The sequence below is a fragment of the Comamonas aquatica genome, from assembly GCF_018064205.1.
Classification (GTDB): Bacteria; Pseudomonadota; Gammaproteobacteria; order Burkholderiales; family Burkholderiaceae_C; genus Comamonas; species Comamonas aquatica.
Genome location: NZ_CP072916.1, coordinates 1187013 through 1244214, shown reverse-complemented (window position 1 = coordinate 1244214; position 57202 = coordinate 1187013). Strand labels below are relative to the sequence as shown.

48 protein-coding genes and 2 riboswitches (1 of these 50 running past the window's edge) are annotated in these 57202 nt (G+C 66.7%); of the genes, 15 read left to right on the top strand and 33 right to left on the bottom strand.

The window, feature by feature from the left end:
- Nucleotides 1–98 precede the first annotated feature (98 nt).
- Entirely contained in the window at nt 99–590 is a 492-nt protein-coding gene (locus KAQ61_RS05905) for a DUF6882 domain-containing protein (protein ID WP_045266673.1), read from the bottom strand.
- Nucleotides 591–735: 145 nt separating this feature from the next.
- On the opposite strand from KAQ61_RS05905, the gene KAQ61_RS05900 reads away from it, so the two are divergent.
- Nucleotides 736–1317, top strand: a complete 582-nt coding sequence (locus KAQ61_RS05900) for a peroxidase-related enzyme (protein WP_210930770.1) — start codon at nt 736–738, stop codon at nt 1315–1317.
- 264 nt (nt 1318–1581) lie between these two features.
- Here the strand turns inward: KAQ61_RS05900 and KAQ61_RS05895 are convergent, their stop codons facing one another.
- The 3 genes from KAQ61_RS05895 to KAQ61_RS05885 form a co-directional block, all read right to left on the bottom strand.
- On the bottom strand, nt 1582–2913 hold the full coding sequence (locus KAQ61_RS05895; protein WP_210930769.1) for a sigma-54-dependent transcriptional regulator: 1332 nt from the start codon (nt 2911–2913) through the stop codon (nt 1582–1584).
- Complete coding sequence (locus tag KAQ61_RS05890) at nt 2910–4781, bottom strand: sensor histidine kinase (protein WP_210930768.1); 1872 nt, start codon at nt 4779–4781, stop codon at nt 2910–2912. Before KAQ61_RS05890 ends, KAQ61_RS05895 begins: the two co-directional genes overlap by 4 nt.
- Nucleotides 4782–4852: 71 nt before the next feature.
- Nucleotides 4853–6157: a dicarboxylate/amino acid:cation symporter gene (locus KAQ61_RS05885; protein ID WP_210930767.1), complete on the bottom strand. Its 1305-nt coding sequence runs from the start codon at nt 6155–6157 to the stop codon at nt 4853–4855.
- A gap of 500 nt (nt 6158–6657) precedes the next feature.
- On the opposite strand from KAQ61_RS05885, the gene KAQ61_RS05880 reads away from it, so the two are divergent.
- The 4 genes from KAQ61_RS05880 to KAQ61_RS05865 all read left to right on the top strand — a co-directional run bounded on the left by KAQ61_RS05880 (nt 6658) and on the right by KAQ61_RS05865 (nt 11392).
- On the top strand, nt 6658–8358 hold the full coding sequence (locus KAQ61_RS05880) for an electron transfer flavoprotein-ubiquinone oxidoreductase (protein ID WP_042412670.1): 1701 nt from the start codon (nt 6658–6660) through the stop codon (nt 8356–8358).
- 274 nt (nt 8359–8632) lie between these two features.
- Nucleotides 8633–9598: an ABC transporter substrate-binding protein gene (locus KAQ61_RS05875; protein ID WP_043378012.1), complete on the top strand. Its 966-nt coding sequence runs from the start codon at nt 8633–8635 to the stop codon at nt 9596–9598.
- Between the two features lie 84 nt (nt 9599–9682).
- Entirely contained in the window at nt 9683–10567 is an 885-nt protein-coding gene (locus KAQ61_RS05870) for an ABC transporter permease (protein ID WP_154162715.1), read from the top strand.
- Between the two features lie 30 nt (nt 10568–10597).
- Nucleotides 10598–11392: an ABC transporter ATP-binding protein gene (locus KAQ61_RS05865; RefSeq protein WP_210930766.1), complete on the top strand. Its 795-nt coding sequence runs from the start codon at nt 10598–10600 to the stop codon at nt 11390–11392.
- Nucleotides 11393–11515: 123 nt separating this feature from the next.
- Here KAQ61_RS05865 and KAQ61_RS05860 read toward each other — a convergent pair whose 3' ends face one another.
- The 10 genes from KAQ61_RS05860 to KAQ61_RS05815 form a co-directional block, all read right to left on the bottom strand.
- Nucleotides 11516–14230, bottom strand: coding sequence for a cation-transporting P-type ATPase (locus KAQ61_RS05860; RefSeq protein WP_210930765.1), 2715 nt, complete (start codon nt 14228–14230; stop codon nt 11516–11518).
- A gap of 130 nt (nt 14231–14360) precedes the next feature.
- Nucleotides 14361–14993, bottom strand: a complete 633-nt coding sequence (locus tag KAQ61_RS05855; protein ID WP_210930764.1) for a vWA domain-containing protein — start codon at nt 14991–14993, stop codon at nt 14361–14363.
- 35 nt (nt 14994–15028) lie between these two features.
- Entirely contained in the window at nt 15029–16129 is a 1101-nt protein-coding gene (locus tag KAQ61_RS05850) for a magnesium chelatase ATPase subunit I (protein ID WP_210930763.1), read from the bottom strand.
- Complete coding sequence (gene cobN, locus KAQ61_RS05845; RefSeq protein ID WP_210930762.1) at nt 16129–19956, bottom strand: cobaltochelatase subunit CobN; 3828 nt, start codon at nt 19954–19956, stop codon at nt 16129–16131. Before cobN ends, KAQ61_RS05850 begins: the two co-directional genes overlap by 1 nt.
- On the bottom strand, nt 19956–21035 hold the full coding sequence (gene cobW / locus KAQ61_RS05840) for a cobalamin biosynthesis protein CobW (protein ID WP_210930761.1): 1080 nt from the start codon (nt 21033–21035) through the stop codon (nt 19956–19958). The genes cobN and cobW overlap by 1 nt, the downstream gene beginning before the upstream one ends.
- Nucleotides 21036–21078: 43 nt before the next feature.
- Nucleotides 21079–21888 (bottom strand): ABC transporter ATP-binding protein, encoded by an 810-nt coding sequence (locus KAQ61_RS05835; protein ID WP_210930760.1) that lies wholly within the window; start codon nt 21886–21888, stop codon nt 21079–21081.
- Entirely contained in the window at nt 21888–22922 is a 1035-nt protein-coding gene (locus KAQ61_RS05830; RefSeq protein WP_210930759.1) for a FecCD family ABC transporter permease, read from the bottom strand. Before KAQ61_RS05830 ends, KAQ61_RS05835 begins: the two co-directional genes overlap by 1 nt.
- Nucleotides 22919–23788, bottom strand: coding sequence for an ABC transporter substrate-binding protein (locus KAQ61_RS05825; protein WP_210930758.1), 870 nt, complete (start codon nt 23786–23788; stop codon nt 22919–22921). Before KAQ61_RS05825 ends, KAQ61_RS05830 begins: the two co-directional genes overlap by 4 nt.
- Entirely contained in the window at nt 23788–24414 is a 627-nt protein-coding gene (gene cobO, locus KAQ61_RS05820) for a cob(I)yrinic acid a,c-diamide adenosyltransferase (RefSeq protein ID WP_210930757.1), read from the bottom strand. The genes KAQ61_RS05825 and cobO overlap by 1 nt, the downstream gene beginning before the upstream one ends.
- 126 nt (nt 24415–24540) lie before the next feature.
- Nucleotides 24541–24756: riboswitch (cobalamin riboswitch) on the bottom strand.
- 51 nt (nt 24757–24807) lie between these two features.
- Nucleotides 24808–25311 carry a GNAT family N-acetyltransferase gene (locus tag KAQ61_RS05815; protein ID WP_210930756.1) on the bottom strand — a complete coding sequence of 168 codons (504 nt, stop codon included), beginning with the start codon at nt 25309–25311 and terminating at the stop codon, nt 24808–24810.
- Between the two features lie 59 nt (nt 25312–25370).
- Nucleotides 25371–25596: riboswitch (cobalamin riboswitch) on the top strand.
- A 134-nt stretch (nt 25597–25730) separates the two neighbouring features.
- Here KAQ61_RS05815 and KAQ61_RS05810 point away from each other — a divergent pair.
- The 6 genes from KAQ61_RS05810 (at nt 25731) to KAQ61_RS05785 (ending at nt 32375) form a co-directional block, all read left to right on the top strand.
- Nucleotides 25731–26738: an ABC transporter substrate-binding protein gene (locus tag KAQ61_RS05810; protein WP_210930755.1), complete on the top strand. Its 1008-nt coding sequence runs from the start codon at nt 25731–25733 to the stop codon at nt 26736–26738.
- 25 nt (nt 26739–26763) lie between these two features.
- Nucleotides 26764–27873 carry a FecCD family ABC transporter permease gene (locus KAQ61_RS05805; RefSeq protein WP_244982992.1) on the top strand — a complete coding sequence of 370 codons (1110 nt, stop codon included), beginning with the start codon at nt 26764–26766 and terminating at the stop codon, nt 27871–27873.
- 5 nt (nt 27874–27878) lie between these two features.
- On the top strand, nt 27879–28670 hold the full coding sequence (locus tag KAQ61_RS05800) for an ABC transporter ATP-binding protein (protein ID WP_244982991.1): 792 nt from the start codon (nt 27879–27881) through the stop codon (nt 28668–28670).
- An 11-nt stretch (nt 28671–28681) separates the two neighbouring features.
- Nucleotides 28682–29134, top strand: a complete 453-nt coding sequence (locus tag KAQ61_RS05795) for a pseudoazurin (RefSeq protein ID WP_210930753.1) — start codon at nt 28682–28684, stop codon at nt 29132–29134.
- A 125-nt stretch (nt 29135–29259) separates the two neighbouring features.
- On the top strand, nt 29260–30606 hold the full coding sequence (locus tag KAQ61_RS05790; RefSeq protein ID WP_210930752.1) for an OprD family outer membrane porin: 1347 nt from the start codon (nt 29260–29262) through the stop codon (nt 30604–30606).
- 356 nt (nt 30607–30962) lie between these two features.
- The gene (locus KAQ61_RS05785) at nt 30963–32375 is read left to right on the top strand and encodes an amino acid permease (RefSeq protein ID WP_420839407.1); all 1413 of its coding nucleotides are present in this window, start codon (nt 30963–30965) and stop codon (nt 32373–32375) included.
- 149 nt (nt 32376–32524) lie between these two features.
- Here the strand turns inward: KAQ61_RS05785 and KAQ61_RS05780 are convergent, their stop codons facing one another.
- Nucleotides 32525–34027, bottom strand: a complete 1503-nt coding sequence (locus KAQ61_RS05780; RefSeq protein ID WP_244982990.1) for an MFS transporter — start codon at nt 34025–34027, stop codon at nt 32525–32527.
- A 70-nt stretch (nt 34028–34097) separates the two neighbouring features.
- On the opposite strand from KAQ61_RS05780, the gene KAQ61_RS05775 reads away from it, so the two are divergent.
- A complete protein-coding gene (locus KAQ61_RS05775; RefSeq protein WP_042412641.1) occupies nt 34098–34616 on the top strand; it encodes a TetR/AcrR family transcriptional regulator in 519 nt (172 codons plus the stop codon).
- Nucleotides 34617–34652: 36 nt separating this feature from the next.
- Here KAQ61_RS05775 and KAQ61_RS05770 read toward each other — a convergent pair whose 3' ends face one another.
- The 6 genes from KAQ61_RS05770 to KAQ61_RS05745 form a co-directional block, all read right to left on the bottom strand.
- On the bottom strand, nt 34653–35942 hold the full coding sequence (locus tag KAQ61_RS05770) for an arsenic transporter (protein WP_043378037.1): 1290 nt from the start codon (nt 35940–35942) through the stop codon (nt 34653–34655).
- Between the two features lie 168 nt (nt 35943–36110).
- Nucleotides 36111–36623, bottom strand: a complete 513-nt coding sequence (locus KAQ61_RS05765; RefSeq protein ID WP_210930750.1) for an arsenate reductase ArsC — start codon at nt 36621–36623, stop codon at nt 36111–36113.
- A 6-nt stretch (nt 36624–36629) separates the two neighbouring features.
- Nucleotides 36630–37130 carry an ArsI/CadI family heavy metal resistance metalloenzyme gene (locus KAQ61_RS05760; RefSeq protein WP_210930749.1) on the bottom strand — a complete coding sequence of 167 codons (501 nt, stop codon included), beginning with the start codon at nt 37128–37130 and terminating at the stop codon, nt 36630–36632.
- Between the two features lie 11 nt (nt 37131–37141).
- Complete coding sequence (locus tag KAQ61_RS05755) at nt 37142–37465, bottom strand: ArsR/SmtB family transcription factor (RefSeq protein ID WP_210930748.1); 324 nt, start codon at nt 37463–37465, stop codon at nt 37142–37144.
- 359 nt (nt 37466–37824) lie between these two features.
- Nucleotides 37825–38658, bottom strand: a complete 834-nt coding sequence (locus KAQ61_RS05750; protein ID WP_210930747.1) for a substrate-binding domain-containing protein — start codon at nt 38656–38658, stop codon at nt 37825–37827.
- 47 nt (nt 38659–38705) lie between these two features.
- On the bottom strand, nt 38706–39680 hold the full coding sequence (locus tag KAQ61_RS05745) for a Bug family tripartite tricarboxylate transporter substrate binding protein (protein ID WP_210930746.1): 975 nt from the start codon (nt 39678–39680) through the stop codon (nt 38706–38708).
- 100 nt (nt 39681–39780) lie between these two features.
- Here KAQ61_RS05745 and KAQ61_RS05740 point away from each other — a divergent pair, with 100 nt between their 5' ends.
- Nucleotides 39781–40731 carry a LysR family transcriptional regulator gene (locus tag KAQ61_RS05740; protein WP_210930745.1) on the top strand — a complete coding sequence of 317 codons (951 nt, stop codon included), beginning with the start codon at nt 39781–39783 and terminating at the stop codon, nt 40729–40731.
- Between the two features lie 133 nt (nt 40732–40864).
- On the opposite strand, the gene KAQ61_RS05735 is transcribed toward KAQ61_RS05740, so the two are convergent.
- Both KAQ61_RS05735 and KAQ61_RS05730 read right to left on the bottom strand, forming a co-directional pair.
- Nucleotides 40865–41419: a DUF3455 domain-containing protein gene (locus tag KAQ61_RS05735; protein ID WP_210930744.1), complete on the bottom strand. Its 555-nt coding sequence runs from the start codon at nt 41417–41419 to the stop codon at nt 40865–40867.
- 70 nt (nt 41420–41489) lie between these two features.
- Entirely contained in the window at nt 41490–42083 is a 594-nt protein-coding gene (locus tag KAQ61_RS05730) for a ferritin-like domain-containing protein (protein ID WP_210930743.1), read from the bottom strand.
- Nucleotides 42084–42315: 232 nt separating this feature from the next.
- Here KAQ61_RS05730 and KAQ61_RS05725 point away from each other — a divergent pair, with 232 nt between their 5' ends.
- Together KAQ61_RS05725 and KAQ61_RS05720 are read left to right on the top strand one after the other, a co-directional pair.
- Entirely contained in the window at nt 42316–42891 is a 576-nt protein-coding gene (locus KAQ61_RS05725; RefSeq protein WP_210930742.1) for an RNA polymerase sigma factor, read from the top strand.
- A gap of 18 nt (nt 42892–42909) precedes the next feature.
- Nucleotides 42910–43713, top strand: coding sequence for an anti-sigma factor (locus KAQ61_RS05720; protein ID WP_210930741.1), 804 nt, complete (start codon nt 42910–42912; stop codon nt 43711–43713).
- Nucleotides 43714–43944: 231 nt separating this feature from the next.
- On the opposite strand, the gene KAQ61_RS05715 is transcribed toward KAQ61_RS05720, so the two are convergent.
- From KAQ61_RS05715 to KAQ61_RS05670, 10 genes are all read right to left on the bottom strand, one after another.
- Nucleotides 43945–46080, bottom strand: coding sequence for a TonB-dependent receptor (locus tag KAQ61_RS05715; protein WP_210930740.1), 2136 nt, complete (start codon nt 46078–46080; stop codon nt 43945–43947).
- Nucleotides 46081–46788: 708 nt separating this feature from the next.
- Nucleotides 46789–47007, bottom strand: a complete 219-nt coding sequence (locus KAQ61_RS05710) for a hypothetical protein (RefSeq protein WP_045266649.1) — start codon at nt 47005–47007, stop codon at nt 46789–46791.
- Between the two features lie 122 nt (nt 47008–47129).
- Complete coding sequence (locus tag KAQ61_RS05705) at nt 47130–47585, bottom strand: Lrp/AsnC family transcriptional regulator (RefSeq protein WP_042412621.1); 456 nt, start codon at nt 47583–47585, stop codon at nt 47130–47132.
- 305 nt (nt 47586–47890) lie between these two features.
- Nucleotides 47891–49360: an efflux transporter outer membrane subunit gene (locus KAQ61_RS05700; RefSeq protein WP_210930739.1), complete on the bottom strand. Its 1470-nt coding sequence runs from the start codon at nt 49358–49360 to the stop codon at nt 47891–47893.
- Nucleotides 49357–52512: an efflux RND transporter permease subunit gene (locus tag KAQ61_RS05695; RefSeq protein ID WP_210930738.1), complete on the bottom strand. Its 3156-nt coding sequence runs from the start codon at nt 52510–52512 to the stop codon at nt 49357–49359. Before KAQ61_RS05695 ends, KAQ61_RS05700 begins: the two co-directional genes overlap by 4 nt.
- Before the next feature lie 18 nt (nt 52513–52530).
- Nucleotides 52531–53814, bottom strand: a complete 1284-nt coding sequence (locus tag KAQ61_RS05690) for an efflux RND transporter periplasmic adaptor subunit (RefSeq protein WP_420839386.1) — start codon at nt 53812–53814, stop codon at nt 52531–52533.
- 302 nt (nt 53815–54116) lie between these two features.
- Entirely contained in the window at nt 54117–55034 is a 918-nt protein-coding gene (locus KAQ61_RS05685; protein ID WP_210930736.1) for an SDR family oxidoreductase, read from the bottom strand.
- Nucleotides 55035–55134: 100 nt separating this feature from the next.
- On the bottom strand, nt 55135–56151 hold the full coding sequence (locus KAQ61_RS05680) for an NADP-dependent oxidoreductase (protein WP_210930735.1): 1017 nt from the start codon (nt 56149–56151) through the stop codon (nt 55135–55137).
- Between the two features lie 99 nt (nt 56152–56250).
- Entirely contained in the window at nt 56251–56691 is a 441-nt protein-coding gene (locus KAQ61_RS05675) for a PaaI family thioesterase (RefSeq protein ID WP_210930734.1), read from the bottom strand.
- A gap of 197 nt (nt 56692–56888) precedes the next feature.
- Nucleotides 56889–57202, bottom strand: partial view of an SDR family oxidoreductase gene (locus KAQ61_RS05670; protein ID WP_210930733.1) — the end only. Its footprint extends 472 nt past the window's final position; 314 of the gene's 786 nt are visible here — the last part of the coding sequence; the start codon falls outside the window, past its right edge; it ends in the stop codon at nt 56889–56891.

The following is a 57202-nucleotide window of genomic DNA, read 5'->3' as shown; positions in this document are numbered from 1 at the left end:
GCGCCAGTGGCCTGGCGCTGAGGGGCAAGCCGCCTGGGCGCGGACGGTACGCGCCACGGTGGCAGGCACGGCGCCAGCACCAAGGGCCGGACGCGCCCTCAGTTCAGCGCCAGATCGTCGTCCACAGCCACCTGCAGGTGCAGGATGGTGAAGTACAGGGCCACATCGCCCTGCTGGTCGATGAACGTGCCCACCGCGCGCTGCAGGCGACCGGCAATGCACAGGCATTCGGTCGCCTCCGGGCGGCCGCCCTGGATGCGCGGGGTCGTCAACAGTGCCAGATGGTGGTCACGCCCGAATTCATGCACCACCTCCAACGCCTGGCCGTGCACAGGGGGAATGGCCTCGTTGGCCCAGCTCCAGACAAAGCTGCCTTCGCGCTCGCTGGTCGTCCCCACCAGGCAGACGGTGGCCACCACCTCGTGCAATGGCCCTTCAAACACCAGCAGCGCACGCTCCAGATCCCAGCGGTAGGCCGGGTGGCCCTGCAGGCCAAACTGACGTGGCCATTCCGCATTGCGGGCCACCATGGTCTCGACCGCCTCGCGGCTCCAGGCCGCCCAATCGGTCGCTTCGTGTGCGTCACTCATTCCAGATTCCATCTTTTTGCAATAGGCATGATTGTCAGGCAGGCGGGGCGCCCTTCTCGCTATCCTGGGCTTGGGCGTGCCACCGCCGCCGCAGGGTGGCGGTGCGCAGCCCCACCCTCTTCCCAGAACCACGGAGACCTTGACCATGCCAGCGGTACGCTACCCTTTCCCGGACCTGAACAGCCTGCCCACGGACATCCGCGAGCGCATCCTGCAGGTGCAGGACAAAGCCGGCTTCATTCCGAATGTCTTCCTGGCCCTGGCCCGCCGGCCGGCCGAATGGCGTGCCTTTTTTGCCTACCACGATGCGCTGATGCTCAAGGAGGAAGGCAGCCTGACCAAGGGCGAGCGCGAGATGATCGTCACCACCACCAGCGCCGCCAACCAGTGCCTGTACTGCGTGGTGGCCCACGGTGCCATCCTGCGCATTTACGAAAAGCAGCCACAGCTGGCCGACCAAGTGGCCGTGAACTACCGCAAGGCCGACATCACACCGCGCCAACGCGCCATGCTGGACTTCGCCATGAAGGTCTGCCAGCGCAGCCACGAAGTCGAGGATGCGGACTTTGCCCTGCTGCACGCCCACGGCCTGGACGACGAAGACATCTGGGACATTGCCGCCATCACGGCCTTCTTCGGGATGTCCAACCGCATGGCCAGCTTCAGCAACATGCTGCCCAACCCGGAGTTCTTCACCATGGGCCGCCAGCCCAGGACCGCAGGCTGAGCCAGACCCGCCACCACGGCCCCTGCGGGGGTGTCCACAGCGCCACGCTGGGTTACATAAAATTTATAGCACCTAGCGCTTACTGGAAAAGCGCTAGAGGCATTTTTCAATCCAAACACGCTGTCCCAGAGCGACTGACCACTGTGCGCCCCACCGGCAGGCCCGAATCCCGGGGCAGCGCAGCATCCAGCCCAGCACTCACAGCCCCCCAACTGAGCCGGCCCCGGGCCGATCCATCGCAATCGCGCAAGGCCGTGCGCGCCGTCAGCGTTCCAGCCCGTACTTGCGGATCTTGTCGTGCAGCGTGGTCTTGGCCGTGGCCAGGGCCTCGGCCGTGCGCGCCAGACTGCCCTCGTGGCGGCGCAGGGCTTCGGCGATCAGGGCGCGCTCGAAGGCCTCGACCGTGGCCGCCAGCGGCCGGGGCGTGGCCGTGGCCGCTTCGCCAAAGGGCGGGGAACCGGCCTCGATGCCCAGCACCGTGCGCTCCGCCACGTTGCGCAGCTCGCGCACATTGCCCGGCCAGGGGTAGCTCAGCAGTTGCTGCACGCGCCCTGGCGTCAGCTCGGGCACGGGGCGCTCATGGCGCGCCGCGCCCTGCAGCGCAAAGTGCTCGAACAGGCGCGGAATGTCCTCGCGCCGCTCGCGCAGCGGCGGCAGGGTCACCGTGGCCACGTTCAGGCGGTAGTACAGGTCGGCGCGGAAACGCCCTTCCCGGCTCAGCTCCAGCAGGTCGGTCTTGGTCGCGGCGATCACGCGGCAATCGATGGGGATCAGCGTGTTGGAGCCCAGGCGCTCCAGCACCCGCTCCTGCAGCACGCGCAGCAGCTTGATCTGCATGGCCATGGGCATGCTCTCGATCTCGTCGAGGAACAGCGTGCCGCCGCTGGCGTGCTCGATCTTGCCAATGCGCTTCTTGCTGGAGCCCGTGTAGGCCCCGGCTTCGCTGCCGAACATCTCGCTGTCGAACAAGGTGTCGGGCAGAGCGCCGCAGTTGATGGCGACGAAGTTGCCGCCGCGCCGCGCACTGGCCTCGTGCAGGCAGCGTGCCACCAGCTCCTTGCCCGTGCCGGTCTCGCCCTGGATCAGCACGTCGGCGGCGCTGCTGGCCAGGCCCAGCAGCATCTGGCGCAACTGCTGCATGGCTGCGGAGCGGCCGATGAGGCGGCTCTCCAGGCTGTCGCGTTCGTCCAGGCGCTGGCGCAGCGCCCGCACTTCCAGCACTAGGCGGCGCTGCTCCAGCGCACGCCGCACGGCCCCCACCAGGTGCTCGGGGGCAAACGGTTTCTGTATGAAGTCGTGCGCACCATCCTTCATGGCCTGCACGGCCATGGACACGTCGCCATGGCCGGTGATCAGCACCACGGGCAATTCCCGGTCCATGGCCATCAGCTCGCGCAGGAACGCCATGCCGTCCATGCGGGGCAGGCGGATGTCGCTGACCACGATGCCCGCGAAATCGCGCGACAGGCGCCGGCGCGCCTGCTCGGCACTGCCCACGCTTTCGGTGGCGATGCCTTCGAGCTGCAGCGCCTGCTCGCAGCCCAGCACGATGTCGGGGTCGTCTTCGATGATCAGAACTTTGAGGGCGTCGGTCATGGGGTGTGCGGAGGGGAAGGCGCCAGCGGCAGGCGCAGGGTGAAGGCGGCACCACCATCCGGGTGGTTGGTGCCGGTCAGCGTGCCGCCGCATTCGCGCACGATGCCGGCCGACAGCGCCAGCCCCAGGCCCAAGCCCACCCCTGCTTCCTTGGTGGTGAAAAAGGGCTGGAACAGGTGCTGCTGCGCGGCCTCGCTGAGGCCGGGGCCATGGTCGCGCACGGTCACCAGGGCCGCGCCATCAACCTCGGCGCAGGCCAGCTCCAGCTGCGGTGCGGACTGGCCGCGCATCGCGTCCAGGGAATTGTTGATGAGGTTGACCAGCACCTGTTCGATGCGGTTGCCATCACACCAGGCCACGGGGTCGGCCCCATCGGTCTGGCGCAGGATTTCGGCCCCGGTCTCGGCCACGCGGGTCTCAAGCACCGACAGGGCATTGTCCAGCGCGCGCGACAGCGGCACCGCTTGCGGAGCGCCGCTGGACTTGCGCGCGAAATTGCGCAGCTGGCCCGTGATGCGGCCCATACGGTCGGCCAGTTGCGCCATACGCTGCAGGTTGACACGCGTGGTGTCCAGGTCACCGCGTTCCAGGAAACGCTGGCTGTTGCCCGACAGGGTGCGCAAGGCCGTCAGCGGCTGGTTGAGTTCGTGGGCGATGCCGGTAGACAGCTGGCCAATCACGGCCAGTTTGCCGGCCTGCACCAGCTCGTCCTGGGCGGCCCGCAGCGTGGCTTCGGCGCGGATGCGCTCGGCCACCTCGTCTTGCAGCAGCTGGTTGGCCGAGGACAAATCGGTGGTGCGCTGCGCCACCTTGCGCTCCAGCTCGTCGTGGGCGGTCTGCAGGGCCTCGCGCGCGGCCAGACGGTCGCGCAGATGGCGGCGGCGCTCGTTGTACAGCAGGCCCAACAGGCCGACAAAAGCCGCACCGATGGCGGCGACCAGGGCCCGGCTCTGGGCAATCTGGTCCACCTGTTCCAAGTGGGACAGCACGGTCAGCGTCCAGGGCGTGCCGGACAGCGGCCGCGACTGCGCCAGGAAGCGGCCCGACACCGGGTAGACCGAGGCCGTGGTCGCACCGTCACCACGCAGCCGCACCAGACGGGCACCCTGGTCCAGCTCGCGCACGGACTGCAGGCCCAAGGGCTGCAAGGGACGGCGGTTGTACTGCAGGCTGGCATCAAAGGATTCGCGCATGGCGGCATCCAGCGGCAGCAGCGCGCGGAACTTCCAGTCGCTGACCGAGCTGAGAATGACCACCCCATGCTCGTCGCTGACCAACACCGGTGCCTCCACCGTGGACCAGGACTGCTCCAGCTGGTCCAGGCTGACCTTGACCACGGCCACGCCCACCGTGTGGCGGCTGTTGCCCAGGGCCGTGGCCAGGTAGTAGCCGGGTTCGCCGCGGGTGGTGCCGATGCCGAAGAAGCGCCCGCTGCCGGTGTCCAGGGCATCGCGGAAATACGGGCGGAAGGCGAGGTTCTCGCCGAAATAGCTGTCTGCTCGCCGCCAGTTGCTGGCGGCCACGACGCGCCCCTGGGTCGTGATGACATAGATGCTCAACGTGCCGGCGCGGTCATTGAGCTGCTCCAGGTAGGCGTTGACCTTGCCGGCCAGTCCCGGCGTGTCCGGGGCCTGCAGCAGGTCCAGCACATCGCCCTCCAGTTCCAGCACCCCGGGCAGGAAGGCGTATTTACCGATCTCGCGCTGCAGGCTGGCGCCGTACAGCTCCAGGCGGTGCATGCCGGTGGCGCGCAGCTCGGCGATGCCCACGCGCTGGGCCAACTGGAGCGCCAGCCAGCCGCTCAGCCCCGTCAAGGCAAGCCAAAGCAGGAACAGAAGGAGCTGGCGCAGCGGGCGGCGGACTGGCATGGTGAGTGCGGCAATGGTAGCAGCGCCCGCCGCTGCGCCAGGGGCGCCGCCCGGAGTGGCCACGTGGTCGTTCAGGCGGCCTGGGGCGCGCCGTCCTCACCCGGTGCGGGCAGGACCTCTTCGCGCTCGGCCAGGGCCGGATCCACGGGGTCGATGGCGTTTTCCCACTTGGCGACCACCGCCGTGGCAATCGCGTTGCCCAGCACATTGGTCAGGGTGCGGCCCATGTCCAGGAAGTGGTCGATACCCAGGATCAGCAAGATGCCAGCTTCAGGCAGCCCGAACATGGGCAGCACGGCGGCCACCACCACCAGCGAGGCCCGTGGCACGCCGGCAATTCCCTTGCTGGAGACCATGAGCACCAGCAGCATGGTGATCTGCACCGTCAGCGACATCTCGATGCCGTAGGCCTGGGCGATGAAGATCGCCAGGAAGGTGGTGTAGACCATGGAGCCATCGAGATTGAACGAGTAGCCCAGGGGCAGCACAAAGCCCGTGACGCGCGGCTTGACGCCGAACTTCTCCAGCTGTTCCATCAGCTTGGGATAGGTCGACTCGCTGCTGGCCGTGGAAAAGCCCACCAGCAGCGGGCCGCGGATCAGCTTGAGCAGGCGGAAGATGTCCTTGCCCAGCACCACATATCCGGCAACCACCAGCAGCAGCCACAGCGTGGCCAGGGCCAGGTAGAAGCTCAGCATGAACTTGCCGAACACCGACAGCATGCCCAGACCCTGGACGGTGATGGTGGCGGCCACGGCGCCGAACACGCCCACGGGGGCGAACCGCATCACGTAGTCGGTGACCTTGAGCATCACGTGGACCACCTCCTCCATGGTGCTGACCAGCGAACGCGCGGTCTGGCTGTGCAGATGGCCCAGGGCCACGCCGAAGAACAGCGCAAACACCAGGATCTGCAGCACCTCGTTGGTGGCCATGGCCTCGAAGATGTTCTTCGGGAAGACGTGGGTGATGAAGTCCTTGAGGTTCAGCGCCGAGGTCTTGAGCTGCAGGCCAGCGGCCGAATCGGGCAGCGGCACATTCAGGGCATGGCCAGGCTGCAGCAGGTTGGAGAACACCAGACCGATGAACAGCGAGCAGAACGAGGCCGCAATGAACCAGCCCAGAGCACGGCTGCCGATGCGGCCCACGGCCTTGGCATCGCCCATGCCCGCCAGGCCTGCGACCAGGGTGGCAAACACCAGGGGCGCAATGATCATCTTGATCATGCGCAGGAAGATGTCGGTCAGGATGCTGAAGTAGCTGGCGATCTCCTTGGCCGCTTCGGGGCTGAGGGCGTAGCGGTGGCAGGCATAGCCCACCAGCACACCCAGCACCATGGCCATCAGAACCAGGGTGGTCAAACGATTGAATTTCATGCGGTTTTCCGTTGATTGTTGGTCGGGCGTGCAAGTCAGCCCCAGGGGCGGCAGTGCTTGGCCCTGCCCTTGCCCCACGCCTGCAGCACCAGGACCTCAAGCCACTGGGTGCCAGGCATGGTTTGTCTCCCGTGCATACACAGCCACCGTTGTGGCCTGCGCTTGCATTCGCAGGGACCGTGCCAGCTCTAAAATCAACGCCAAGTGATTGATTTTCTTATGAGAAGCAAACATTTCCGCATAAAATCGCACGGAATTCCGAACAACCCACAGGGCCACACATTCGGAATTCCGAACATCGCCTTCTGCGACGGCCACTGTCACCCAGGCGTCACATCTGCGGTCCGGAAGGCCGGTTTCGGTCGTTTGCCAACGCTGTGCCCCGGCGCAGAACGTTGGATCCACACCAAGCACCGCATAGAATCGGCCGCAGTTTTGGTCCGTGCGCCTTGACACGCAGACGGCAAGAAAAAATTTTCACCATCCAAGAGAGACCCCCGATGACAAACGAAGAAATCTTGGCCCAGTACGGCCCGCGCGAGGCCATGGAATACGATGTCGTGATCGTGGGCGGAGGCCCTGGCGGTCTGGCCACGGCGATCCGCCTCAAGCAACTGGCGGCCGAGAAGGGCCAGGATGTCTCGGTGGTGGTGCTGGAAAAGGGCTCTGAACCCGGTGCCCACACCCTGTCGGGCGCCATCATGGACCCGATCGCCCTGAGCGAACTGATCCCTGATTGGAAGGCCAAGGGCGCGCCCTTGAACCAGCCCGTCACCGAGGACGCCATGGTGTTCCTGAGCGAGAAAAGCTCGCTGCGCACCCCCAACTTCCTGCTGCCCAAGTGCTTCCACAACGAAGGCAACTACATCGTCCGCCTGGGCTTTGTGACCAAGTGGCTGGCCGACCAGGCCGAAGCCCTGGGCGTGGAAATCTTCCCCGGCTTTGCAGCGGCCGAAGTGCTGTTCAACGACGATGGCTCCATCAAGGGGGTGGCCACCGGCAACATGGGCGTGGGCAAGGACGGCGAGCCCACGGGCGACTTCCAGCTGGGCATGGAACTGCACGGCAAGTACACCATCTTTGCCGAAGGCGCTCGCGGCCACCTGGGCAAGCAACTGATCGCCAAGTTCCAGCTGGATGCCGACAAGGACCCGCAAACCTACGGCATCGGCATCAAGGAACTGTGGGAAATCGACCCTGCCCGCCACAAGCCCGGCATGGTGCTGCACACCGGCGGCTGGCCCATGGACAGCAAGACCTATGGCGGCGGCTTCCTGTACCACCTCGAGGACAACCTGGTCACGCTGGGTTATGTGGTCGGCCTGGACTACGCCAACCCCTACCTGTCTCCGTTCGAGGAGATGCAGCGCTGGAAGACCCACCCCAACATCCGCTACTACCTGGAAGGCGACGAGGCCCACGGCATCAAGCCGGCCAAGCGCATCTCCTACGGTGCCCGCGCCATCACGGCCGGCGGCATCCTGAGTCTGCCCAAGTTCGTGTTCCCCGGCGGTGCGCTGGTGGGCTGCGATGCCGGTTTCCTGAACGTGTCGCGCATCAAGGGCAGCCACGCCGCCATCAAGACCGGCATGCTGGCGGCCGAAGCCGCCTACGAAGCCATCGTTGCCGGCCGCCAGGGCGATGTGCTCTCGGCCTACGAAACCGCGTTTGAAAGCAGCTGGCTATACGACGAATTGTGGAAGGCCCGCAACTTCAAGGCCTGGTTCAAGAAGGGCCTGTCCACCGCCACCGTCATGAACGGGGTCGAGCAGTTCCTGCTCAAGGGCAACATCCCCTGGACGCTGCACCGTGACAAGCCGGACCACGCCTACCTCAAGCCGGCGGCAGAGTGCCAGCCCATCGAATACCCCAAGCCCGATGGCAAGCTGACCTTTGACCGCCTGTCCAGCGTGTTCATCAGCAACACCAACCACGGCGAGGACCAGCCCGCCCACCTGACGCTCAAGGACGCTTCGGTGCCCGTGAGCATCAACCTGGCCAAGTACGCAGGACCGGAAAGCCGCTACTGCCCCGCTGGGGTCTACGAGTTCGTGGACAACGAGGCCGATGGCGGCAAGCGCCTGCAGATCAATGCGCAGAACTGCGTGCACTGCAAGACCTGCGACATCAAGGACCCCACGCAGAACATCGTCTGGGTAACGCCCGAAGGCGGTGGTGGCCCGAACTACTCCGGCATGTAAGCCCTGGCCGCATGCATCGTGCAAAAAAGACTCGCTTGGCGAGTCTTTTTTCATTGCAGAACGCACTAGCCTCATGCAAAACGCACCATATCGATACATTGCGCAACAAAATTGCGCAATGTAGGAAAACTGTCACACAGCCTGCGCGACAGCCCAGGAGCCAACATCCGCTGCTATAGACTTGATCGGCTGCAAAGCAGCCACAGCTGGCCCGTTCTTTGCATGTGCATGTCGCAGGCCGCATCGGCTTCATAACAATGGTGGAGAAAAAGCAATGAACTTCAAGTCTTGGGCACCACTGGGTGCCATCGCATTGGCAATCGCTTCGATGACCAGCGCCCATGCGGCGGACAAATCCGTGGCCGTGACGGCCATCGTCGAGCACCCTGCCCTGGACGCCGTGCGTGATGGCGTGCAGGCGGCACTGAAGGACGCCGGTTTCGAAGCCGGCAAGAACCTGAAGTGGCAGTACCAAAGCGCCCAAGGCAACACCGGCACAGCCGCCCAGATCGCCCGCAAGTTCGTGGGTGACAAGCCCGACGCCATCGTGGCCATCGCCACGCCCTCGGCCCAGGCTGTGGTGGCCTCCACCAAGACCGTGCCCGTGGTGTTCTCCGCCGTGACCGACCCCGTGGCCGCCAAGCTGGTGGCTTCGTGGGAACCCTCCAAGACCAATGTGACCGGCGTGTCTGACCTGCTGGCCCTGGACAAGCAGATGGACCTGGTCAAGCAGGTCGTGCCCGGCGCCAAGCGCATCGGCATGGTCTACAACCCCGGTGAAGCCAATTCCGTGGTCGTGGTCAAGGAACTGCAAAAGCTGCTACCCAGCCTGGGCATGACCCTGGTGGAAGCCGCAGCCCCCCGTTCCGTGGACGTGGGCAGCGCCGCCCGTTCGCTGATCGGCAAGGTCGACGTGATCTACACCAACACCGACAACAACGTGGTGTCGGCCTACGAATCCCTGGTCAAGGTCGGCCAGGACGCCAAAATCCCGCTGGTGGCCTCGGACACCGACTCCGTCAAGCGCGGCGCCGTGGCGGCCTATGGCATCAACTACCGTGACCTGGGCGAACAGACCGGCCGCATGGTGGCGCGCATCCTCAAGGGTGAAGCCGCTGGCAGCATCAAACCCGAAGTCAGCACCAAGATGGAGTTATTCGTGAACCCCGGCGCCGCTGAAAAGCAAGGCGTCAAGCTGTCCGACGCCCTGGTCAAGAGCGCCGCGCAAGTCGTGCAGTAAGCTTGCACCCTTCCCAAAGGCAGGTGCCAACGCCTTGGCCCTGCCTTTTTTCGTTGAACCCCAGCTACCGACCGTTTTCCTTCCATGTCCCTGTTTTCGCTGTTCGGTGCCATTGAAATTGGCCTGATCTTCGCCCTCGTCGCGCTGGGTGTGTACATCTCCTTTCGACTGCTGCGTTTCCCGGACCTGACCGTGGACGGCAGCTTTCCCCTGGGTGGCGCGGTCTGCGCCGTGCTGATTGCCGCAGGCACCAATCCCTGGATCGCCACCCTGGCCGCCACGGCGGCCGGCGCCGTGGCCGGCATGGTCACGGGCTGGCTCAACGTCAAGCTCAAGATCATGGACCTGCTGGCCTCGATCCTGATGATGATCGCGCTGTATTCCGTGAACCTGCGCATCATGGGCGGCCCCAACGTGCCGCTGATCAACGACCCCACCATCTTCAATCTGCTGCAACCCACCGGCATGGAAGACTACGTGTTCCGCCCCCTGCTGCTGCTGGTGATCGTGGTCGCGGCCAAGCTGGCCCTGGACTGGTTCTTTGCCACCGAGCGAGGCCTGGCCATCCGTGCCACCGGCTCCAACCCACGCATGGCCCGTGCCCAGGGCGTGAACACCGGCGCCATGATCCTGCTGGGCATGGCCGTCTCCAACGGCCTGGTCGGCCTGGCCGGCGCCATGTTCGTGCAGACCCAGGGCGGCTCCGACATCTCCATGGGCATCGGCACCATCGTCATCGGTCTGGCCGCCGTGATCGTGGGCGAGTCCATCCTGCCCTCGCGCAAGATCATCTGGGCCACGCTGGCCGTGGTGGTCGGCGCCATCGTCTACCGTTTCTTCATCGCCGCCGCACTCAACAGCGACTTCATCGGCCTCAAGGCGCAGGACCTGAACCTGGTCACCGCAGTGCTGGTGACCATCGCCCTGGTGATCCCCCAGCTCAAGCGCAAGCTGAGCCGCAAGTATTGATGCGCCCACTGTGAAGAAAGTCGAACCCCTATGTTGAGCGCCAAAAACCTCGAACTCACCTTCAACCCCGGCACCCCCATCGAAACCCGCGCACTGCGCGGCCTGTCGCTGGAGATCCCCGACGGCCAGTTTGTCACCGTCATCGGCTCCAACGGCGCCGGCAAGTCCACATTCCTGAACACCATCTCCGGCGACCAGAGCGTGGACAAGGGCAGCATCCACATCTCGGGCGAGGACATGACCCGTCGCCCGGTCTGGGACCGTGCCCACCGCGTGGCCCGCGTGTTCCAGGACCCCATGGCCGGCACCTGCGAAGACCTGACCATCGAAGAGAACATGGCCCTCGCGCACCGCCGGGGCGGCTCGCGCGGTCTGTCGCTGGCCGTCAAGGCCGAACACCGCGAGCTGTACCGCGAACGCCTGGCCACCCTGGGCCTGGGCCTGGAAAACCGCCTCAGCGACAGCATCGGCCTGCTGTCCGGCGGTCAGCGCCAGGCCGTCAGCCTGCTGATGGCGGCGCTGCAGCCCTCGCGCATCCTGCTGCTGGACGAGCACACCGCCGCGCTGGACCCGCGCACCGCCGACTTCGTGCTGCAGCTGACCGCACGCATCGTGGCCGAAAGCAAGCTGACCACCATGATGGTCACGCACAGCATGCGCCAGGCCCTGGACGTGGGCGAGCGCACGGTGATGCTGCACCAGGGCCAGGTGGTGCTGGACGTGCGCGGCGAAGAGCGCGCCCAGATGGACGTGCCCGACCTGCTGCAGATGTTCGAGAAGGTGCGTGGCGAAAAGCTGGCCGATGACGCCCTGCTGCTGGGCTGATCCACATCCCCGCAAAAAACATAGCTGCCCGCGCTTGTCCAGCAAGCGCCGGCGGCTTTTTGCATGCAAATAGCACAACCGTGCCCCATCCGGGCGCTGTGACGCGCGGGCACCACCCCCAACTCAGCGGCGCTGCGCCGCCCGGCGGGCACGCCACTTGTCCAGCTCGGCGCCCAGGAACACAACGCCCCCCGCCAGAGCGACCTTGGCCCACTGCGCCGCATCCAGCGCCGCCGAGCCAAAGATGGACTGCAGCACCGGCAGGTGCACGAAGCCCAGCTGCAGCAGCAGGCAGGCCAGCAGCGTCCACACCAGCACCCAGTTGCCATTCAGGGCCTCCCGGCTGAAGGCCGGGGCCAGCACCAAGCGGCTGCTGAGCAGGTAGCCCATCTCCGCCAGCACGATGGTGCTGACGGCCATGGTGCGCGCCACGGCCAATTCGGTGCCCTGCGCCAGCTCCCACAGGAACAGGCCCAGCGCGGCCGCCATCATCAGCACCGAGACCAGCAGCACGCGCCAGATGAACAGGCCCGAAATCAAGGCCTCCTGCGGCGGACGCGGGGGCCGCTGCATGATGCCCGGCTCGGCCGGCTCGAAGGCCAGCGCCAGCCCCAGGGTGCAGGACGTGGCCATGTTGATCCACAGCACCTGGGCCGGCGTCATCGGCAGCGTCAGCTGAAACAGGATGGCGGCGATCACCACCAGCGCCTCGCCGCCGTTCGTGGGCAGCATGAACAGGATGAACTTGCGGATGTTGTCGTACACCGCGCGCCCTTCGTGCACGGCCGCGGCGATGGTGGCGAAGTTGTCGTCGGCCAGCACCACGTCGCCCGCCTCCTTGGCCGCTTCCGTGCCCTTGCCGCCCATGGCCACGCCCACATCGGCGCATTTCAGGGCCGGGGCGTCGTTCACGCCGTCGCCAGTCATGGCCACCACCTGGCCGTGCCGCTGCAGGGCCTGCACCAGGCGCAGCTTGTGCTCCGGGCTGGCGCGCGCGAACACGTCCACCTCCAGCGCCATGCGCTGCAGCTCGGCATCGTCCATCAGCTCCAGCTCGGCCCCGGTGACGGCGGGCTTGCCCGTCCCGATGGCCAGCTGCGCACCGATGGCGCGCGCGGTCTCGCCATGGTCGCCGGTGATCATCTTCACGCGGATGCCGGCCGCATGGCACTGGGCCACGGCCCGCACCGCCTCGTCGCGCGGCGGGTCGGCAATGCCGACCAGGGCCAGCAGGGTGTAGCCCTGGGCCACATCGGCAAAGGTCAGCCCCTGCCCGGCGGGGGCCGCCCGCTTGCAAGCCAGGCCCAGCAGGCGCAGGCCGCGCGCAGCCATGTCGGTGGCCATGCGCCGCCAGGTGTCGACATCCACGGGCCGCTCGCCCTGCGGCCCCCATTCCCGGTCGCAGATGTCCAGCATCTTCTCGGGCGCGCCCTTGGCAAAGATCCAGGGCGTGCCGGCGTCATCACGGTGGCCCGTGGCCATGAAGCGGTGCTGCGACTCGAAGGGGATGGAGTCGCTGCGCGGCCAAGCGGCCGCCGCCACCTCCTGCAGCAGTCCCGCCTTGTGGCCGGCCACCAGCAGCGCCCCTTCGGTCGGGTCGCCCACCACATGCCACTGGCCCTGGTCATCGAGCGCCATGCGCGCGTCGTTGCACAGCACGCCCGCCCGCAAGGCCAGCGCCAGGGCTTCGTGGCGGTCGGGGTCGATCACCTGTGCGCCCACCTGGAAGCGCCCCTCGGGCAGGTAGCCGGCACCGCTGACGGCCACGTCCAGCCCGGCGCAGACCACGCGCTGCACCGTCATCTCGTTGCGGGTCAGCGTGCCGGTCTTGTCCGAGCAGATCACCGTGACCGACCCCAGGGTCTCCACCGCCGGCAGGCGGCGCACGATGGCCTGGCGCCGCGCCATGCGCTGCACGCCCAGGGCCAGGGTGATGGTCATGATGGCCGGCAGCCCCTCGGGGATGGCCGAGGCCACCAACGCCACCACCAGCATGAACATGTCGGCCGCCGGGTGCCCGCGCAGCCAGACCCCCAGGACAAAGGTGAGCGCCGCCAGCCCCAGGATGACCCCAGCCAGCCGGTGGCCGAAATGGTCGATCTGGCGCAGCAAGGGCGTGCTGGTGCTGGCCACATCGGCCAGCAGGCGGTCGATGCGGCCGATCTCGGTGTCGCGTGCCGTGGCCACCACCAGACCGGTGGCCTGGCCATAGGCGACCAGGGTGCCGGCATAGGCCATGCCACGGCGGTCCCCCAGGGGGGCCTCGGCGGCCACGCCCTCTATGTGCTTGTCCACCGGCACGGACTCGCCGGTGAGCGCGGATTCATCGCAGCGCAGCTCCTTGACCTGCAGCAGCCGCAGGTCGGCCGGCACGCGGTCGCCCGAGGCCAGCAGCACCACATCGCCGGGCACCAGGTCTGCCGCGTCGATCTCCTGGCGCTGGCCATCGCGCAGCACCACGGCGTGCGGCGACAGCATGGCGCGGATGGCATCCAGCGCCGATTCGGCCTTGCCCTCCTGCACAAAGCCGATGGCGGCATTGACCAGCACCGCCGCCAGCAGCACACCGGTGTCCACCCAGTGGCCGAGGAAGGCCGTGACCACCGCCGCGGCCAGCATCACGTACAGCAGCACGTTGTGGAACTGCAGCAGCAGGCGCAGCCAAGCACTGCGCCGGGGGGCCGCCTGCAAGCGGTTGGGTCCGTGCTGGGCCAGGCGCTGCGCGGCCTGCGCGGCAGTCAGTCCCTGGGGGCGGCTGTCCAGCGCGGCCAAGGCCTGCTCGGCCGGTTGCGCGTGCCAAGGCGGTGCGGGTGGGGGGCAGTCTGGGCGTGGGGTCATGCGGCATCAGCTCCTTGCCCCAACTATGCGGGCAGTGCCGATGTCGCCACCGGCAGCACCATGACCGCCTGCTCGGATATGGCTTGACGGATCGCGCCAATTCCCGTTGCGCCCCCCCGGCGGTCGCCGCTTAGCCCGCGGTCGGTGCGCCCCACTGCGCGGCAGGCACGCAGGTGCCGCCCCACATCTCGGCCAGGCGGTGGCAGCGGCCCAGGGCCACTGCACCGTCTTCAAAGTCGATGATGTAGCAGTCGTCGACCCCCCCGGGGCGCTGCGGTAGCGGGTCGAACCGGCCGTCGGTCAGCAGCCACACCGCCGCCCGCGTGCCAGCCGGGGCGCGGCGCACGGCGTCCTGCACGGCATCGATGGCCGACTGGATGGGCGTAGCCCCGCCACCGCGCAACGGAGCAATCCAGTGCTCATTGAACAGCCCGGCCTTGCCGGGCTTTTGCAGCCACTGCGCCTGCTCACCCGCAAAACCGAGGACGGCCATCGCGTCGCGGCGGCGGTAGAACAGCGTGGACAAGGCCAGCACGCAGCCCTTGGCCCAGGCCAGCTTCTGCCCGCGCAGCATGGACGCGGACTGGTCCAGCAGCACCAGGTGCAAGGTCTTGCGCCCCTGCGGCTGGCGGCGAAAGTGCAGATGCTGCGGCAGCAGCGCACCGGTGCCCTTGGCCGCCAGCGTGGCGGCCCAGTTCAGCTGACGGCTGGCCGGCCCCAGGCTGCGGCCCTTGCGTGCCGTGTTGCTGTCGCGCCCTGCCACGGCCTGTCCGGCCTGGCCCGTGGGGGCAGAGCGCGTCAGGCTTTTTTTGGCTGAAAAGGCCTCAGTGCTTTCACCGCCTGCAGGGGCACGGCCTGCGAGGCGGGCATGGCGCCCCAATCGCCAGCCGGGTTCTGGTCCGCAGGGCCGGCGTCCGGTGCGGGCGCCGGGGCCGTGGGCGGTGGATTCGCGGCCGCCTGCGCAGACGGGGCTTCCGGCTGCGGCGGCGGTGGCTCGGCGGGTGGGCTGGACGGCGCCGGGGGCTGCCCCTGGGTGCGGCGGTGGGCCAGCGCCAGTTCGGCCACGGCCTGCACATCGGCCGGCGTCACCTGCGCCCGGGCCTCCAGCGCGGCATGGGCGCGCGCGGCACGCAGCATCACCAGATCGGCCCGCACGCCTTCCACGCCGGCGTCCTGGCAGCGCTGGGCCACCTCGTCGTGCACGGCCTCGGGCCACTCCACGGTGGCCAGCCGGTCGCGGGCCTGCGCCACACGCAGCGCCAGGGCCGTCTGTGCGGCGGCATGGCGGCTGGCAAAGGCCTGCGGATCGGCATCGAAAGCCATGCGGGTGCGCACGATCGCCTTGCGCACCTGGGCGTTGGGCACGTTCTCCAGCCGCACGAACAGGCCAAAACGGTCCAGCAGCTGCGGGCGCAGTTGCCCCTCCTCGGGGTTCATGGTGCCGATCAGGGTGATGCGCGCTTCGTGCTGGTGCGACACGCCGTCGCGCTCCACGCGGTTGATGCCGCTGGCGCTCACGTCCAGCAGCAGGTCGACCAGGCCATCGGCCAGCAGATTGACCTCGTCCACATACAGGATCCCGCCATGGGCGCGCGCCAGCAGGCCGGGGCGGAACTGCACGGCGCTGCGCTGCAGGGCCGCCTCCAGGTCCAGTGAACCGACCAGTTGCTCCTCGGTGGCGCCCAGCGGCAGGTTCACAAAGCGGCCCGCCGGCAGCAGCGCGGCCAGCGCCCGGGCGCTGGTGGACTTGGCCGTGCCCCGTGGCCCCTCGACCAGCACGCCGCCCAGCAAGGGGTCCACGGCCGCCAGCAGCAGGGCCTGTTGCAGCAGGGGCTGGCCCTCGATGGCCGTGAAGGGGAAACCCACGGGCGTGGTGGCAGGCGGGGTAGCTGTCGACATCATCGGCTCTCCAAAAGTTGCTCGGTGGCCAGCAAGTGCTGCTCCAGCAGTTGCTGGTGCTCACCGGGTTGTTGCCACAGGCCGCGGCCGATGGCCTCCAGCAGGCGCTCGCACATGCCGTGGAAGGCCGCCGGATTGTGTTGCTGCAGGAAATCGCGCGTGGCGGCATCGGCCACGAAGGCGTCGGTCACGCGGGCGTACTGGTCGTCGCGCACCACGCGCGCCGTGGCGTCGAAGGCGAACAGATAGTCCACCGTGGCCGCGACCTCGAACGCGCCCTTGTAGCCGTGGCGCTTGATGCCCTCGATCCACTTGGGATTGGTCACGCGGGCGCGCACCACGCGGCTGATTTCCTCTTGCAGCGTGCGCATGCGCGGCGATTGCGGGTTGCTGTGATCGCCAAAGTACAGGTCCGGCTGCTGGCCGCTGTAATGGCGCACGGCGGCCGCCATGCCCCCCTGGAACTGGTAGTAATCGTCCGAGTCCAGCAGGTCGTGCTCGCGGTTGTCCTGGTTGTGCACCACCAGCTGGATCTCGCTGAGGCGGCGCACAAAGGTCTCGGGCACCGCCGTGCCGTCGTCCTGCTGACCATAGGCATAGGCCCCCCAGTTGCGGTAGGCCGTGGCCAGGTCCTCGTCGCTGTCCCAGTTGCGGCCATCGATCAGCCCCTGCAGGCCGGCGCCATAGCTGCCGGGCTTGGCGCCGAACACGCGCAGCCCGGCCTGGTGGCGGGCCGCCTCGTGGCTCAGGCCCTGGGCCTGCAGCTCGGCCGCTTCCTGCAGCACGCGCGCGCGGATGGGGTTGGTGAAGGCATCCTCGTCGTCCAGGCTGGCGACCTTCTGCACGGCGGCATCGAACAGGCGGATCACGTTCGTGAACGCGTCGCGGAAGAAGCCGGACACCCGCAAGGTCACATCCACCCTGGGGCGGCCCAGGATGGACATGGGCAGCACCTCGAAGTCGCTCACGCGCCAGCTGCCGTCGTCCCACTTGGGGCGCACGCCCAGCAAGGCGAAGGCCTGGGCGATGTCGTCGCCGCCGGTGCGCATGGTGGACGTGCCCCAGACCGACAGGCCCAGTGAGCGGGGGTAGTCGCCATGCTCCTGGGTGTAGCGCTCGACCAGCAGCTGGGCCGACTTGAGGCCCAGGGTCCAGCTGGTGGGCGTGGGCACGGCCCGGGTGTCGATGGAAAAGAAGTTGCGCCCGGTGGGCAGCACGTCGGGGCGACCGCGCGTTGGCGCACCGCTGGGCCCGGCGGGCACGAAGCGCCCCTGCAGGCCACGGCTGAGCTGCAGGATTTCCTGCGGCCCGCAGTCCTGCAGGCGTGGCCGCAGGTCGTGCTGCACGCGTTGCAGCACCTGGCGTGCATGCACGAAATTGGCCTCCAGCGCAATACTGTCAAGCGCATCATGCTCCAAAATTTGCAGTGCCAACAGCTCCAGCCGCTCGCGCGTATCGCCGGTGTGGCGCCAGGGCTGGGGGTCGACCTGCCGCAGCAGCTCGGGGAACGGGCCGCTCCAGGGCTGCTCCCAGGCGGCGTCCAGCGGGTCGAAGTCGCAGCCCGGCAGCAGGTCCTGCGCCAGCGCCCGGATCAGGCTGTTGTTGGCGCCCTGGCCGTGGCCCACGGGGTGGCGTGCCAGGGCCAGCAAGGTGTCGCGCTCCAGCCGGCCGGTGGGCGACTGGCCAAAGATGTGCAGGCCGTCGCGGATCTGGCTTTCCTTGAGTTCGCACAGGTAGGCATCGGTCTTGTTCAGCAGCTCCTGCTCCTCGGCCTCGGAGCGCGGCGCCGCCATGCCCAGGTCCTGGTGCAGGTCGTGCGCGACGATGTGCGCCAGGATCTGCTGGCGCAGCAGCGTGGCCCGCTGGCGGTCCAGCGTGATGGCTTCGTAGTACTCGTCCACCATGCGCTCCAGGTCGCGCGTCGGGCCGTAGCTTTCGGCGCGCGTCAGCGGCGGCATCAGGTGGTCCACGATCACCGCCTGGGCGCGGCGCTTGGCCTGGGTGCCCTCGCCCGGATCGTTGACGATGAAGGGGTACAGGTGCGGCATGGGGCCAAACGCCAGGTCCGGCCAGCAGGTCTGGGACAGGGCCACGCTTTTGCCGGGCAGCCATTCCAGGTTGCCGTGCTTGCCCACGTGCACCATGGCATCGGCCTGCCAGGCGGTGCGCAGCCAGTGGTAGAAGGCCAGGTAGTAATGCGGTGGCACCAGGTCCGGGTCGTGGTAGCTGGCCATGGGGTCCAGGTGGTAGCCGCGCGCCGGCTGGATGCCCACAAACACCTGGCCCAGGCGCAGCCCGGCCACCATGAAGCGCCCCTGGCGCAGCATGGGATCGGCTTCGGGCGCACCCCAGCGCTGCAGCACGGCCTGCTGGTTGACCTCAGGCAGGCTGGCAAAGAAAGCCTGGTAGCTGGCCAAGTCCAGGCTTTGCTGGGCCGCGCGCAGCGGCCAGGACGCGGGATCGTTGGTGATGCCTTGCTGCAACAGCGCCATCAGGGCATCGCCATCGGCGGGGATGTCCTGCAGTGCATAGCCTTGCTGCTGCAGGGCCTGCAGGATGTGGATGACCGAGGCCGGCGTGTCCAGCCCCACGCCATTGCCCAGGCGGCCTTCCTGCGTGGGGTAGTTGGCCAGGATCAGCGCCAGGCGCTTGTCGGCATTGGGCCGGTGGCGCAGGCGGCACCAGCGCCGGGCCAGCTCTACCACGAAGGCCAGGCGCTCCGGATGGGCCTGGTACTGCACCACGTCGGACTGGGTCAGCGCGCTGCGGTGCGACAGCCCCTTGAAGCTGATGGCACGCGTGATGATGCGACCATCCACCTCGGGCATGGCCACGTGCATGGCGATGTCGCGCGGCTGCAGGCCGTGGGCGTCGTCCAGCCAGCTTTGCTGGTTGCTGCCCGACATGATGACCTGCAGCACCGGGATATCGCCCGCCAGCGCATGGTCGCCCGGGGTTTCCAGCGAGGACTGGGCGAACGAGGTGGTGTTCAGGATCAGCGACACCTGGTGGGCCGCGCACAGCTGGTGCAGCAGGGCCAGGCTGGTGGCGTCCTTGAGCGACAGCACGGCCAGCGGCAAGGGGTTCATGCCCTGGGCCCACAGTTGCTGGCACAGGGTGTGGAACAGCTGGGTGTTGCCCGACTGCAGGTGTGCACGGTAGAACAGCACCACCACCACCGGCTGGCCGGCCTGCCACTGCAGCGGCCCGGGGTGCTGCCAGTCCTCGACCGTGGCCACATCGTGCGCCGGGTGGTAGACGGCAGTGGCCGGCAGCGGCCGGGCGGGCAGCGCCGCCTGGGCGCCGCCCAGGAAGCTGTGCCACAGGTAGCGGAACATCTCGCGCGCGTTGGCCGCCCCACCCTCGCGCAGGTAGCGCCAGATGCTGCGGCACTGCTCGATGGAGGCCGTGCTCTTTTGCAGCAAGTTCATGTCTTCCGTGGTGCAGCCGGAGAACATCACCAGCGTGATGCGGTGCTGGCGGCAGACCTCGCGCACGCGTTCCGTGCCATACGGCCAGTAGCTTTCGCCGCCCAGGTGGTCGATCACGATCACGCGGGCATGCTGCAGCACCTCGTCCACGTACAGGTCCACCGAGGCGGGCTGACGCAGGTGCATCAGGTTGGCCAGGCGCACCGTCGGCAGGGGCTCGCCCTCCAGCCCCGGGGCTGTGGCCTGTGCCTGCAACTGTTCATAGGCATCGGCCAGCAGCGCCAGCGTGGTGTCGGCCGCACTCAGCACCACCACATCGGCCGGCGACTGGCCCAGGCTGGACACAAAGGCTTCGTCGTCGACAAAGCCACCGGGCTGGACAGCGAGCAGGTGCATCAGCAGGCTCCGGCAGTCAGGCCGTCCAGCGCAGCGCGGATCGCGCCTTCCTCCAGGTCGTGGCCGATGAACACCAGGTGGGTCTGGCGGGCCTCGTCCTCGCGCCAGCGGCGGTCGAAGTAGCTGTCAAAGCGCTTGCCCACGCCGTGCACCACCAGGCGCATGGGCTTGTCCGGCAGGGCCACAAAGCCCTTGATGCGGTAGACCGTGTGCTCGGCCACGATGGCGGCCAGCTGGGCCAGCAAGGCCTCGCGCTCCACCTCGGGCAGTTGCACCACCACCGAGTCGAACACGTCATGGTCGTGCTCGTCGTGGTGGTGGTCGTCCTCACCGTGCTCGTGGTGGCCCACGCGTTCATGGATGCTGTCTTCCGAGGCGCTGGACAGGCCCAGCACCACGTCCAGGTCGATCTGGCCATGGCTGGCGGCCACGATCTTCACCTGAGCCGGCACTTCCTCGCGCACGATGGCTTCGACCTGCGCGCGCTCGGCGGCGCTGGCCTGGTCCAGCTTGGTCAGCACCACCAGGTCGGCGGAGATCAGCTGGTCCTCGAACAGCTCGTGCAGCGGCGATTCGTGGTCCAGGTTGGGGTCCTGCTTGCGCTGGGCATCGACGGCCGCGGGGTTGGCAGCAAACTGCCCGGCCGCCGTGGCGGGCACATCGACCACGGTGATGACCGCGTCGACCGTGCAGGCGTTCTTGATTTCGGGCCAGTTGAAGGCCTGCACCAGGGGCTTGGGCAGGGCCAGGCCGCTGGTCTCGATGAGGATGTGGTCGATCTCGTCGCGGCGCTCGATCAGCTTGCGCATCACCGGGTAGAACTCTTCCTGCACGGTGCAGCACATGCAGCCATTGGCCAACTCGTACAGCTGGCCGCTCTGCGCGCCGGCCTCGTCCTCGCAGCCGATGCCACAGCCACGCAGGATGTCGCCATCGATGCCCAGCTCGCCGAACTCGTTGACGATCACCGCAATGCGGCGGCCATTGGCGTTCGCCAGGATGTGGCGCAGCAGTGTGGTCTTGCCGCTGCCCAGAAAGCCGGTGACGATGGTGGCGGGAATTTTTTGGTGGGTGTTCATGGTCGAAAGACTCCTGTGATCCGTGAAAAATGGGTCGTCGGCTTCAGCGCACGCCGGCCCCCGAGGGTTCTGTCCCAGGCCCGCAGCGCCAGGGCAGCACATAGCCCTGGCTTTCATGCTCGCCATGCATGGCCTGGACCTGGTAGACACGCTGCAGGTGTGCCGGGGTCAGCACATGGCGCGGCGCACCGCAGGCCACGGCCCGCCCGCCTTGCAGCAGCAGGACGCGGTCGCAAAAGCGGCTGGCCAGGGTGAGATCGTGCAACACCACGACCACGGCATGGCCGGCATTGCACTGGGCGCGCAACAGCTCCATCACACTGAGCTGGTGGTAGGGGTCCAGCGCCGCCACGGGCTCATCGGCCAGCAGCAGCGGCGCCTGCACGGCCATGGCACGGGCCAGGCGCGCGCGGGCGCGTTCGCCGCCCGACAGCGCGTGCAGGTGGCGTTCGGCCATGTCCGTCAAATGCATAGCACTCAGCGCAGCATCCACGGCATTCTGATCGGTTTTGGATGCCGATGCCAGGCGCCAGCGGCCTTGGTGCGGCAAGCGCCCCAGCGCCACGAAGTCACGCACCTGCAAGGGCCAGGCCACCTGGTCGCCCTGGGCCAGGTAGGCCAGGCGCCTGGCGCGCTGGTGGGGGGCCAGGCGGGCCAGGTCCTCGCCATCCAGCAGCACCCGCCCCTGGTGCGGCAGCAACTGGGCCAGAGCCCGCAGCACCGTGCTCTTGCCCGCACCGTTGGGGCCGATCAGGGCCAACAGCTCACCCGACTGGACCTGGAACGACAGGTCCTGCACGCAGGCCTGACCCCGCCATGCCACCTGCAGCGACTCGACCGACAGCGTACGCATCAGCGATGCCTCCAGCGCTCGCGCACCACCAGGTAAAAGAAGAAGGGCGCGCCGATCAGGGCCGTGACCACGCCCAGCATCAGCTCCACCCGCCCGCTGAGCAGGCGCAACGCAATGTCTGCCCCCAGCAGCAGCACGGCCCCGCCCAGCGCACTGGGCAGCAGCAGGCGCGAAGGCCGGTAGCCCACAAGGCTGCGGAACAGGTGCGGCACCACCAGCCCGATGAAGCCGATGGACCCCGTCACCGCCACGCTGGCACCCACGCACAGCGCCGTGCCGGCAATCACCTGCGCGCGCAGCCGCGGCAGGTTCACGCCCATGCTGGCGGCCTCGTCCTCGCCCAGCGTCAGCGCATCCAGTTGCCGGCCGCTGCCGGCCAGGATCAGCAGCCCCAGCGCAATGAACGGCAGGCACAGCCGCACCTCGTCGAAGCTGCGGTCGGCCAGCGAGCCCATCAGCCACAGCACGATGTCCTGCATGTCGGTGGGCGTGGGGGCCAGGTTGATGGCCAACGACGTCAGCGCCGCCATCAGCGAGGACATGGCCACGCCCGCCAGAATCAGGGTCAGATTGCTAGCGCCCCGGCTGGCGATGCGGTAGAGCACCAGGGTGGCGGCGGCCGCGCTGGCCATGGCCACCGTGGGCAACAGCCAGGCATTCCAGTGCCACAGCCCGAAATAGATGCACAGCACGGCACCCAGGCCGGCGCTGGAGCTGACGCCCAGCAGGCCGGGCTCTGCCAGCGGATTGCGCAGCAGGCCTTGCAGGGCCGCGCCCGCGACACCCAGCGACATGCCCACCAGCACCGCCAGCACCACGCGCGGCAGGCGGATTTCCTGCACGATGGCCTGGTGGCGCACGGCCAGATCGCTGGCGCCTGCAGGCTGCCAGGCAGCCGCCCACCAGTCCGCCACCCCGATGGACACCGAACCGATGCCCAGGGAGATGCCGGCCAGCACCAGCAGCAGGGCCAGCAGCCCGGTGTTCAGCAGCCAGACACGGGGCATGCCGGTGCGCGGGGTCCAGCGCATCATGGCGCCCCCTCGCGCAGCGCCACCCGGGCGGCAGGCCGCGGCAAGGCGTCGATCTGGGCGGCCACCGACTCGGCCGCCTCGATCAGTTGCCAGTTGCTGCAGCCCCAGTCGTTGTGCTGCAGCACCACCACGGGGATGTGCTGCAGCAGCTTTTGCATCTGCGGATGGCGGCTCAGCCCGGAGCGGGCGTAGGCCGCGTCATTGACCAGCCCGGGGGTGATGAAGATGTCGGGCGGGTTCTGCACAATGCGCTCCAGGTCGATGCGCCCCCAGCCCTGCAGGCCCAGCGCGCTGGCATGGTTGCGCAGGCCGGCGGCCGTCAGCACGGCGTCCACATGCGTCTGCGCCCCCGCGCTGCCGCCATTCGGGCGTAGGTACAGGACCTTGAAAGGCCGCGGTGTGGCGCGCAACTGCGCCAGCCTCGCGGACAGGCTGTCCAGCAGCGCCTGCGCTGCGGCCTCGCGCCCCAGGGCCTGGCCCATCTTGCGCGTGCTGCTGAAGATGCCCTCCCAGTCGGTGGGAAACGGCACCGTCACGATCTGCACGCCATGGCGCTGGAGCAAGGCCGTCTGGTGCCGGGCATTCCAGCGCCGCGAGGCCAACACCACCTGGGGCTGCAGGTGCAGCACGTCCTCCGCCGTCGCTTCGTTGGCGGGAAACTGCCGGGCCTGGGCGGCCAGGGAAAAGCGCTGCGCATCCTGGCTCTGGCGCGACAGCGACAGGATCTGCTGCGGCGCCGCCAGGCTCAGCGCCAGGGTGTCGGCGCAGATGTTGGTGGACATCAGTGTGGGCAGCGCCCCCGCCCCCACGGCCATGGGCAGGCCGGCGCACAGCGCCAGCAGCATAGCTCGCAGCGGTGGCCGCATCAGAAGTCCACGCCCGCCTGCGCCTTCACGCCGGCCTGGAAGGCATGCCGGGTGTCGGCGATCTCGCTGACCGTGTCCGCCAGCGCCAGCAGCGGTGCCGGCGCACTGCGGCCGGTGATGACCACCGATTGCCCGGCGGGGCGGCGCTCCAGCGCCTGCAGCAGCTCGGGCAGCGCCAGATAGCCGTACTGCAGCATGAAGGTCAGCTCGTCGAGCACCACCAGGCGCAGGCTGGGGTCGGCCAGCATGCGCTGCGCCGCCTGCCAGGCCTGGTTGGCGGCGGGCAGGTCGGCGTCCCAGTCGCTGCGCTGCCAGGAACAGCCCGTGGCCATGGCGTGGTAGTCCACCTGGGCCCTCGCCCCCTGCCCCAGCAGCCCCTGCTGCTGCAAAAAGGTGACTTCGCCCGAGGCGTGGGTGCCCGTGATGAACTGCACCACGCCGGCGCGCAGGCCATGGCCCAGGGCCCGGTACAGCATGCCGAAAGCCGAGGTGGTCTTGCCCTTGCCATGGCCGGTCAGCAGCACGACGATGCCGCGCTCGACCTGGGCGCGCGCCATGGCAGCCTGCACCTGGGCTTTCTTGTCCTGCATGCGTTCGGCATGCTGTTGTTTGAACGTGAGGTCCATGCTCTCCCCGAGCCATTTCCATGGAAAGGCATGCCCATACGGGAAGGTGGTGTGTGTGTGCGGCGGGCCGGCGCCCCGCCAAGGCGGGATGGAACCTGTCAGCAAACGGCCCACACCCCGTGGCATACAACTGCGTGCCAACAGGTCGGTATTCTGGCTTGCCGTCATACAGCGCACACCGCCTTCCCGGGGGGCACCCAGTGGCATCGAAGTGTGTCTGTCAGGCTTACAGCAGCGGGGGCTGCGCCGGAATGCTCTACACCAGGGGTGCGAGGTCACCGGACTTCCCGTTTCACCCCACGCACGCGGGTGCGGCAGGGCTCCTGTTGGAGTCTGGATTATAGAAGCAGAAGCGACTGCCGGCCCTGCGGCGCAGACCGCGGGCGGCAAGCGCTACAGCGCGCATTGCATGTGGATGGTGTGCCAGGGCGCGGCCGTTTCGCGCTGCACCACCTGAAAGCCCTGCTGCTGCCAGAACTCCAGCGCGCCCGGCAGGAACGGGTGCGTGTGCAGGTACAGCAGTTGCACCCCCTGGGCGATGGCATGCTGGCGCACGTGGTCCATCAAGGCCACAGCCAGCCCCTGCCGGCGCCACACCGGGGCGACGAACAGGCGCACCACCTCCACCACGCGCAGCGCGCCGAAATCCAGTTGCGCGAAGCGTCCATCGTAGGCGCGGTAGGCAATGCTGCCCACCATGCCGTGCTGCGGATGCCGGGCCGCCCACATGCCGCCCGTGCCCGCCGCGTACACCTGCTCAAAATGCTGCAGATCCGCGGGGGTTTGCTGCGGATCCACCAGCGTGCCGAACATCTGCTGGCGGGCCATGTGCAAGAAGTCCTGCACCGCCTCCAGGCGGTGGACGGGCGCAATGGCCATGCATTCGGGAAGGGACATATCAGACTGGAAACAGGTGTCCACGCAGACGGTGCCTGCGCCAGACGCTACAAAATCAGCTACATTACCCGAACTTTGGTTCCGCAAGGACATGCGCCAGCCACCGCCAGCCGCATGAGGGAATCCAATGACCGCCACCCGCTTCAGGGGCTGGCGGCCGAATGGAACTGCCCCCGCAACTGTAGGCAACGAGCCCGCCCCATCCGCCACTGAATCCACATTCGGGAAGGCGGGGCGACGCGATGACGTGCCAGTCAGGAGACCTGCCAAAGCACCAACCATCGATTGCCGGCGGGGTGTCCGGGAAGTGAGCAATGTCCCGTGGACCTGCCTGCCAGGGCCTTTCGGGGTCCCGCGCGCCGCAGGGGTGTTGCCAGTGCTTCCAGGGGTACCCGCTTTTTCTGGAAAGAAGCCCCCTGATGCTGCCTCGACGCCTTGCCTACGCCACCCTGCTGGCCACCGCCCTGTCTGCCCACGCTGCGGACTACCCGCTGCAGTTGCAGAACTGCGGCCATCGCCTCCACCTGGACCGGGCACCGGCCTCGGTGGTCACCATCGGCCAGGGCGGCACGGAAATGCTCTATGCCCTGGGTCTGGGTGACAAGGTGGTGGGCACCGCCCTGTGGTTCAACCCCGTGCTGCCGCAGTTCAAGGCCATCAACGACAAGGTGCCGCGCCTGTCGGACAACATTCCCAGCTTCGAGTCGGTGATCGGCAAGCGCCCGGCCCTCGTGGTCTCGCAGTTCGAGTGGATGGTGGGCAAGGACGGCGTGGTCGCCACGCGCGAGCAGTTCCATGACCTGCGCATCGCCACCTACGCCATGCCTACCGATTGCGAAGGCAAGAACAACCTGGTCGGCGCCGACGGCACGCGCACGGCCAGCTACGACGTCCAGACCCTGTACAAGAGCATCCGCCAGTTGGCCGAGATCTTCGGCGTGCCGGCGCGCGGCGCGCAGCTGGTCCAGAGCCTCAGCGACCGCCAGGCCCAGGCCGTGGCCAAGGTCCAGGGCGCGCAGCGCCAGCAGCTCACGGCGGCGCTGTGGTTCTCCAGCGCCGACCTGGCAGCCGACCCCTACATGGCCGGCAAGAACGGCGTGGCCGGCTACATGATGCAGACCCTGGGCCTGCGCAACATCGTCAGTTCGACCGAAGAGTGGCCCACCGTGGGCTGGGAGACCGTCGCCAAGGCCAACCCGTCGGTGCTGATCATCGCCCGCATGGATCGCCGCCGCTTCCCGGCCGACGACTACCAGAAGAAGCTGGAGTTCCTGCAGCAGGACCCGGTCACCCGGCACATGGACGCCGTCAAGCACCAGCGCATCGTGATCGTGGATGCCGATGCGCTGCAGGGTTCCATCCGCCAGGTGGATGGCATGGAGCAGATCGCCGAGGCGATGCTGCAGCTGCAGGGCCGCGCGAAGTGACACACGGCCGTCCACGCCGGGCCCAATGGCCCGCGCCCGGGTGCGCACGGTGCTGATGCAGACCGTGGCGCGCCCGCCTGCGCCCGCCCTGCTGCACGCGGCCGGCCTGTGGCTGCGCGGGGGTCTGCTGACCCTGGCCGCCCTGGGGCTGCTGCTGGTCGCCGTCGTGCTGGGGATTGCGATCGGCGAGACCGAGATTTCCGTGCGCACCGTCTTCGAGGTGCTGGCCAACCAGTTGGCGGGCGCCAGCTACGCCGTCGACCCCATCAACCAGGGCATTGTCTGGAACTACCGCCTGACACGCGCCCTGGTGGCCGCCTGCTGCGGCGCCGGGCTGGCCATCTCGGGCGTGATCCTGCAGTCGCTGTTGCGCAATGCGTTGGCCGAACCCTATTTGCTGGGCATCTCGGCCGGGGCCTCCACGGGCGCGGTGCTGGTGACCGTGGCCGGCCTGGGCGCCGGCGCCATCTCCATGACCACCGGCGCCTTTGTCGGCGCCGTCTGCGCCTTCGCCCTGGTGGCGCTGCTGGCCCACGCGGCCGGGCGGGGTGGCCTGCACAACAGCGGGCAGATCGTGCTGGCCGGCATCGCCGGCTCGCAGCTGTTCAACGCCCTCACCTCGCTGATCATCACCAAGTCCGGCAGCGCCGAACAGGCGCGCGGCATCATGTTCTGGCTGCTGGGCAGCCTCAGCGGCGTGCGCTGGCCCGACACGCTGGGGGCGGCCACCGTGGCCGTCGCCGGCACGGTGGTGTGCCTGCTGCACGCGCGCTCGCTCGATGCCTTCACCTTTGGCAGCGAATCCGCCGCCGCCCTGGGCGTGCCCGTGCGCCGCGTGCAGCTGACGCTGCTGCTGGCCGCCGCGCTGATGACGGCGGTGATGGTATCCATCGTCGGCGCGATCGGCTTTGTGGGGCTGGTGATTCCGCACGCCGCCCGCCTGCTGGTGGGCGTGCGGCACCGCCGGCTGATCCCGGTCAGCGCGCTGATGGGCGCCCTGTTTCTGATTGCAGCGGACGTGGTCTCGCGCACGCTGATCCCTGGCCAGGTGCTGCCCATCGGCGTCATCACGGCCCTGGTGGGTGCGCCCGTGTTCGCGCTCATCCTGCTCAAAGCCCCCGGGGGCCGGCCATGACGGCCGTGCAGTCCCCCGCCCTACAGGCCTGCGGCATCAGCTGGCAGGCGCACGGCACGCGCATCGTGCACGATGTCTCGCTGCAGGTGCAAGCCGGTGAGCTGCTGGGCCTGATCGGCCCGAACGGCTCGGGCAAGTCCAGCCTGCTGCGCCTGCTGTCCGGCGTGCTGCGCCCCCAGCAGGGCGAGGTGCTGCTGGGCACACAGCCGCTGCGCACCCTGCCACGCCGTTCGCTGGCGCGGCAGCTGGCCTTCGTGCCGCAGATGGCCCATACACAAGATGCCATCAGCGTCTGGGACGCGGTGGAACTGGGGCGCACGCCCTGGCTGTCCGCACTGCGCCCGCTGTCGGCCCACGACCGCGCGGTGGTGGCCCAGTCGCTGGCCGCCGTGGGCCTGCAGGCCAAGGCACACAGCGCCTGGAGCACCCTGTCGGGCGGTGAACGCCAGCGCGCCCACCTGGCGCGGGCCCTGGCGCAGCAGCCCGGCGTGCTGCTGCTGGACGAGCCGACCAACCACCTCGACATCCACCAGCAGCTGTCGCTGATGCAGCTGATCCAGGGCCTGCCCATCACCAAGGTGGTGGCGCTGCACGACCTGAACCAGGCCCTGGCCTGCGACCGGCTGGCGGTGCTGCAGCACGGGCGGCTGGTGCGGCTCGGTCCGCCGGCCGAGGTGCTCAGCCCCGAACTGCTGCGCAGCGTCTTCCAGGTGCAGGCGCGCACCCTGATCGACCCCCAGGACGGCCGCCACGTGCTGCGCTTTCAGCCGCTGGCGCCCCCTGCTCCCTGCGTTTGAAAGGCCCCTCCATGACCCTCTTGCCCCCCAGCCGCCTGGCGGCCCTCCTGCTGTGCGGCGGTGCCGCCACCCTGGCCCATGCCGAGACCTGGGAGGTCCGTATGCTGAACCGCGGCCCGCACGGCCCCATGGCCTACGAGCCGGAATTCGTGCGCGCCGCACCGGGCGACACCATCCGCTTCGTGGCGGCCAGCAGCGGCCACGATGCGGTCTCCATCGACGGCATGGCGCCCGCCGGGGCCACGCCGTTTCGCGGCAAGGTCAACCAGGAGATCGCCGTCACGCTGACCGAGCCCGGGCTGTACGGCGTCAAATGCCTACCGCATTACGCCATGGGCATGGTGATGCTGATCCAGGTCGGCGAGGCCCCGCTGTCCGCCCTGGCCGTGCCCGATGCGGTGCCGCCGCAGGCGCAGCAGCGCTTCCAGGCGATTGTGGCGCGCGCCCAGGCCGGCGCCAAATAAAAGAGCACCCTGCGCAGCCCCCATGCGGGTTTGCGCGGTATTTCATGGAATTTCTGGCACCGCGGCTGCAGCACCCGCCCGCTGCGGCAGCGCTCCCACCGACCACCTTTCCCGGACCCGACCCCATGCCTTGCAAGATCTCCCCCCTTTCCGCCCTTTCCGCCCTGGGCGCCGCCTTGCTGTGCGCCGCCGCCGCCAACGCCCAGGCCAGTGCCCAGGACGAGGCCCAGGGCTTTGTCGCCGGCAGCCGCCTGGGCCTGCTGAACCGCGTGGTGTGGGAGCAGCTGGACTACCAAAAAGGCAGCAGCTTCCGCGCCACCAACGGGCTGCGCGGCCAGACCCAGGCCCAGGAATCGGCCTACGGGCTGATGCTGAACTACCAATCGGGCTACACGCGCGGCCTGGTGGGCGTCGGCCTGGATGCCCACGCCTATGGCGCCCTGAACCTGGACACCCAGGCCGACAGCGCCCGTGCCACGCCGCGCTATGTGGCCAAGGACGGTGCAGACATTGCCGACCGCTTTGGCCGCGCCGGCGCCGCGCTGAAGCTGCGCCTGGCCTCGACCGAGCTGAAGCTGGGCGAGATGCGCACCAAGAACCCCATCTTCAACTCCTCCGACAGCCGCCTGCTGCCCGAGACCAACCGCGGCTGGCAGCTCACCAGCACCGACCTGCCCGGCCTGAGCCTGCAGGCCGGCCGCTTCACGCGCTGGAGCGACCGCAACGCGCGCCAGAACGGGGGCCGGCTGCTGGCCAACTATGCCGGCAGCCCCGGCGATGCCTTCAGCTTCCTGGGCGGCACCTGGACCACCCCCGTCCCCCACCTGTCCGTCAGCAGCTACTACGGCCGCTATGCCGAGCACTGGAACACCTGGTACCTGGGTAGTGCCTACCAGCTGCCACTGGCCGAGCAGCGCAAGCTGGCGTTCAACCTGAACCTGTACCGCAACACCGATACCGGCCAGGCGCGGGCCGGCCACATCGACACCACCACCTGGAGCCTGATGGGCAGCTACGCCTTCGGCCCGCACAAGCTGGGGCTGGGCTACCAAAAGGTGCAGGGCGACAACCCGTTTGACTATGTGAACCGCGGCTCCATCTGGCTGGACAACGCCATGCAGCTGTCCGACTTCAACGGCCCGCGCGAGGCCTCCTGGCAGCTCAAGTACGACGTAGACCTGGGCCCCCTGCTCGCCCCCGGGCTGAGCGCGGGCGTGGCCTACACGCGCGGCTCGGGCATCGACCACCGCCACCTCAACAGCGTCTACGCCAACTACCTGGGCTACAGCGGCAGCGGCGGCAAGCACTGGGAGCGCGACCTGCTGCTGCGCTACACCGTGCAGCAAGGCATGGCCAAGGGCATGGCGCTGCAGTTGCGCTACAGCGTGCACCGCGCCAACCGGACGCAGGGCGAAGCCAACATCGATCAGATCCGCCTGCTGGTGGAAATGCCCATCCAGCTGCTGCCCTGAGGCCGGGCCCGTGCGGCGCTTCCGTGGCAAAAAAGCAGAGCGGCCTGCGCAGACTGGATACGCGCTGCAGGCCATTTTGCACAACAACCTCCGGTCGCGCTGCCTCGGCAAAGGGGCGGCGCGTTAGCTTCTCTTAACTGGCTGTAGGGTCATTAACGCCATCGCCACACAAGAGGTCGACCATCGCCCAAAATCCAGCCCCTTACGCCACCGCCAAGGCCGCAGCAGTGCGGCTTTTTTGTTGGCCTGTCCGGCCGGGCCCAGCGGCCCGCCGGGTGATTGCAACGGATTTCCCCCTTTCTATGTCTGCTGACTCGCAAGTGTCTTCCCTGCGCCGGGGCCTCAAGGCCCGGCACATGTCCATGATCGCCATTGGCGGCTCCATCGGCACCGGGCTGTTCGTGGCCTCGGGCGCCACCATCTCGCAGGCCGGCCCCGGCGGCGCGCTGCTGGCCTACTGTGTGATCGGCCTGATGGTCTACTTCCTGATGACCAGCCTGGGCGAGATGGCCTCGCACCTGCCCGTCTCGGGCTCGTTCGCTACCTACGGCGCCAAGTACGTGGATGAGGGCTTCGGCTTCGCCCTGGGCTGGAACTACTGGTACAACTGGGCGGTGACGATTGCCGTGGACCTGGTGGCCGCGCAGCTGGTGATGGCCTACTGGTTCCCCGGCGTCAACGGCCTGCTGTGGAGCGCCATCTTCCTGGCGCTGATGTTCGGCCTGAACTCGCTGTCGTCCAAGGGCTTCGGCGAATCCGAGTTCTGGTTTGCCGCCATCAAGGTGGTGACCGTGCTGGTCTTCATCGGCGTGGGCCTGCTGATGGTCTTCGGCATCCTGACCGGCGGCGCTCCCGATGGCCTGTGGGGCAACATCGCCAACTTCACGGCCGGCGACGCGCCGTTTGTCGGCGGTTTTGCGGCGCTGATCGGCGTGGCCATGATCGTGGGCTTTTCCTTCCAGGGCACGGAGCTGATCGGCATTGCCGCCGGCGAGTCCGAGAACCCCGCCCAGAACGTGCCCCGCGCGGTGCGCAAGGTGTTCTGGCGCATCCTGCTGTTCTACGTCTTCTCCATCCTGATCATCGGCCTGCTGATCCCCTACACCGACCCGCAGTTGCTGCGCAACGACCTGGGCGACATCAGCGTCAGCCCCTTCACCCTGGTGTTCGAGCACGCCGGCCTGCTGGGCGCAGCGGCGGTGATGAATGCCGTGGTGCTGACCTCGGTGCTGTCGGCCGGCAACTCCGGCATGTACGCCTCCACGCGCATGCTGTACGCCCTGGCGCAGCAGAACATGGCGCCCAAGATCTTCGCCCGCGTGAATGCGCGCGGCGTGCCCATCATGGCGCTGATCGCCACCACCGTGATCGCGGCCCTGTGCTTCTTCACCAATGTGTTCAGCCCCGAGTCGGTCTACATCTGGCTGCTGAACCTGTCGGGCATGTGCGGCTTCATCGCCTGGCTGGGGATTGCCATCAGCCACTACCGCTTCCGCCGCGCCTGCGAGGTGCAGGGCTTTGACACGCACCAGCTGCCCTACCGCGCCGCGGCCTTCCCCATCGGGCCCATCTTCGCGTTCGCGCTGTGCCTGATCATCACCCTGGGCCAGAACTACCAGGCCTTCCTGGCCGAGACCATCGACTGGACCGGCGTGATCGCCACCTACATCGGCATCCCGCTGTTCCTGGCGATCTGGTGGGGCTACAAGCTGGGCAAGGGCACGCGCTTCGTCCAGCTGCAGGACATGGACATCAGCGGCGCCCGCTGAGCCGCTGAGCCACCGGGCCGCGGTCAAGGGCTGGACGACAGCCCAGCCGCTACATCCCCAAGAGCTGCCAGCGCGCGTTCCACAAGGGTTTTCAGCAGTTTTGTCGCTGAAACCCACTGTGGACCTGCGCTGGCAGCTCTTTTTTTGGATCAATGCGCAGCCACGCGGGGCGCTTCACCCGCTGCGCCCAGCCTGCGCCGCTGGCCCAGCACGGCCAGCACCAGGGCCAGCAGGATGGCCGCCACCGCCACGCTGACCCAGGTGAAGGACGTCTCGAACGCCTGCATCGCCGCCTGCAGCATGGCCTGCGCCTCGGGGTGGGCACGGGCGTGGGCATGCGCTTCATCCAGGCTGCCGCCCGCCTGCACGGCAAAGCCCAGGCGGTCCACCGTGGACACATAGACCGCCGTCATCAGCGAGCCGAAGATGGTCACGCCAAAGCCGCCACCAAACTCATAAGCCACGCCCTCCACAGAGCCGGCCATGCCGGCGCGGTCTTCCGAGACATTGCTCATCACCAGGGTGCTGGACGCCGTCAGGCTGGCGCCAATGCCGATGCCGCAGACCGTCAGCACCAGCACCTGTGCCAGCACACTGCCATCGCGCAGCAGCAGATAGCCGACGATGCCCAGGGCCGTCATCGCCAGCCCGGCAGCAATCACGCGTACGCAGCCGATGCGGCCGATCACCGCGCCGGCCAGCGGCCCGGCAAAGAACGAGCCCAGCGAAATCGGCAGCACAAAGGCCCCGGCCTCCAGCGGGCTCTTGCCCACCACCAGCTGCAGCCGCTGGCTGAGCACCAGCTCGAAGCCGATCAGGGTCATGGACGCCACCAGCGCCACCAGCATGCCGGTGGCAATCGGCGCCTGGGCCAGCAGGCGCAGGTCGATCAGCGGGCGCTCCAGTCGCAGCTGCCGGCGCACGAAGACCCCCAGCGTGGCGCCGCCCAGCACCAGCATGCCCAGGGCCAGCGCGGCGCTGCCGCCGGGCTTGGCCAGCTCCTTGATGCCATAAGCCAGCGCGATGATGCCGACCATGCTCAAGCCGCAGCTGGGCAGGTCGATGGTGATGGCGGGATTGCCCGGGCGCACCGGCACATAGCGCAGCGCCAGCAGCGTGGCCACGGCGATGATGGGCACGTTGATCAGGAACACCGCGCCCCACCAGAAATGCTCCAGCAAGGCGCCGCCCAGCAGCGGCCCCACGGCCGCGCCACCGGAGGCGATTGCGGCCCAGATGCCGATGGCCAGCGCCAGCTCGCGCGGGTCCTGGAACGTCACCCGGATGATGGCGATGGTCGCCGGCAGCATGGCGGCGCCGCCGATCGCCAGCAGCACCCGCGCGCCGATCAGCACAGCGGAGGTCGTCGCCAGGGCCGCCAGCATGGAGGCCACGCCAAAGACGACCATGCCGGCGATGAAGATGCGGCGGTGCCCGATGCGGTCGCCCAGTGCGCCCAGCACCGGCATCAGCCCGGCCATCACCAGGGAGTAGGCGTTCAGGATCCACAGCTTCTCGGAGGCCGTGGTGCGCAGGGCCTGCGCCAGGCTGGGCAATGCGGTGTACAGCACCGTCATGTCGATCACGACCAGGAACAAGGCCGCGGAAACAATCGCCAGCGTCAGCCAGCGATTCTGAAAGGGTATCTCCATGTGCTCCACATTCAATTAAAATACGATCGCATTGTAATACGTTCGTATTTTTATTTCCTGCCCCACTGCCATGGCCCGAAAACCTTCCATCGACAAAGCCCGCCTGCTTGAAGCCGCGGAGCAGATCATCGTGGCGCGCGGCGCGGCCGCCCTGTCTTTCGACGCCATCGCCAAGGCGGCCGGGGTCAGCAAGGGCGGTGTGCAAAACACCTTCGGCACCAAGGAAGGCCTGCTGGCGGCGCTCTATGAGTACCTGGACAGCGGCTACCAAGCGCGCTTCGACAGCGCCCGGGCCGAGGGCGCCTCGTCGGTGGATGCCTATGTGGATGCCGTGACCACGGCGGCTTCGGCGGTGAACCAGCGGATTGCGGCCTTCTCGCTGGCCATCACCCAGGAGCCGGAGAGCCGCGCCTGCCTGCGCGCCTGGTACGCCCAGGTGTTCGACCAGCTGTCGGCCGCCACCCCCGAAGGCCGCCAGGAGATCCTGCGCCTGTGCGCGCTGGAAGGTGCGCTGATGCTGCGCTTCATGGACCTGCTGCCGCTGCAGGACAGCGACTGGGCCCAGGTGTTTGCCGACCTGCGCCAGTGAACGCTCGGCGCACGGGGCGGCACCGGGCGGCGGTGCTCAGGCCCGTGCGCCCAGCACCACGGCCAGGGCCGACAGCGTGACCAGCAGCACCGGCAGTGTCAGCACCGCGCCCACCTTGAAGTAGTAGCCCCAGCCAATCGTGCGGCCCTTTTGCGCCAGCACATGCAACCACAGCAAGGTGGCCAGACTGCCAATCGGTGTGATCTTGGGCCCCAGGTCGCAGCCGATCACGTTGGCGTAGACCATGGCCTCCTTGACCAGCCCGGTGGCGCTGGAGGCATCGATGGACAAGGCGCCGATCAGCACCGTGGGCAGGTTGTTCATGACCGACGACAGCAGCGCCGACAGCAGCCCGGTGCCCAGGGCCGCGCCCCAGATGCCGCCCTGCGCAAACCAGTCCAGCCAGCCGGCCAGCTCATCCGTCAGCCCGGCATTGCGCAGGCCATAGACCACCAGGTACATGCCCAGCGAGAACACGACGATCTGCCAGGGCGCGCCGCGCAGCACCTTGCGGGTGCTGATGACCGCGCCGCGCGCAGCCACCGCCAGCAGCAGCGCCGCCGCCACCGCCGCCACGGCGCTGACCGGCACACCCAGCGGCTCCAGACCAAAGAAGCCGACCAGCAGCAGCACCAGCACCACCCAGCCGGCACGGAAGGTGGCCGGGTCGCGGATGGCATCGGCCGGGGCCTTGAGCTGGGCCAGCTCATACCGGGCCGGGATGCTGCGGCCAAAGCACAGCATCAGCACCACCAGGCTGGCCAGCACCGAGGCGATGTTGACCGGCACCATCACGGCCGCATAGGCGTTGAATCCGATCTGGAAGAAGTCGGCCGACACGATGTTGACCAGGTTGGACACAATCAGTGGCAGGCTGGCGGTGTCGGCGATGAAACCCGCCGCCATCACGAAGGCCAGCGTGGCCGCCGGGGAAAAGCCCAGCGCCATCAGCATGGCCATGACGATGGGCGTCAGGATGAGCGCGGCGCCATCGTTGGCGAACAGCGCCGACACCACGGCTCCCAGCAGCACGATGAAGGCAAACAGCCGCAGGCCCCGCCCGCCCCCCCAGCGGGCCACGTGCAAGGCCGCCCATTCGAAGAAACCTGCCTCATCCAGCAGCAGGCTGATGAGGATGATGGCGACAAAGGTGGCCGTCGCGTTCCACACAATGCCCCAGACCACGGCAATGTCGCCCAGGTGCACCACGCCCAGCAGCAGCGCGATGGCGGCGCCGATGGAAGCGCTCCAGCCGATGCCCAGGCCGCGCGGCTGCCAGATGACCAGCACCAGGGTGAAAACAAAGATCAGGATGGCCGTGAGCATGGTGCAGGGCTTCTTCAGAAAAACAAACGAGACACCACCATCGTGGTGCCGGGAATCGGGAACCGCCGGTCAACGGACCGGGCCGGCCGCGCAGTGTTCCGCATGGGCACCCATTCCTCCCATATGGAGGCATGACCGCTCGGAACGCTGCTTCAGCCGTGCGACCGGTTAGGGGCTGGCTGGGGCAGACAGCGCGCGCGCCGTGCCCTGCAGGCACGTGCGCACCAGCTTGTCCGCCGGCAGGTGGACCAACAGTTCCAGGCGCTGGCGCATCAGGTGCAGGGTCTGACGGAAGGCCTCCAGCTTGGCGTCATCGCTGCCGTCGCCGGCGGAAGGGTCGGCATAGCCCCAGTGCGCCGTGGCGGGGTGGCCGGGCCAGATCGGGCAGACCTCGCCCGCCGCGCTGTCGCAGACCGTGATGATCAGGTCCATGTGGGGCGCCCCAGGTGCGGCAAACACCTCCCAGCTCTTGCTGTGCAGCCCTTGCGTGGCGATGCCGGCCCGCTCCAGCACCTGCAGGCCCAAGGGGTTGGGCTGCTGGTTGGCGCGCGGGCTGCTGCCGGCCGAAAAGGCCTGAAAACGCCCCTGCCCCAGATGGTTGAGCAAGGCCTCGGCCAAGATGCTGCGCGCCGAATTGTGGGTGCACAGGAACAGAACATTCAATGGTTGAGCAGAAGTCATGGAATCTCAGCAACAGGTCGATGGGTTGGAGCCAGAGCGGGGAGCACAGCAACTGGTGGTGGTAGCCGGTGCAGGTGCTGCCGCTTTTGGGGCGCAGCAAGCACTGTTCGTGGCCGCTGCGTCGGATGTTTCGTGGAAGACCGGAATGTTTTCCAACGAATGGAAATGCTCCCAGGCGATCCCCTGGGGATCGGTGATCCAGTGCTTGTCACTGCGTGCGTAGCAGCAGGTGGTGCTGCCCTCGTCCAGCACCGCCATGTCCGCTGCCTGCGCACGTGCCTTGAGCTCGGCCAGTTCCTCGCTCGCATCCACCTGGAAACCCAGATGGTCCAGACCCGGCGGGTGGTGGCCGCGCGTGGAAATGGCGAAGTTCACACGCGGATCCTCCAGCATCCATTTGGCGTAGTCGCGCTCCACGCGCGTGGGTTCTGCGCCAAACAACCGGGTGTAGAAGGCGATGTTCTGGGCCAGATCATCGACGTGCAGATGGACATGAAAGCGTTGCATCGTGAGCTCCTTCAGCAGTGGCAGGACGCGGCCCCGGCCGGCGTGCAGACCGCGCCTTGACAGCAGTTTTCGGTCATGTACGCGAGCAAACCGTTCATCGCAGGGAACACGGCCCGGTACAGCACATTGCGACCCAGGCGCTCCTGGCTGACCAGCTCGGCGTGGAACAGCTCCTTGAGGTGGAACGACAGGGCATTGGGAGCGATTGCCAGCTGTTCGGCCAAGGCGCTGGGCGTCAGCCCCTCGGGGCCTGCGACCACCAGCGCCCGGAACACGCGCAAGCGTGCCTCGTGGGCCAGCGCCGCCAGGGATCGAATGACTTGTGCTTCTTGCATCAGCCAATAATACAACATTTGTTGAATCATTGATTTATAAAAAACTGCCTGCTATCCCGGCGCCAGCATCCATGCCGTGCAGCGACCCAACACCACAGGGTTTGGGACAGCACACCGGCGACGAGGACAGGGATGTTCCTCACGACCCTGCAAACTAGCGCAACGCCTTTTTGTTCGAGCCGTGCTTGCTACGAAAATCGATAGCATGCAGTCTCCTCCTCCCCCCCCCCAAAAAAAACTGACCACCTGTGCAAGTCACAGATGGTCAGCGTGCCCGCCATTGACGGGCGCATGGCCGGCTAGGACAGTCGTCACGGGCGGCACAACCCGAGCGGCTCACCTTCCGCCAAGCCCTGGGTTCAACGTACCGCAGCGGCTGCGGGCTCCATGCCAGTGCTGCGCACGATGGGTGCCGCAGCGGGCGCGGCTAGGAAGCGGATCAAATGCGAGGCCACGGCTGTGTCCGCAGCACCTTCAGCGACCCCGGCGGAAAAGAAGACGCGCTGCTGAACTTCCTCAGGCAAAGGACCGACGAACTCCAGCTCCTTGAATGGCAAGAGTTCGCTGACCTGCTGGAAGCCGATTTCAGCATCCCCGCGCAGCACGACGGCCCCCACGCGTTCGCTATAGATCTTGGTGGCCTTGTGCTTGATCTGCTCGGCCACACCCAAGCGTGGAAACAGTTCGTTGGACAGGTAGGTCCCGCTGGCGCTGGCGGAATAGGCGATCGACTTCGCATCCAGCAAGGTCTGCTTGAGCCCCTCGACACTGCTGATGTCAGGCTTGGGCGTGCCTTTGCGCACGCTCATGCCGATCATGGAGCGCGCCAGATCCACACGGCTGCCGGTTTTCACCTTGCCTTGCTGAATGAACTGGTCCAGGGCCGAGTCGGCCAGGATCACGATATCGAACTGCTCGCCCCGCGCCAGGCGGCTGGGGATGGAATCGGGCGCATTGCCGATCGAGGCGCCACGTGAGGTGATCACTTTGTGCCCTGTGGCCTGCTCGTAGAGCGGGATCAGTTGGTCGTATGCGGCCGAAAACCCGCCGGAGGTCACCACCCGGATTTCCGCGGCATGGACGACCGTGGTGCACAAGGCGCTGACGGCCAGGCCCGCGCCCGCCAGCAGGCCCAGGAAGGTGCGGACAGCGCCACGCCGGGATACGGCATGCTTGTGAGCGATGGTGTGCATGGAATGTCTCCTGTGTTGTTGTCAGTTGTCGTTGTCGCTGCAGACCATCAATCGGCTGAGATCTTGCGCTCGCGGATGATGCGGCCCCACTTCGCATGCTCGGCGGCGATGAAGCTGCCCAGTTCTTCGCGCGTCCCTGGTGCTGCGGTCTGCCCGTGCTTGAGCAGGTTGTCGCGCACCTCGGGGGTGTTCAAGACCTTGACCAGCTCGGTGTTCCAGCGGTCCAGCAAGGCCTTGGGCGTTTTGGCGGAAGCCACGAAGGCATACCAGTTGGTGGCATTGAAGCCTGGGTAGCTTTCGGCCACAGTGGGCACATTCGGCACGTAGGCAGGCCGGCTCAGGCCCGTGGTGGCCAGCGGAATCAGCTTGCCCGATTCGATGTGCGGCAGCGCCGTGGGTGGCGCCGCATAGAACGATGTGACGCGCCCACCCAGCACGTCCTGCAGCGCAGGCGCCCCGCCCTTGTACGGCACGTGCACGGTATCGATCTTGGCGACATCATTAAGCAACTCGCCCGCCAGATGCGCAGCTGAGCCTGGGCCTGTGGAGGCGAAGTCCAGCTTGCCCGGTTCACGCTTGGCCTTGGCCACAAACTCGCCCATGCTCTTGATGCCGGTGCTGGCCGGCACCACCAGCACATTCGGGAAGGTCACCCCCATCGTGATCGGTACCAAATCCTTGAGCGGGTCGTAGCTGACCTTCATGAAGTGGGGAGAAATGGTCAAGGGGCCGATGGAGCCAAACAGCAGCATGGAGCCGTCCGCAGGGCCATTCGCCACTTGGCCATGGGCCAGGTTACCGCCGGCACCGGGCTTGTTTTCCACGATCACGGATTGGCCGATGTTTTCGCCGAGTTTCTTGGCGATCACCCGGGCGGCGATGTCGGCCGAGCCGCCTGCAGCGAACCCCACCATCAAGGTCACAGCTTTCTTGGGCGGAAAGTCCTGCGCATGCGCCAGGTTCGTGGCAAGGCAGGCAGTTGCGGCCAGGGCACCGCTCGCAAGCAATGTGCGTCGTTTCATTTTGTCTCCAGAATTGCCGGGCTTTGACGGCTTTGTAAAAGCCCGCATCCTAGGCAGAGGAAAATATTCTGTGAATTGCAATTTATAAAGAGACTATTGCATGCAACGCATCAAATTCGACATGGGCGAGCTGATTGCCTTTGTGGTGACCGCTGAGAAAGCCAGCTTCCGCCACGCTGCCGATGCCCTGTTCCTGTCGCCGCCGGCATTGAGCCGTCGCGTCGAACGCCTGGAGGCCGCCGTGGGAGCACGCTTGCTGGAACGCACCACCCGGCACGTGGAATTGACGGCGATTGGCCAGGAGTTCCTGCAAGAGGCGCGGGCCGCCCTGGCGGGCCTGGAAGAGGCCATCCAGCGCGTGAACGACCAGCAAAAACTGCGCCGCGGGCGCGTGTCCATCGCCTGCATTCCGTCCGTGGCCATCAATTTGCTCCCCAACCTGCTGGCAAAGTTTGCCGTACAGCAGCCCGACGTCCAGGTACATGTCATCGATGAAAGTGCCCCCCAGGTGCTGGACGCCGTACTCAAAGGGGATGCCGACTTCGGCATCAGCTTCACCGGCAGCCAGGAATCGTCGCTGCGGTTTGAAGCCCTGACACGGGAACGCTACATGCTGGCCATGCCGCGCAGCCACCCCTGGGCCGCCCGCCCCCATATCCACTGGGCCGAACTGTCAGGCCAGCGCCTGGTGTCGGTGTCGCACAAAAGCGGGAACCGGTTGCTGCTGGACCAGGTCATGGCCGAACTACCGCACCAACCCGTGGCCTGGTACGAGTGCAACCACGTGGCCGGCGCCCTGGCCTTGGTGGAGGCCGGTTTGGGGCTGAGTGCCATTCCCTATTTGGCCTTGCGGCCAGACCACCCGAATTTGTGCGCCATTCCGCTGACAGAACCCGATCTGTGGCGCACGCTGGGTTTCCTGCTGCGCCGCGACAGGGTGCTGGGCCCCTCGGCCCAGGCCTTTCGCACCCACCTGCAGCAAGAATTGCTGCCTACGCCCGAGGCAGTGAGCATGGCGCCTGAGCGCACAGCACCCGCAAAAGCGAGATGAATGCAGATCGTTCTGCACGCTCTGCCTCGCACCCCAGCCATTCGGGTGCAAGCGCGGTAGGTTCTTCGCGTGCAACAGCCCTGCGGCGCACGCCCGGGCTGGACCCTAGAACATGCGCCGCGGGCGCGGACGATCAGGACGCCTTCCAGAAAATATAGTCCGCCTGATACGGCATGACCTGCTTGCTGCCCACGCTACTTGCCCCGCAAGCCATGCTGGGCGCCACACCGCCCTTGGTCGCCACGCGCTGGATGTACGTCACCCCCTGCAAGGCGCCCATGCCACTGGCTGGATTGGCCTTGACCAGTTGCAGCGGAATGTTGCCCGCCCCGGCCGGCGAGACCGCGACCTGCGTGGCAGTGACTTTGGAGCCATCGTTGTTCTCCCACGTCGCAGGCGGCCCCCAGTATTTGCCGATCACCTCACCGCCGCGGGTTTGCAGCTTGGCATCGGGGCCCACAAAGACCCATTCGTGCTCGCTGGGCATGTCTTTCTTGGCGCGGCATTCATAAGTGATGTGGCCCACGCCCACGGTTTCCATGACCACTTGATGACCAGCCGGCACCTGCACAGGTGCTGGCAATTGCGCCTGCGAAAAAGTGGAATGCCGCTGCATGGGTGCACAGGCGCTGAGGATCAGGGCCGATACGCCCAGGGTGGCCAAAACGAGTACACGTTGCTTTTGCATGATGATTTCCTGGAACGATGAAGTGAATCAAGGCATCCGGCCGGTCGGCCGGGTGCAGGAAAGCAGCCTGTCAGCCGCCGAAGGACAAGGGATTGCTTGGCAAGGAACGGCCCAGCGCCGACACCAGCGCGGTGTAGTGCATGGTTTCATCGGCCGCCAGGCGGCCTGCGACCTTGGCCAGATCACGGTGCTCGAACGCGGGAATAACGCCCAGGTAGGCATTGGTGGCCCCCAGCTCCAGCCTGGCCGCCAGCGCCAGCACGTCGGCCTGGCTTTTCAGCGTGGCGGCCTTCAGCGATTCCGCGTAGGTCTGCAACGGCGCTTCGGCGACCGGGCTGCCCCCCAGCTTCTGGATGGTGGCGACGAGTGCGTCGCGGTGTCCCTTGTGGTGGCTCTGGAACAGCAGGGCCACATCCAGTGCAGGTTTTTGCAGCAGGCCACTGCCCGCGCCCAACTGGTAGGCATTGATGGCTTCATGCTCCAGCCCCAACGCCACGTTCAGGATGGCGACGTCCTTGGCGGGATCGTTGCCCATGCCCTGCGCCAGGGCTTCGTTGCCGGCCAGCATGGCAACCGCCACGGCAGACAAGCTGCCCGTAGCACCCAAAAATCCTCGCCGCGAGGCTGTCGGAGAGAGACTGTCTTCAAACAAATTTCGGCTCATGGTGGCTCCTTGTTGACGGTGGGACTGTGTCGACGAATTGCTGTGTTCGACGTTGGGAATACGCAGCCACGGCATCCTTGGATTCAAGTTTTTAAAAATTATTTAATTTCGGCTGAAATTGCATCCAGTCATCCGGATGCTGCGTATATGCCCAAAGACAAGGCCTGCAAGCTGCGTTGGCGGCAATGCAACAGCGCCCCAACAAGCAGGTGCTTCTCATCACAATGGCGGCATGAACGCCACCACACCGGACCAGCAACTGATGGAACTCCTTGACCGCATAGCCGCCCGGGACGAGGCGGCGCTCAAGCAGCTGTACGACCAGACCGCCTCGCGGCTGTATGGCCTGGCACTGCGCATCGTGGGCAACAAGGAGTGGGCCGAGGATGTGCTGCAAGACAGCTTTCTGGGCATCTGGCGCAATGCCGGGACCTACCGCGACTCACTGAGTCCGCCATTGGCGTGGATGGGCATGCTGGTGCGCAGCCGAGCCCTGGACTTTTTGCGCAGACGCCGTGCAGAGCGCTTGCACCTGAACGTTCCGATCGAAGACATAGAGGAGTTGCCGCAAGACCCGCAGGCGCAAGGGCCGCTGCAACTGGTCGAAGCCAGTGAGCAGGCTGCCGTGCTGCACCAGTGCATGCAGCGCCTGGAAGATGCCCAGCGCCAGGTGGTCAGCCTGGCATACCTGAAGGATCTCAGTCACAGCGAACTGGCCAGCTACCTGAAATTGCCTTTGGGCACGGTCAAGACATGGATGCGCCGCAGCCTGGAGCAGTTGCGCAAGTGCATGGCGCGCCATGTGTGAGCCCCAGGAGCCCCACCCATGAACCTGACACGCAATCCCCAACTGCTTGACCAACTGGCGGCCGCTTACGCGCTGGGCAGCCTGCGCGGGGGCGCACGCCGGCGTTTTGAGCAACTCGCCCGGGAGTATCCCCAAGTGCGCGCTTCGGCACTGCTGTGGCAGGGCCGCTGGTCGGCCTTCTCGGAAGTCCAAGCGCCTGTCATGCCCGATGCAGCGGTCTGGACCCGCATCCACAACCTGGTGCAAGCCGAGACGTCGAATGCCCAGTGGAGCACGCAGCGCCAGCCCACGACGTCCAGGCAGGCGGCGCGCGCATTGACATGGTGGCGAGGCTGGGCGCTGGCCGGCAGTTTTGCCACGGTGGCAGCGGTTGCGCTGGGACTGTGGTCGCACCAGGGCCTGCAGCACAGCACACGGCAGCAGCTGGCTTTGCTGCAAACGCAGCTCCAGAGCACACAGGCGGCCTTGCAGGCGACGCCACAGATCCGGTATGTGGCGGTGTTGGCCGATACCAAGGCGGATGCCTCGGTGCTGGTGACATTTGATGCCCGGCACGAGCAGCTCGTGCTGCAGCGCGTGGGGGGATTCCAGGAAGCCGACAACCAGTCCTTGCAACTGTGGGCTTTGCCACTGCAAGGCGCACCACGGTCCCTGGGCGTCCTGGGCCAGGGCAAGCTGGACGAGCTCAAAGCCCAAGAACAGGATGTGCACACGATCCCGGCGCTGGCCATCAGCCTGGAACCCAAGGGCGGCGTTCCCAGCAGCATGGGGCCGACAGGACCGGTGTTGTTCAAGGGGACGCTGATCCGCCGCGAGCTTTGATGACGCGGTGCCCGCACCGAAAGTTGCCCAGCACAGCACATTCCAGCTGGGCACGGGCAGATCCTGTTGACCAGCCACAAGCCACCGCCACCGACTGGCCGATGCCCTCACCGTACGCACACGGAGGCCTGATGGCGCTTGAAGCTGGCACCAACCAAAAAGCCTGGCCGCTTGGGATTGCACCAGGCTTGTGGGGATGCGCCACGTAGCGCATCCGTGTCTGATGTGCACTCAGAACTGGTAGTTCGCACTCAGCAGGAACGTGCGCGGCGCACCGGGCATGGCGTTGGAGCGCCAGTACTCCGTGTCCAGCAGGTTCGAGACCGCCATCGTCACCGTCCAGGGGGCTGCACGCCAGCCCACCAGGGCATCCCAGCGGGTATAGCCCGGCAGGCGCGCCGTGTTGGCCGCATTGCTCCAGCGGGCACTGGTGTAGGTCACCCCCAGCTCCCCGTACCAGGCGCCGGACGGTGCGTAGCGCACGAACAAATTGCCATTGCGCTTGGCGGTGTTCTGCAGATCCAGGCCAACATTCGCGGGGGCCTGCTGGTCTTCGACCACTTTGGCACTCATCAGGCCCACGCCACCGCGCACATACCAGCTGGGGGCCATGCGCCCCGAAGCGCTGAGTTCCACCCCCCGCGAGCGCTCCTTGCCACGAATCGCCCACACGGTGGGCTGGTTGGTGGCATCGGGGCGATAGCGGATGTTGTAGTGCTCGAGCTGGTAAACGGCCAGCTGCGTCGACAAGGCACCATCCAGCCAGTCACTCTTGAGGCCTGCCTCGACCTGGCGGGAATGCTGCGGCTGGTCGTCGTACACCGCCGTCGCAGCGGTGTCCACCGAAATGGTGCCGCGCCCACCATAGGGCGAATAGCTCTTGCTGTAGGACGTATACAGGCTCTGGCTGGGAACAGGTTGCCAAACCACCCCAACGCGGGGGCTGGTAGATGACCCCTCATAGCCGCGCTGGAACCCCGCGACGTAGTTGGTCGAGTGGAACTTGAAGCGATCGTGGCGCAAACCCGCCAACAGCTTCCACTGGGACGTCAGGCTGATCAGGTCCTGAAAATACACGGCCTGCGTCTCCCCCTCATGGCGGTTGTTCTGCGTCGGGGCGACGCGGACTGGCCTGGCCGGCCAAGCGCCGGTATTGGGGTTGAACGGATCGTAGGTGAACGATCCCGCCACCGTGCCATAGACCTTGGGCCGGCGCAGCTCCTCGCTGACCTCCACGCCCACCAGCAGCTCATGCCCGATGCTGCCGGTCTGGAATTTGCCGGACAGGTCCACCGTATTGGAGGTGGTGCGATTCTGGGTTTGCTGCCAGGCGTAATTCGGGCGGATCAGCCCGGTGACCGCGTTGTACGTACCGGCGAAGTAGTGGTCGAAGTCCTGATCGGCTTCCCGCTGGCTGGCCACCCAGCGCACACTCCAGTCGTCGTTGAAGTCATAGCTCAGGTCCGAGCGAGCCACACGCAGACGGTCCTCCACATAGTCGCCCGGATGCTGGAAACCGTTGCGGATGGACACCCCGGCCGGCAGCGTTTCGTACGACGGTCCACGGTCGGGCACCCGCCAGACGTTGTCGTAGGTGTACTGTGCCGTCCAGCGCAGCCCGGTGCGCGTGTCCACCAGGATGCTGGGTGAGATCATCTCGTTCTTGTTGCGAATGCCGCTGCGGAAGCTGTGCGCCTGCTCGCGATCGGCGGTGAGGCGCACCACCACATTCGGATTGACCACATGGTTGATGTCGATGGTTCCACCGAAGTTCTCCCAGGATCCGCCGCGCAAGGTCAGGCTGCTTTTGGCGTCAAAACGGGCCTGCTTGCTGACCAGGTTGATGATGCCCCCGCCCCCGCCCCGACCGTACAGCACTGAGCCCGGTCCCTTGAGGATTTCGATGCGCTCCACGTTGGCAGTGCTGCGGCGCACCTGGCCCGATTCACGGATGCCATCCCGGTAAATGTCCCCGGCGTCAGCGCTGAAGCCGCGGATCATCACACCCTCCCCACGCATGTCGTAGTTGGTGTTCACGCCGGGAACGCCGTCGAGCATCACAGCCAGGTCGTTGATCCCGTAGCTCTTGTACTTGTTGACTTCCAGCGTGTCGATGGTCTGCGGTATGTCTTTGGGCGCCAGGTAGGTCTTGGTCGCCGTGGTCACCCCTTCTGGGCGCACATCGTCGGCGTCGTACTGCGAGGCTTTCACCTGCACGGCCGGCAAGGCCGCCATGTCTTCGGCCGCGTCCTGCTGGGCCTGGGTCAGACTGGGCAATGCCAGCAGTACCAGTGCTGCCACAGGGTGCAGCCCGCCGCGTTGTCCCTTGCTTGCGCCCTGCTGCAGGCTTGGTTTGTTGTGCGTCATCACGCGCTTCCCTCTGGGCTGTATCAGCCCTTGAAAATGAAAGAGCGTTAATGTAAACAACAATCAATCTCAATAAGATTTAACTTAAATCAAAAGGCAAATTCGTCGCGTGCGCACCACAGTGATGTGCTTGTGTGCGCTGCAGATGGAAGTTCGGCGGCTGAACGCAGCAGGGCCACCTCTAAGGGGGAAAACATCACTATCAACGTGACTGACGCTGCAAAGATCATGTCCACAGCCGCCTAGTCCTGACTGTGCACAGCCATACATAGCCAACAGCGAAAGGCAGGTAATCGCGCCCGCAGGTTGCAGAGCTAATCCACACCACACGAGAACCTGACACCGAGGAATGGTTCAGGACATGTTTAGACAACCACTTGGGGGTCCTATCGAGGTCATCCGCTCCACGAATTACCCGATCTCTATCTGGCCGAGAAAGAAGTCACTGATAGGTGCAACATGGCAGACAGTGTTACTTTCGCAGCAGTGAACCTACTACGTCTGAACCTACACATGCCAATCAGCCATAGCGATGACCGGCGACAGGCTTTGACATCCGCTCTTCAAATTGGACTCTGCATCTGGGATGCTGCAATCGCAATGCTCGAGAACAGAGCTCGCTGTCTGTGTCTGGCCCCAAGCAGACGCCCAATCCTCGACATCTGGGACATACGCCATGCCTGCAGCGGGCAGGTCGGCACTGGCGGCTCACACCTCCATCACACCGCCGGCATCCAGGACGGGGACACGCAGCAGGTCCTCGTTCACGCCCATCACCTCGCTGGCACGCTCCACGGCCTGCCACAGGGGGGCCGGCATCTGCAGGATGTCATCCGGCGACGCAGAGCGTGCAATCCAGGCGCTGATGGCACCGTGCTGCTCTTGTGTCAGCAGATCCAGGTTCAGCATTTCATCGATGGTTTTCATAAGGGACTGGGTCAGTGGTAAGCGGGAGAGGCTGCAGGATGCGCACGCCTGCAGTGTGCCTTAGATGCTGCCGACCATCGCCAGATCAAGGGGCAACACTTACGCAGCAGGCGTGCATCCCCTCACCCGCCCAGCGGCAATTCGGTGCGCTTGAGCGTGCGCAGCACAAACATGGACTGGCTGTGCTGGATGCCCTTGATCTTGTAGAGCTTTTCACGCAGCAGGCGCTCGTAATCGCGCGTGTCCTTGACCACCACGCGCAGCAGGTAGTCGTAGGTGCCCGAGACCAGGTGCGCCTCCACCACCTCGGGGATGGTGGCCAACTGTTCACCAAACTTCTCCAGCGTGTTGTCGCTGTGGCTGTTGAGCGTGACCATCAACAACACCGTGTCGGCAAACCCCAGGGTCTGGGGGTTGATGCGCACGGTATAGCCCTCGATCACACCCTCGTCCTCCATGCGCTTGATGCGTGTCCAGCAGGGCGAGGCGCTGAGCCCCACCGCCTGGCCGATGTCCTGCAGGCTGGCGCGCGCATTGCCTTGCAATACAGCAAGGATTTTCCGATCAATTTTATCCATGCAGCAAATTTTGCTGCAACTTCATCAAATGCAGCTTTTTTTTCCGAAAACATTCGAATTTCATAGCAGGACAGCAGCATTTTTTGCGGAGCCACACGCACACTACAAGGCATGGAAGCAACGCCCACCGGCGATGTGGAACGCCATTTCATCGCCAAGGCAATTTACCGTTTGCCCGTGGCCATGTGACCCACGCTGAACGCACTGTGCAAAAAGGCCGATCTGCAATACCCCTCGCAGATCGGCCTTTTTGTTGGTGCCTGCCGCAGACCGCGCCAAGGCGTCCTGCGCACGCGTGTAATCGGCTAGCCTGCTGTGCCTGCAGGCACCTCCGGCATATTGACCGCCTCCTGCCCGCCCAGTGCCTTCCACAGCGTGACACGGTTGGTTTGCTCGCCCAGGCGCAAGGTGATCAAGGTCTGCTGGGCCGCATACAGGCTGCGTTGCGCGTCCAGCACCGTCAGGTAGTTGTCGACACCGCCCTGAAAGCGCGCGTCCGACAAATCGAATGCTTTCTGCGTGGCATACACCATGCCGGTTTGCGCGCCCAGGCGGTTGGCCCACTGTGCCCGGTCGGCCAGCGCATCGGCCGCCTCCTTGAAGGCCGTTTGCACGGTTTTTTCGTACTGCGAGGTGGCAATGCGCTGGTTGGCCTCGGCCACCTGCACGCCGGCACGCAAGCGCCCCCCGTCAAAAATGGGCAGCTTGATTTGCGGCATGAAGCTCCAGGTGCCATTGCCACCGCCAAACAAGCTGTCCAGCTCCCGGCTGCCCGAACCGATGCTGCCCGTGAGCGTGATGCTGGGGAACAGAGCCGCCCGCGCGGCACCGATGTTGGCGTTCATGGCGCGCAGGTTGTGCTCTGCCGCCTGCACATCCGGGCGCTGCAACAACACGCTGGAGTGCAGGTTCAGCGGCACCGGCACAAAAGCCATGTTGTTGGCATCGTTCGCGGCCATGGTCTGCGCCGTGGGCAGCAAGGCCTCGGGCACCGCGCCGCCGACCAGCAATTGCAGGGCATTGCGACTGCGTGCGGCTTGCGAGGTATAGGCGGCCACATCGCTGCGGGCCGATTCAACGGCCGAGAGGTTTTGCGCGATCACCAGCCCCGAGGTGGCCCCGATATCGAACATGCGCTTGGTCAGCGCGTAGGCCTTTTCACGGCTGTCCAAGGTGTTCTGCGCCAGTTCCAGGCGCGCCAGGTCGGCGGCCAAAGTCAGCCATGCATTGCTGACATCGGCCACCAGGCCGATCTGCACATTGCGCTGGTTCTGCTCCGACTGCAGGAACGCTTGCAAGCCCGCCTCGCTGAGGTTGCGCACCCGGCCCCAGAAGTCGATCTCATAGCTGGTAAAGCCCAGTTGCGCGGTGTATTGCTCAGTGACCGTGGACTGGCCGGAATTGCTCAGCTCCGCGCTGCTGCGGCTGCGCGTGCCCTGGCCTTGCGCGGTGATACCCGGCAGCAAATCGGCGCGCGTGATGCCGTATTGGGCCCGTGCTTTTTCGATGTTGTCCACGGCCACGCGCAAGTCGCGGTTGTGGCTCAGGGCCAGTGCCACCACTTCGCGCAGCTGCGGGCTGTGGATCCAGCTTTGCGCCTGTGCGAAATCCAGCGTGGCCGCGCTGGCCTGCACGGGCGTGCCCACCTGCCCGATCAGGGTACCCGGCACGCCGGGCACCGGCGGAACGTAACGAGGTGCCAGGTTGCAGGCCGACAGCAGCACGGCAGCCAGGGCAGCGGCGGCCGCAGGCCGCAAATTCAAAGAAGTCATCATGCAGCGCTTTCCTGGTGGTCGGGGGTGTCATCAAGGCGCGAGCGGCTCTTGAACCAGCTGCGCACCAGCAGCAAGAACACCGGCACCATGAACAGGCCCAGCACCGTGGAAGCCACCGTGCCCCCCAGCACCGCCGTGCCGATGGCATTGCGCCCACCGGCGCCCGCACCCGTGCCCAGCGCCAGCGGCACCACGCCAAAACCGAACGCCAGCGAGGTCATCAGGATGGGGCGCAACCGCATGCGCACGGCTTCCACCGTGGCATCGAACAGGTTCTTGCCCTGCTCCTGCAACTGCACCGCAAACTCCACGATCAGGATGGCGTTCTTGGAGGCCAGGCCCACCGTGGTCAGCAGGCCCACTTGGAAATACACGTCGTTCGACAGCCCGCGGGTATAGGTGGCCAGCAGCGCACCCACCACGCCCAGCGGCACGGCCAGCATCACCGACAGCGGCACGGTCCAGCTTTCGTACAGCGCGGCCAGGCACAGGAAGACGAACAGGATGGAGATGGCATACAGCAGCGGCGCCTGCGCGCCCGACTGGCGCTCCTGCAGGGAAGCCCCCGTCCATTCATAGCCAATGCCGTTGGGCATGTCGCGCAGGATGCTCTCCACGATCTGCATGGCCACGCCAGAGCTCACGCCCGGCGAGGCATTGCCCACGAGTTCATAGGCCGGCGCACCGTTGTAGCGCACCAGCTGGGGCGAACCGTAGGCCCAGTACGAGGTGGAGAAGGCGCTGAAAGGCACCATCTCGCCGTTCTTGTTGCGCACACTCCACTTGGCAATGTCCTGGGGCAGCATGCGGTGCGGCGCATCGCCCTGGATGTACACCCGCTTGACGCGGCCGTTGTTCAAGAAGTCGTTCACATAGGTGCCGCCCATGGCGCTGGACAGCACGCTGTTGATGTCGCTGTACGACAGGTTCAGCGCCGCAGCCTTGCGGTCGTCTATATCCAGGCGCAGTTCGGTGGCATCGTCCAGGTTGGTGGTGCGCACGCTGGACAGTTCGGGGTGCTTGCGCGCCTCAGCCAGGAACTTGTCCTTGGCCGCCAGCAAGGCATCGTGGCCCAGGCCATTCAAGTCCTTGAGCACAAAGTTGAAGCCGGCGTTCGAGCCCAGGCCGCGCACCGCAGGCGGCTGGGTCACGAAGATGCGCGCGTCGCGGATGGCCGCCAGCTCCTGGGTGGCCCGGTGGGCAATCGCTGCCGCCGACTGCGACGCCAGCGGGCGAGCCTCCCAGGGCTTGAGCCGCACGAAGCCGCGCGCCGAACTCTGATCCCCACTCAGGCCCGAGACCTGGTTGAAGCTGATCACCTCCGGCTGCTGGGCAAAGTAATCGCGCACCTGGTCCAGCACCTCCTGCAGGCGCGCATCGGCCGCACCGGCGGGCAGGTTCACGCTGACGCTGACAAAACCCTGGTCCTCATCGGGCAGAAAGGACGTGGGCAGGCGTGCCAGCAGCAGCCACACGGCCGCCAGGATCAACACAAAAACCAGGGCCATGCGCTTGGTCCGGCGCAGCGCCCACACCACCCCGCCCTGGTAGCGCAGGGCCGTGGCGTCAAAGTGGTGGTTGAACCAGCGGAAGAAGCGGTCGTTCAGCCCCAGGATGCCGCGGCGCAGCTGCCGTTCATGGCCGTGCTGCGAGGGCGGTTTGAGGATGGTGGCGCACAGGGCCGGGGTGAGGGTCAGCGCCACAAACACCGACAAGGCCATGGCCGCGACGATGGTGATGGAGAACTGGCGGTAGATGACCCCAGTGGAACCACCAAAAAAGGCCATGGGCACAAACACCGCCGACAGCGTCACGCCGATGCCGACCAGCGCCGAGGTGATCTCGCGCATCGAACGCCGCGTGGCCTCCTTGCCCGACAGCCCAGTCTCGTGCATCACGCGCTCGACGTTTTCCACCACAACGATGGCGTCGTCCACCAGCAGGCCAATCGCCAGCACCATGGCGAACATGGTCAGCGTGTTGATCGAGTAGCCCGCCGCGGACAGCACACCGAAGGTGCCCAGCAGCACCACGGGCACGGCAATCGCCGGAATCAGCGTGGCGCGGAAGTTCTGCAGGAAGATGAACATCACGATCACCACCAGCACCATGGCCTCGCCCAGGGCCTTGACCACCTCGTGGATCGAGGCGCGCACAAAGGGCGTCGAGTCGGAGCTGACGAAGTAATCGATATCGTTGGGGAAGAAGGCCTTCATCTCCGCCAGCTTGGCGGCGACCGCATCCGAGACCTGCATGGCATTCGCGCCATCGGCCAGCACGATGCCCAGGCCCGCGCCCACCATGCCGTTGAGCTTGGACTTCACGGTCAGGTTGTCCGGCCCCAGCTCGACCCGGGCCACATCCTTCATGGTCACGACCGAACCATCCGTGGCGGCCTTAAGCACGATGTTCTCGAACTGCTCCACCGTCTGCAGCTTGGTGCGCGCGGTGATGGTGGCGTTGAGCTGCTGGTTGGCCACGGCGGGCAGCGCCCCCAGCTGGCCGGCCGACACCTGGGCGTTCTGGGCATTCAGGGCATTGATCAGGTCCGACGGCATCAGCGCGTACTTCTGCATCAGCGCCGGATCCATCCAGATGCGCATGGCGTAGTTGGTGCCGAACACGCTGATGTCCCCGACCCCGTCCAGCCGGCCCAGCACATCGACCAGGTTGGAGTTCAGATAGTCGCCGATGTCCACCTGCGTCATGGACGGATCGGTGGAGTAGAAGCTGTAGGTGACCAAGTAGTCCTGCCCCCCCTTGTTCACGAACACGCCGCGGCTTTTCACCGCCTCGGGCAGGCGGTTCATGGCCGACTGCAGCTTGTTTTGCACCTGCACCTGGGCCACATCGATGTCGGTGCCCGGCGCGAAGGTCAAGGTGGTACGCGCGCGGCCCGAGGCATCCGAGGTCGAGCTCATGTAGAGCATGTTGTCGATGCCCTTGAGCTGCTGCTCGATGATCTGGGTGACCGAGTTTTCGACCGTCTCGGCCGAGGCGCCCGTGTACTGCGCACCGATCGTCACCCGCGGCGGGGCGATGTCGGGGTACTGCTCCAGCGGCAGGGTGTAGATCGACAGCCCCCCCGCCAGCATGATGACGATGGAGATGACCCACGCGAAGATGGGCCGGTTGATAAAGAACTGCGCCATGGTGCGATCGCTTCCCGCTTACTTGGAGGCCTGCACGGCCGCGCGCAGATTCGCGGCAGCGGCCTGGGCATCGACACGCTTGGCGCCTTGCTGGGCCTTCAGGTCCACCTCGACCACGCTGACGGTATCGCCCGGCTTGATGCGCTGGAAGCCGTCGACCACCACGCGCTCCCCGGCTTGCAGGCCGCTGTCCAGCAGCCAGTAGGTGCCGACGGCGCGGCTCAGCTCCACGGCGCGCTTTTCCACCACATCGCCGTCCTTGACCACCAGCACGCTGGGGCGGCCCGTCAGGTCGCGTGTCACCGACTGCTGCGGCACCAGGATGGCCTCCGGCGCCAGCCCCGTGGGCAACTGCGCCTGCACGAACATGCCGGGCATCAGCAGGCCTTCGGGGTTGGGCACCACCGCGCGCAGCGTGACCGTGCCCATGGTGGCGTTGACGATCAGGCCGGCAAACTGCAGCTTGCCTTCGTGCGGGTAGTCGCTGCCGTCTTCCAGGCGGATGCGCACCGGCATCTGCTCGCCTTCAATTTTTTGATAGCGCCCCGCCTCCCAGTCACGGCGCAATTGCAGCAAATCGGCCGAAGACTGGGTGAAGTCCACGTACATCGGGTCCATCTGCACGATGTTGGTCAGCGGGGTGGTCTGGTTGGCCGTGACCAGGGCGCCGGGCGTGACGCTGGACAGGCTGATGCGGCCCGAGATCGGGGCCTCGATGCGGCTGTACTTCAGGTTGATGCGCGCGTTCTCCAGGTTGGCGCGCGCCACGGCCACGTCGGCACGCGACTGCTTGGCCGCCGCCTGGCTTTCTTCATAGGCCTGCTGGCTGATGGCCGTGATCTTGACCAGCTCGGCATTGCGCCGTGCCGTGGCTTCCAGGGTCTGCTGGCTGGCTTCGGCCTTGGCCAGGGCCGCCACCGCGCTGGCCTCGGCTGCGCGCAGGCTGGCCGCATCCAGCTGGTACAGCGGCTGTCCCTGCTTGACCATGCCGCCCTCGGTGAACAGGCGCTTTTGCACGATGCCGCTGACCTGCGGCCGCACCTCGGCGCTCAGGAAGGCCTGGGTGCGCCCGGGCAGCACCGTGTCCAGCATCTGGCTTTGCTTTTGCAGCACCACCACGCCCACCTTGGCCGGTGCGTTCTGCGCGGTGGGCTTGTCCGCGGTCTTGCCGCACGCGGCCACCAGCACCACCGCCAGCGCTGCGGCGGCCATGCGCCACCTGCCTTGTGGCCGCTGGTGCCCGGGTGAAAAACAGTCCGGCAAACGGGAAGCGGCGCGTGAAGGGACAGGGGAGAGCGTCATGGAGAGGCAATCAGTGAAGCGAAACGGTGCCATTCTGGGCCCGCAATGTTGAGTTTTTGTAAAGCGCCCGGCCCAAAACCGGGGAAATTGGTAGCAAGACCGCGCGCCATCACCCGCTTTGCGCCAGATTGCAGTCGCGGCCTGCCTGCGCCTTGTGCTGAGACTGCGAGAGTCTGTAACAGCTCCCTACATCCTGTCCACACCAATTCCGGCACGCACCCGCCAGACGCGACACAGCCCCGGCCAGCGGGGCTGCAGGTCCGCGCCGCGGGCACAGCACCCGCGGCTCGTGCGGAGCGCGATCAGGCGGCGGCCGGCGTGCGCAGGGCGTTGCGCAGCTGGGTGCCCACGTCCGGGCGGTCCGCAAAGGCATCGGTGGGGTTGCGCATCTCCAGGATGTCCTCCAGGCGCGTCTGCACATTGCCCAGCGCATGGGGGTGGCTGAAGATGTAGAACTGGTTGTCGGCCATGGCCGCGAACACCTTGCTGGCGATGTCCTCGGCCGTGACCTTGCCGGAGCTGACGGCCTTTTGCGACATGGCGCGCGCAATCTGCTGGCTGGTGGTCAGCTGCTGCGTGTCCACGCCTCCGGGGCGGTTGCGCTCGCTGTTGGCTATGCCGGTCGGCACAAAATACGGGCACAGCACGCTGCAATGCACCTGGTCGCTGACCAGGCGCAGGTCCTGGTACAGGGTTTCGGTCAGGCTGACCACGGCGTGCTTGCTGACGTTGTACACACCCATGTTCGGCGGCGCCAGCAGCCCGGCCATGCTGGCCGTGTTGACGATGTGGCCCTGCCAGTCCGGGTCCTGGCGCGCGGCCTCCAGCATCATCGGGGTGAACAGGCGCACGCCGTGGATCACGCCCCACAGGTTCACGCCCAGCACCCACTCCCAGTCCTGCACGGACTGCTCCCACAGCAGGCCGCCACCGCCCACGCCAGCGTTGTTGAACACGAAGTGCGGCGCCCCGAAGCGGGCCTGCACCTCGGCCGCCAGTTGCTCCATGGCCGCCGCCTGGCTCACGTCCACCTGCCGCGCCAGCACGTCGGCCGCGCCCAGGCGCCGGGCCTCGGCCTCGGCCGCGACCAGAGCGTCGGCCTGCACATCCACCAGCACCAGGCGCATGCCGCCGTGGGCGGCGATGCGCATGCACTCCAGTCCAAAGCCCGAGCCCGCGCCCGTCAGCACCGCCGTCTTGCCTGCCAGTCCATTCAGCATCTGTGTGTCTCCTTGTATGTGATCCTCTGTCCTTGCATCCGTCACTGCCCGCCGCCGCCCGCAAAAAAGGCGCCACCGGGGCGCCTTGCAGGGAGGTGGCTCAGACCAGCTGGACCAGTTGCTTGCCGAAGTTCTTGCCCTTGAGCAGGCCCAGGAAGGCCTCGGGGGCGTTCGGCAGGCCGTGGGCAATGCTCTCGCGCGGACGCAGCTTGCCCTGGGCCACCAGGGTGCCCAGCTCGGTCAGGGCCTCGGGCCAGACGTCCATGTGTTCGCTGACGATGAAGCCTTCGACCTTCATGCGGTTGATCAGGATCAGCGCCGGGTTGACCAGCGGCAGGGGCTGGCCGTCGTAGCCGGCGATCATCCCGCACACGGCCACGCGGGCAAAGGCGTTCGCGCGCAGCAGCACGGCGTCGAGGATGTAGCCACCGACGTTCTCGAAGTATCCATCGATGCCGTCGGGGCAGGCTTCCTTGAGGGCCTTGGCCATGGACTTCAGGTCGGGGTGGGCCTTGTAGTCGATGCAGGCATCAAAGCCCAGCTCGCCCGTGGCGTAGGCGCATTTTTCCGCGCCACCGGCAATGCCCACCACGCGGCAGCCGCGGGCCTTGGCCAGGGCGGCAAAGGCACTGCCCACGGCGCCGGTGGCGGCGCTGACGACCACGGTCTCGCCCGCCTTGGGCTGGATGATCTTCACCAGCCCGTACCAGGCGGTGACGCCGGGCATGCCCACGGCGCCCAGGTAGTAGGACAGCGGCACGTGGGTGGTGTCCACCTTGCGCAGCATGCCGGGGACGTTGCCGTCGACCACGCTGTACAGCTGCCAGCCGCCCATGCCCACGACCTGGTCGCCGGGCTGGAACTTGGGGTGGCGGCTTTCCACCACCTCGCCCACGGTGCCGCCGATCATCACTTCGCCCAGGGCCTGGCTGGCCGCATAGCTCTTGCTGTCGTTCATGCGGCCGCGCATGTAGGGGTCCAGGCTCAGGTAGTGGTGGCGCACCAGCACCTCGCCGTCCTGCAGCGCGGCGGTGGCCGTCTCGACCAGCTTGAAGTTGTCGACCGTGGCTTCGCCCTGTGGGCGGTTGTCCAGCAGGATCTGTTGATTGACGGGCATGTGACTTGTCTCCTTTTGATAGCTGTCAGCGCTTGCCAGATAAGCGCAAACAGCACATTTGATACATGAAACTCAAGCCAGCCCTGGCTGGCCGCTGGCTCAGTCTGTGGCAATCACGGTGGTGGAGCTACCGGGTTTCTGACCCGGCTTGACGGTGCGCGGCATGTACTTGAAGGTACCGGTGGCATGGGTGCACAGGCGACCCTCGCTGTCATAGATCTTGCCTTCGCAATAGGCCATGGTCTTGGTGCGGTGCAGCACCAGGCCCTTGGCCACCAGCGGGCCGCGCGCGGCCTGCATGAAGCTGGTCTTCATCTCGATCGTGACGCAGCCGAAATCGTCGCTCTCCAGGCTGCGCGCGGCCACGGCCATGGCCACGTCCATCAGCGTCATGCTGGCACCGCCATGCGTCACGTCGAAGGTGTTCAGGTGCTCGGGCTTGGCGGTGTAGCGCAGCTCGGACTCCCCGTTGGCCATGTGGTGCAGGGTGAAGCCCAGGTGGTTCACAAAGGGGATGGGGTGGGCGCCAAAACTCAGCATGCGGTGTCTCCGTCATTCATATCAGGGGGAAATGCGCGCAAGCATAGCGGCGCGGGCGGTGTGCTCTGGGCAAAAAGCTGTCGCATTGGAGTAATGGCGACAATCCCGGCCACGCAGGCCGCCGCCCGCGCGGGCTGGGCCCTGGGCGCTGCAGACACACCGCGGGGACAGGGCCGATGACCGCGCGCGCATGCCCATCAGCCCAGCACCGCGCTCACGCCGCCGTCCACCGCCACCCACTGGCCGGTGATGTGCTTGCCGGCATCGCTGGCCAGCAGCACAGTCAGGCCCTTCAGGCCTTCGTCATCACCCAGGCGGCGCAGCGGTGCGCGGCTGGCCATGTTGTCCTCGCCCATGGTGTCGATCAGCACCTCGGCCATCTTGGTGCGAAAGAAGCCCGGGCAGATGGCATTCACCGTCACATGGTGGGGACCCCACTCGGCCGCCAGCGCGCGCGTGAAGTTCAGCACCGCGCCCTTGGAGGTGTTGTAGGCAATCGTCTTCATCTCGA

Coding starts and splice junctions, on each gene's coding strand:
- cobO (WP_210930757.1), bottom strand. CDS start 24,414: ATGGACCTCACGTTCAAACAACAGCATGCCGAACGCATGCAGGACAAG.
- KAQ61_RS05865 (WP_210930766.1), top strand. CDS start 10,598: ATGTTGAGCGCCAAAAACCTCGAACTCACCTTCAACCCCGGCACCCCC.
- KAQ61_RS05870 (WP_154162715.1), top strand. CDS start 9,683: ATGTCCCTGTTTTCGCTGTTCGGTGCCATTGAAATTGGCCTGATCTTC.
- KAQ61_RS05680 (WP_210930735.1), bottom strand. CDS start 56,151: ATGCCCGTCAATCAACAGATCCTGCTGGACAACCGCCCACAGGGCGAA.
- KAQ61_RS05780 (WP_244982990.1), bottom strand. CDS start 34,027: ATGGAGATACCCTTTCAGAATCGCTGGCTGACGCTGGCGATTGTTTCC.
- KAQ61_RS05805 (WP_244982992.1), top strand. CDS start 26,764: ATGGCCCGCGCCCGGGTGCGCACGGTGCTGATGCAGACCGTGGCGCGC.
- KAQ61_RS05830 (WP_210930759.1), bottom strand. CDS start 22,922: ATGATGCGCTGGACCCCGCGCACCGGCATGCCCCGTGTCTGGCTGCTG.
- KAQ61_RS05690 (WP_420839386.1), bottom strand. CDS start 53,814: ATGACGCTCTCCCCTGTCCCTTCACGCGCCGCTTCCCGTTTGCCGGAC.
- KAQ61_RS05755 (WP_210930748.1), bottom strand. CDS start 37,465: ATGCAAGAAGCACAAGTCATTCGATCCCTGGCGGCGCTGGCCCACGAG.
- KAQ61_RS05825 (WP_210930758.1), bottom strand. CDS start 23,788: ATGCGGCCACCGCTGCGAGCTATGCTGCTGGCGCTGTGCGCCGGCCTG.
- cobW (WP_210930761.1), bottom strand. CDS start 21,035: ATGAACACCCACCAAAAAATTCCCGCCACCATCGTCACCGGCTTTCTG.
- KAQ61_RS05710 (WP_045266649.1), bottom strand. CDS start 47,007: ATGAAAACCATCGATGAAATGCTGAACCTGGATCTGCTGACACAAGAG.
- KAQ61_RS05905 (WP_045266673.1), bottom strand. CDS start 590: ATGAGTGACGCACACGAAGCGACCGATTGGGCGGCCTGGAGCCGCGAG.
- KAQ61_RS05890 (WP_210930768.1), bottom strand. CDS start 4,781: ATGCCAGTCCGCCGCCCGCTGCGCCAGCTCCTTCTGTTCCTGCTTTGG.
- KAQ61_RS05725 (WP_210930742.1), top strand. CDS start 42,316: ATGAACGCCACCACACCGGACCAGCAACTGATGGAACTCCTTGACCGC.
- KAQ61_RS05675 (WP_210930734.1), bottom strand. CDS start 56,691: ATGCTGAGTTTTGGCGCCCACCCCATCCCCTTTGTGAACCACCTGGGC.
- KAQ61_RS05735 (WP_210930744.1), bottom strand. CDS start 41,419: ATGCAAAAGCAACGTGTACTCGTTTTGGCCACCCTGGGCGTATCGGCC.
- KAQ61_RS05790 (WP_210930752.1), top strand. CDS start 29,260: ATGCCTTGCAAGATCTCCCCCCTTTCCGCCCTTTCCGCCCTGGGCGCC.
- KAQ61_RS05900 (WP_210930770.1), top strand. CDS start 736: ATGCCAGCGGTACGCTACCCTTTCCCGGACCTGAACAGCCTGCCCACG.
- KAQ61_RS05795 (WP_210930753.1), top strand. CDS start 28,682: ATGACCCTCTTGCCCCCCAGCCGCCTGGCGGCCCTCCTGCTGTGCGGC.
- KAQ61_RS05750 (WP_210930747.1), bottom strand. CDS start 38,658: ATGCACACCATCGCTCACAAGCATGCCGTATCCCGGCGTGGCGCTGTC.
- KAQ61_RS05700 (WP_210930739.1), bottom strand. CDS start 49,360: ATGATGACTTCTTTGAATTTGCGGCCTGCGGCCGCCGCTGCCCTGGCT.
- KAQ61_RS05810 (WP_210930755.1), top strand. CDS start 25,731: ATGCTGCCTCGACGCCTTGCCTACGCCACCCTGCTGGCCACCGCCCTG.
- KAQ61_RS05685 (WP_210930736.1), bottom strand. CDS start 55,034: ATGCTGAATGGACTGGCAGGCAAGACGGCGGTGCTGACGGGCGCGGGC.
- KAQ61_RS05785 (WP_420839407.1), top strand. CDS start 30,963: ATGTCCATGATCGCCATTGGCGGCTCCATCGGCACCGGGCTGTTCGTG.
- KAQ61_RS05875 (WP_043378012.1), top strand. CDS start 8,633: ATGAACTTCAAGTCTTGGGCACCACTGGGTGCCATCGCATTGGCAATC.
- KAQ61_RS05850 (WP_210930763.1), bottom strand. CDS start 16,129: ATGTCGACAGCTACCCCGCCTGCCACCACGCCCGTGGGTTTCCCCTTC.
- KAQ61_RS05715 (WP_210930740.1), bottom strand. CDS start 46,080: ATGACGCACAACAAACCAAGCCTGCAGCAGGGCGCAAGCAAGGGACAA.
- KAQ61_RS05835 (WP_210930760.1), bottom strand. CDS start 21,888: ATGCGTACGCTGTCGGTCGAGTCGCTGCAGGTGGCATGGCGGGGTCAG.
- KAQ61_RS05885 (WP_210930767.1), bottom strand. CDS start 6,157: ATGAAATTCAATCGTTTGACCACCCTGGTTCTGATGGCCATGGTGCTG.
- KAQ61_RS05695 (WP_210930738.1), bottom strand. CDS start 52,512: ATGGCGCAGTTCTTTATCAACCGGCCCATCTTCGCGTGGGTCATCTCC.
- KAQ61_RS05770 (WP_043378037.1), bottom strand. CDS start 35,942: ATGCTCACGGCCATCCTGATCTTTGTTTTCACCCTGGTGCTGGTCATC.
- KAQ61_RS05880 (WP_042412670.1), top strand. CDS start 6,658: ATGACAAACGAAGAAATCTTGGCCCAGTACGGCCCGCGCGAGGCCATG.
- KAQ61_RS05740 (WP_210930745.1), top strand. CDS start 39,781: ATGCAACGCATCAAATTCGACATGGGCGAGCTGATTGCCTTTGTGGTG.
- KAQ61_RS05705 (WP_042412621.1), bottom strand. CDS start 47,585: ATGGATAAAATTGATCGGAAAATCCTTGCTGTATTGCAAGGCAATGCG.
- KAQ61_RS05760 (WP_210930749.1), bottom strand. CDS start 37,130: ATGCAACGCTTTCATGTCCATCTGCACGTCGATGATCTGGCCCAGAAC.
- KAQ61_RS05745 (WP_210930746.1), bottom strand. CDS start 39,680: ATGAAACGACGCACATTGCTTGCGAGCGGTGCCCTGGCCGCAACTGCC.
- KAQ61_RS05765 (WP_210930750.1), bottom strand. CDS start 36,623: ATGACTTCTGCTCAACCATTGAATGTTCTGTTCCTGTGCACCCACAAT.
- KAQ61_RS05720 (WP_210930741.1), top strand. CDS start 42,910: ATGAACCTGACACGCAATCCCCAACTGCTTGACCAACTGGCGGCCGCT.
- KAQ61_RS05775 (WP_042412641.1), top strand. CDS start 34,098: ATGGCCCGAAAACCTTCCATCGACAAAGCCCGCCTGCTTGAAGCCGCG.
- KAQ61_RS05730 (WP_210930743.1), bottom strand. CDS start 42,083: ATGAGCCGAAATTTGTTTGAAGACAGTCTCTCTCCGACAGCCTCGCGG.
- KAQ61_RS05860 (WP_210930765.1), bottom strand. CDS start 14,230: ATGACCCCACGCCCAGACTGCCCCCCACCCGCACCGCCTTGGCACGCG.
- KAQ61_RS05815 (WP_210930756.1), bottom strand. CDS start 25,311: ATGTCCCTTCCCGAATGCATGGCCATTGCGCCCGTCCACCGCCTGGAG.
- KAQ61_RS05895 (WP_210930769.1), bottom strand. CDS start 2,913: ATGACCGACGCCCTCAAAGTTCTGATCATCGAAGACGACCCCGACATC.
- cobN (WP_210930762.1), bottom strand. CDS start 19,956: ATGCACCTGCTCGCTGTCCAGCCCGGTGGCTTTGTCGACGACGAAGCC.